Raw genomic sequence first — 46194 nt, 5'->3', positions numbered from 1 at the left:
GCTTCCTTCGTACTCACCCTCTCGGGCTTTCCTCCGGGCGCTTCCCTTCGGTGTTTCCGACTCTATCAGATCTTTTTCCGATCCGATTTCCTCGGCGCTTTCCAGGTTTCCGCTCTCGCGTTTCCCTTTCCGGCGGCTCCGACTTTATCAGAGATTCTGAGTCGGATTTCCCGCCGCTTCCGGGAACGTCCTCCGAAGTGCATGAAGCCTTCGCGTTCCCGTCCTGGCGGAGCCGTAAACGTACTGGAGCGGGGCGCCCCAATGCAAATCGAGGTGCCCCGCCACCAGTTCGCGCGTCCCGGGGGACGTGCGGGGGTCAGACCTCCACGACGACCGGGAGGATCATCGGCCTGCGCCGATAGGAGTCCGAGACCCACTTGCCGAGGGTGCGGCGGATGAGCTGCTGGAGCTGGTGGGCGTCGGCGATGCCCTCCTGGGCGGACTTCTCCAGGACTTCCGCGATCTTCGGGATGACCGCGGCGAAGGCGGAGTCGTCGATGCCCGAGCCGCGGGCGTGGACGTGCGGGCCGCCGGTGATCTTGCCCGTGGTGGAGTCGACCACCACGAAGACCGAGATGATGCCCTCGTCGCCGAGGATCTTGCGGTCCTTCAGCGCGGGCTCGCCCACGTCGCCGACCGAGAGGCCGTCGACGTACACGTAACCGGCCTGGACCTTGCCGGAGATCTTGGCCTTGCCCTCGACCAGGTCGACGGTCACGCCGTCCTCGGCGATGACGATCCGGTCGTGCGGCACTCCGGTGAGGGCACCCAGTTCGGCGTTGGCCCGCAGGTGGCGCCATTCGCCGTGGACCGGCATCAGGTTCCGCGGGCGGCAGATGTTGTAGAAGTACAGCAGCTCGCCGGCCGAGGCGTGGCCCGAGACGTGGACCTTGGCGTTGCCCTTGTGGACGACGTTGGCGCCCCAGCGGGTCAGGCCGTTGATGACCCGGTACACCGCGTTCTCGTTGCCCGGGATCAGCGACGACGCCAGGATCACCGTGTCGCCCTCGACGATGCGGATCTGGTGGTCGCGGTTGGCCATGCGGGACAGGGCCGCCATCGGCTCGCCCTGGGAACCGGTGCAGACGAGCACGACCTCATGGTCGGGCAGGTCGTCCAGGGTCTTGACGTCGACCACCAGACCCGGCGGGACCTTCAGGTAGCCCAGGTCCCGGGCGATGCCCATGTTGCGGACCATGGACCGGCCGACGAAGGCGACCCGGCGGCCGTACTCGTGCGCGGCGTCCAGGATCTGCTGGATGCGGTGGACGTGGCTGGCGAAGCTCGCCACGATGATCCGCTTGCGGGCGCCGGCGAAGACCTGGCGCAGCACGTTGGAGATGTCCCGCTCGTGCGGGGTGAAGCCGGGGACCTCGGCGTTGGTGGAGTCGGTGAGGAGGAGGTCGATGCCTTCCTCGCTCAGCCGGGCGAACGCGTGGAGGTCGGTCAGGCGGTTGTCCAGCGGCAGCTGGTCCATCTTGAAGTCGCCGGTGTGCACGACCATGCCCGCGGGGGTGCGGATGGCGACCGCGAGGGCGTCCGGGATGGAGTGGTTGACCGCGATGAACTCGCAGTCGAAGGGGCCGACGCGCTCGCGCTGTCCTTCCGCGACCTCGAGGGTGTACGGACGGATGCGGTGCTCCTGGAGCTTGGCCTCGATGAGGGCGAGGGTCAGCTTGGAGCCGATGAGGGGGATGTCCGGCTTCTCGCGCAGAAGGAACGGGACACCACCGATGTGGTCCTCGTGGCCGTGGGTGAGGACGATGCCCTCGATGTCGTCGAGGCGGTCCCTGATGGACGAGAAGTCCGGCAGGATCAGGTCGATTCCGGGCTGCTCCTCCTCGGGGAAGAGCACTCCGCAGTCGACGATCAGCAGGCGGCCGCCGTATTCGAAGACGGTCATGTTCCGGCCGATCTCGCCGAGGCCGCCGAGGGGAGTGACCCTCAGACCGCCGTCGGGGAGACGCGGGGGCGAGCCCAGTTCAGGATGCGGATGACTCAAAAGACTCTCCTCACCACGCGCGCCACGTACCGGTGGGCACGTGGCGCGCGTGACGTTCGTGCAGAAGCAGTTGTCATGGTGGGATGCGGGCACCGGTGTGGCCCGCCTATTCAGTTGTCAGGCCTCGGGTGTTACGGGGTGGTGCGAAGTCTCGTTGTCAGAGCTGTACCCCGCCGGCGGCAAGATCGATCTTGAGCTGCTCGATCTCATCGGGCGTGAGCTCCACCATCGGGGGCCGCAGCGGGCCGCCGGGCAGGCCCTGGAGGGCGAGCGCGGCCTTGGTGGTCATGACGCCCTGGGTGCGGAACATGCCGGTGTACACCGGGAGCAGCTTCTGGTGGATCTCGGTGGCCTTCTGGACGTCGCCGGCGGTGAACGCCTCGACCAGGGCGCGCAGGTCCGGGGTGACGACGTGGCCGACGACCGAGACGAAGCCGACCGCGCCCACCGAGAGCAGGGGCAGGTTCAGCATGTCGTCGCCGGAGTACCAGGCGAGACCGGAGCGCGCGATGGCCCAGCTCGCCCGGCCGAGGTCGCCCTTGGCGTCCTTGTTGGCGACGATCCGCGGGTGCTCGGCGAGGCGGACGATCGTCTCGGTGTTGATCGGGACACCGCTGCGGCCGGGGATGTCGTAGAGCATGACCGGCAGGCCGGTGGCGTCGGCGATGGCCTTGAAGTGGCGGTACAGGCCCTCCTGCGGGGGCTTGTTGTAGTACGGCGTGACGGTCAGCAGGCCGTGCGCGCCGGCCTGCTCGGCGGCGCGGGCCAGTTCGATGCTGTGGCGGGTGTCGTTGGTGCCGACACCGGCCACGATGTGGGCGCGGTCGCCGACCGCGTCCAGGACCGCGCGTACCAGGTCCGTTTTCTCCGCATCGCTGGTGGTGGGGGACTCGCCGGTGGTGCCGTTGACGATCAGGCCGTCGTTGCCTGCGTCCACCAGGTGGGCGGCGAGCCGCTGCGCGCCGTCGAGGTCGAGTGCGCCGTCCGCCGTGAAGGGCGTGACCATGGCGGTGAGGACCCGCCCGAAGGGGGTCTGCGGAGTCGAGGTCGGAGCCATGGGTAACACGCTACTCGCTGCTCAATGTGAGGGCTGCCCTCGGGGGGCGGGCCGGCGGGTGGTGGCAAAGGTGGAGCCCGGCACTGCCTGCTCGGGGGTTCAAGCAGTGCCGGGTCCGTTTGATCAGGCTAGATGAACTTCTCCAAAGGTCGCAATCCGGACACTTCGCGCGGCTGAACCGTACATCTGTACCTGAGTGGGCAGGCAGTCTCCGGCTACGGCGCGACCCGGCCGTTGGCGTTGAAGGCGGCGTAGGTCAGCGGCATGAGCCTGGCCCACTCGGCCTCCATCTTCTCGCCCACCATCTCGATCTCCCGCTGCGGGAAGGACGGCACCTTGGCCAGCTCGTGCTGGGTGCGCAGGCCGAGGAAGTGCATCAGCGAGCGGGCGTTGCAGGTGGCGTACATCGACGAGAACAGGCCGACCGGGAGGACCGAGCGGGCCACCTCACGGGCGACACCGGCCGCGAGCATCTCTTGGTAGGCCTCGTACGCCTCCCGGTAGGAGTCCGCCATGACCCGGCCGACGAGCTCCTGCTGGGCCTGGGTGCCCTCGACGAACCGGTACTTGCCGGGGCGTCCCTCCTGCACGAGCTTGCGGGACTCGTCGGGGACGTAGAAGACCGGCTCCAGCTCGCGGTAGCGCCCGCTCTCCTCGTTGTACGACCAGCCCACGCGGTGCCGCATGAACTCGCGGAAGACGAAGATGGGGGCGCTGACGAAGAAGGTCATCGAGTTGTGCTCGAAGGGGCTGCCGTGCCGGTCGCGCATCAGGTAGTTGATCAGTCCCTTGGAGCGCTCGGGGTCCTTGTCCAGCTCGGCCAGGGACTGCTCGCCGAGGGTCGAGACGCGGGCCGCGAACAGCACGTCGGCGTCGGACGCGTTGTGCTTGACCAGTTCGACGGTGATGTCACTGCGGAAGCTGGGCTTCGGGTCGTCGGCGGGGGTGGCGGTCACGGCTCGGAGGGTCCCTTCCTTGACGGCTGACGGGCGGCGACCACTCTACGGCCCGGCTCTGACATCGGGGCGATCGGTGCCGGGGCACGACATCTTCGGTGAAGATCTGCGAATTCGGTGAAACCGGGCACCTTTTGGGACACTCGGTCGTCTGTATGGGTGAGACACCCCAGTTCGACCCCCGGAAGGAGTCGTACCCCCAATGCTCCGTCGGCGCGAGCCCGTACCGTTCGCCTTCGTCGCCGAAGCCGACCGGTTCCGCAGCAATGTCGCTCCCCCGCCCCGTGAACGCGCGTCCACCGGCCGAATAGCCGGGCGCTGCCTGCTGGGGCTGACCATCGTCGCCGCGCTCGTCGGCTCCGTGATCCTGGGGACGCCCGCGCTGACCATCAGCCATTCCCCCACCGAGACGCAGCAGTCCCAGGTCTCCCCCGGGCACTGAGCGGATACGGGCCCCCTGCCGCCGCGCCGATGGCCCGGCGGTCGCCTCCGCGACCCCCACGGGTGGTGGGCACGGACACAGGCGGATAGCCTCACCGGGCACAGCCCATGCATGGATTTGAGTGAGGACCAGCCGTGCCCCTGTCCTTCCTGACGGCCGACCGCGTCTTCGACGCGGCGGACGACGTAGCGCTGCCGTTCGACGACCGCAAGCGCTGGCGACGCCCCTACCGGCCCGGGCCGTGGCGTGTGGGGGCGGCCGCCCTCCTGCTGCTGCTCGCCTCCTTCGTGCTGCTCGCGGGGGTCGTCACGGCGCTCACCGCCACGGTGTCCTCCGCCGGTTTCTGCTTCGTCGTCGCCCTGATCGTGATCGCCGGCGCGCTGCGGCTGCTGCGCATGGGCGTCTGGGTCAGCGCGCGCGGGCTGCGGCACGTGAGCCTCCTCGTCACCCGTACGACGCCGTGGGCCCAGGTCGCCGGCGTGCGGACGGTGCAGCAGCCGGTGCGCTGGCTGGGGCTGCCGCGCACGGTGCAGGGGCAGGCGCTGGTGCTCGGCTGCAGGGGCCGTGCGCAGCAGGAGCTGCCGGCGCTGATGACCACGCACAACGCCGACTTCCTGGGTCGCGTCGAGGCCTTCGACCGGGCGGCGGACGCGGTGGAGGCGTGGGCGGACGAGAACAGGACGCACTGACCCCGGCCGACGGCATGCCAAAGGGGCCCGGTCCGCGTGCGGACCGGGCCCCTCCGCGTTCACGGGGGTGTTCCCGGTGTCAGGCGGCCTGCACCGGTTTGCCGTCGTGCAGGGCGATCGCCCGCTGCATCGCCTTGCGGGCGCGGGGGGTGTCGCGGGCGTCGTGGTAGGCGACGGCGAGGCGGAACCAGGTGCGCCAGTCGTCGGGGGCCGCCTCCGTCTCGGCTTTGCGCCGGGCGAAGACCTGGTCGGCCGAGTCGCGGTCGACGCGCCCGCTGGGCGTGCGGGTCAGCTCGTCGACGGGCAGGCCCCCTTCGGCGTCGAGCTCGGCGGCGAGCTGATTGGCCCGGCGGACGAACTGGGTGTTCTTCCACAGGAACCACAGGCCGATCACCGGCAGGATCAGCACGGCGATCCCGAAGGCGACGGTGACGGGTGTGCCGTACTGGATGAGCATGACGCCGCGGCTGCCGACCAGGACGAAGTAGAAGACCAGGACGGCGGCCGTGACGAGGTAGGTGATCTTCGCGCGCATGAGGGGCTTCGGGGCTCAGTTCAGGTCGAGGAAGTGCTCCAGGCCGACGGTCAGGCCCGGAGTGGTCACCACGCGGCGCGCGCCGAGCAGGATGCCCGGCATGAAGCTGCTGTGGTGGAGCGAGTCGTGGCGGATGGTGAGCGTCTCCCCCTCGCCGCCCAGCAGGACCTCCTGGTGGGCGAGCAGTCCGCGCAGGCGCACGGCGTGGACCGGCACCCCGTCGACGCTGGCGCCGCGCGCTCCGTCCAGGGCGGTGACGGTGGCGTCCGGCGCCGGGGCCGAGCCCGCCTCGGCCCGGGCCTCGGCGATGAGCTGCGCGGTGCGGGTGGCGGTGCCGGAGGGGGCGTCGACCTTGTTCGGGTGGTGCAGCTCGATGACCTCGACCGACTCGAACCAGGGCGCGGCGATCTGAGCGAACTTCATGGTGAGCACGGCGCCGATGGAGAAGTTCGGGGCGATGAGCACACCGGTCTGCGGGGACTGGGCGAGCCAGCCGCGCAGTTGCGCGAGGCGCTCGTCGGTCCAGCCGGTGGTGCCGACGACGGCGTGGATGCCGTGCCGTACGCAGAAGTCGAGGTTGCCCATGACCGACCCGGGGGTGGTCAGTTCGACCACCACCTGGGCGCCCGTCTCGGCGAGGGTCTCCAGTTTGTCGCCCCGGCCGAGGGCGGCGACCAGTTCCATGTCCTCGGCGGCCTCGACCGCCCGTACCGCCTCGGACCCGATCCGGCCCTTGGCACCGAGGACCGCCACGCGCAGCTTGCTCATCTCTTGCTTCCTTACCACCGACGGACGGACAGGGGTTAGGCGACCGCGTCGTGCAGACGCGCGGCCTGCTTGTCCTTGAGCGGGCCGATGACCGACAGCGACGGGCGCTGTCCCAGGATCTCCCGGGCGACGGAGCGGACCTCGTCCGGGGTGACCGCCGCCATCCTGGCCAGCATGTCGTCGACGGAGATCTGCTCGCCCCAGCACAGTTCACTCTTGCCGATACGGTTCATCAACGCACCCGTGTCCTCCAGGCCGAGGACCGTGGAGCCCTGGAGCTGGCCGATGGCGCGACCGATCTCGTCGTCGGTCAGGCCGTTCTCGGCGACGTGGTCGAGTTCGTCCCGGCAGATCCGCAGCACGTCGTGCACCTGGCTCGGGCGGCAGCCGGCGTAGACGCCGAACAGTCCGCAGTCGGCGAAGCCGGAGGTGTAGGAGTACACGCTGTAGGCCAGGCCGCGCTTCTCCCGGACCTCCTGGAAGAGGCGGGAGGACATGCCGCCGCCGAGGGCGGTGCTCAGCACGCCCAGGGCCCAGCGTCGGTCGTCGGTGCGGGCGAGGCCGGGCATGCCGAGGACGACGTGCGCCTGCTCCGTTCTGCGGTTCTGGAGCTCGACCCGGCCGGCGGTGCGCAGGGTGCGCCGGCCGTCGCGCGGGGCGATGGGGGCGGCCTGGGCGTTCTTGAGGGCGCCGGCCTTCTCGAAGGCGGCGCGGACCTGGCGTACGACCTTGGCGTGGTCGATGTTGCCGGCGCAGGCGACCACCAGGTGGGTGGGGTCGTAGTGCTTCTTGTAGAAGCGGCGGATGCGGTCGGCGGTGAGGGCGTTGACCGTGTCGACCGTGCCGAGGACGGGGCGGCCGAGGGGGTTGTCGCCGAACATGGTGTGCGCGAACAGGTCGTGCACGCAGTCGCCGGGGTCGTCCTCGGTCATGGCGATCTCTTCGAGGATCGCGCCGCGCTCGACGTCGACGTCCTCCTCGAGGATCAGCGAGCCGGTGAGCATGTCGCAGACGACGTCGATGGCGAGGGGCAGGTCGGTGTCGAGCACGCGCGCGTAGTAGCACGTGTACTCCTTGGCCGTGAACGCGTTCATCTCGCCGCCGACGGCGTCGAGCGCGGCGGAGATGTCCAGGGCGGACCGGCGGGACGTGCCCTTGAAGAGCAGGTGCTCCAGATAGTGCGTGGCACCGTTGAGCGCGGGGGTCTCGTCGCGGGAGCCGACGTGCGCCCAGATGCCGAAGGTGGCCGAGCGCACGGAGGGCAGGGTCTCGGTGACGATGCGCAGGCCGCCCGGGAGGGTGGTCCTGCGGACGGTGCCGATGCCGTTCTGGCCCTTGATGAGGGTTTGGGTACGGGCGACGGCCCGCGCCTCCGAGGAGGTGCGGGCCGTCGCCTTGAAGCTACGGGACGTCACTTGTCGGCGTCGTCCTTCTTGTCGTTGCCGTCTTCCTCGCCCTCGATCACGGGGACCAGGGAGAGCTTGCCGCGGGAGTCGATCTCGGCGATCTCGACCTGGACCTTGTGGCCCACACCGAGCACGTCCTCGACGTTCTCCACGCGCTTGCCGCCGGCCAGCTTGCGGATCTGCGAGATGTGCAGCAGACCGTCCTTGCCGGGGAGCAGGGAGACGAACGCTCCGAAGGTGGTCGTCTTCACGACCGTGCCCAGGTAGCGCTCGCCGACCTCGGGCATCGTCGGGTTGGCGATGCCGTTGATCGTGGCACGGGCGGCCTCGGCCGACGGGCCGTCGGCGGCACCGATGTAGATCGTGCCGTCGTCCTCGATGGTGATCTCGGCGCCCGTGTCCTCCTGGATCTGGTTGATCATCTTGCCCTTGGGGCCGATGACCTCGCCGATCTTGTCGACCGGGATCTTCACGGTGATGATCCGCGGCGCGTTCGGGGACATCTCGTCCGGCCTGTCGATCGCTTCCATCATCACGTCGAGGATGTGGAGGCGGGCGTCACGGGCCTGCTTCAGGGCCGCGGCCAGCACGGAGGCCGGGATGCCGTCCAGCTTGGTGTCGAGCTGGAGGGCGGTGACGAACTCCTTCGTACCAGCGACCTTGAAGTCCATGTCGCCGAAGGCGTCCTCGGCACCGAGGATGTCGGTCAGCGTCACGTAGTGCGTCTCGCCGTCGATCTCCTGGGAGATCAGGCCCATGGCGATACCGGCGACCGGGGCCTTCAGCGGCACACCGGCGTTCAGCAGCGACATGGTGGAGGCGCAGACCGAGCCCATCGAGGTCGAACCGTTGGACCCGAGGGCCTCGGAGACCTGACGGATCGCGTAGGGGAACTCCTCGCGTGCGGGCAGCACCGGCACGAGCGCGCGCTCGGCGAGGGCGCCGTGGCCGATCTCGCGGCGCTTGGGGGACCCGACGCGGCCGGTCTCACCGGTGGAGTACGGCGGGAAGTTGTAGTTGTGCATGTAGCGCTTGCGGGTCACCGGGGAGAGGGTGTCCAGCTGCTGCTCCATGCGGAGCATGTTCAGGGTGGTGACGCCCAGGATCTGGGTCTCGCCACGCTCGAACAGCGCGGAGCCGTGCACCCGCGGGAGTGCCTCGACCTCGGCGGCCAGCGTGCGGATGTCGGTGACACCGCGGCCGTCGATGCGCTTCTTCTCCTTGATGACGCGCTCACGGACCAGGGTCTTGGTCAGCGAGCGGTACGCGGCGGAGATCTCCTTCTCGCGGCCCTCGAACTCGGGCAGCAGCTTCTCGGCGGCCAGCCCCTTGACGCGGTCCAGCTCCGTCTCGCGCTCCTGCTTGCCGGCGATGGTGAGCGCCTGGGAGAGCTCGGGGCGGACGGCGGCGGTGAGCGCCTCCAGGACGTCGTCCTGGTAGTCGAGGAAGATCGGGAACTCGCCGGTCGGCTTGGCGGCCTTGGCGGCGAGGTCCGACTGGGCGCGGCAGAGCACCTTGATGAAGGGCTTCGCGGCGTCCAGACCGGCGGCGACGACCTCCTCGGTGGGGGCCTCGGCACCGCCCTCGACCAGCTTGATGGTCTTCTCGGTGGCCTCGGCCTCGACCATCATGATCGCGACGTCGCCGTCCTCCAGGACGCGGCCGGCGACCACCATGTCGAAGACGGCGTCCTCGAGCTCGGTGTGCGTCGGGAAGGCGACCCACTGGCCGCGGATCAGCGCGACGCGGACGCCGCCGATCGGGCCGGAGAAGGGCAGGCCGGCCAGCTGCGTGGACGCGGACGCGGCGTTGATCGCCACGACGTCGTACAGGTGGTCGGGGTTGAGCGCCATGACGGTGCAGACGACCTGGATCTCGTTGCGCAGGCCCTTCCTGAAGGACGGGCGCAGCGGGCGGTCGATCAGGCGGCAGGTGAGGATCGCGTCCTCGCTCGGCCGGCCCTCACGGCGGAAGAAGCTGCCGGGGATCTTGCCGGCGGCGTACATCCGCTCCTCGACGTCCACCGTGAGCGGGAAGAAGTCGAGCTGGTCCTTGGGGTTCTTGGAGGCGGTGGTGGCCGACAGCACCATGGTGTCGTCGTCCAGGTACGCGACGGCGGAACCGGCGGCCTGCTTGGCCAGGCGGCCCGTCTCGAAGCGGATGGTACGGGTGCCGAAGGGGCCGTTGTCGATCACGGCTTCGGCGTAGTGGGTCTCGTTCTCCACTAGCGTTTTCTCCTCGTCGTCGTCCTCCCGCCCGTGTGGCGGGGGACGGTGGCGGAGAAGCGCTCCGTCTGGTGCGGGCCGGTCTTCGATCGAAGCACCCGGGGTTCGTTCTCCCGGGCGCCACTACCGAGGACCGGCGGCGGCGAGGTGCGCTCCTCCTCGTTCGTCGGGCGCGATGACGTGCCGAGCCCTCTTCGGGCAGGCCGTATCACGCCGTGTTATGGGTACTGCGTCTACTGCGTCGTGCTACCACACTACAAAGCGGCACCGACACTCCGCACGTTCCCTTGCGTACGGCAAAGGGAGCGGTCCCCTGTCTCCCGGGAACCGCTCCCTTCACGACCTCTTACTTGGCGCCCGCCGCACCACGGCGGATGCCGAGGCGGTCGACCAGCGCGCGGAAGCGCGTGATGTCCTTCTTGGCGAGGTACTGCAGCAGGCGGCGGCGCTGACCGACCAGGATCAGCAGACCGCGGCGGGAGTGGTGGTCGTGCTTGTGGGTCTTGAGGTGCTCGGTCAGGTCGGAGATCCGACGGGACAGCAGAGCGACCTGGACCTCGGGGGAGCCGGTGTCACCCTCCTTGGTACCGAACTCGGTGATGATCTGCTTCTTCGTTGCGGCGTCGAGCGACACTCGTACTCCTCGTGCTCCGTGAGTGGCCTCCGAGTGCCCCCGGTCTTCGTCTCGGGGGACCTTCCGTTACTCGGGAGGCGGGGATCCGCTGGGCGCGGCCTCCAGGGCCCGCAGGACTTCCTGCGAGGGCTCCGGGGGTGCGTACGCAAACGGCCGTCACACAGCGTACCAGGCCGCGACGGCCCGATTTCCCCCGGTTCTCCGATCCCGCCGAGACGAGCCGGCAGGCCACTAGGGTGAGCCCGGCACCGTTGGGCGCGTCTGGAAGGGGTCGCTGCGACATGGCGGAGACGGAAGCGGAGATCAAGGCCCGCAAGGAGCGCGAGCGCGACGAACTGTACGCGCTCGACATCTCCGGCGTGCGGTGGCACTGCGCGCCGGGCACGGAGGAGCACGAGGAGCGCGTCGAGATCGCCTACCTGCCCGGCGGCGCCGTCGCCATGCGCTCCTCACTCGACCCGGACACGGTGCTGCGCTACACGGAGGCGGAGTGGCGGGCGTTCGTGCTGGGCGCACGGGACGGTGAGTTCGATCTGGAGCCGGCTCCGCACAACGGGGGTCTCGCGGCCGAGTGAGGGGCGCGCGGATACGAGAGGGGGCGGCACGTGCGCGTGTCGCCCCTTTCTTTGTCAACCGGCCGGTCAGATGTGCGTGGTTGGCGTGTCCGGTCTTCAATGACGCTGCCGGGCGGGCCGGTTCGTGAGCCCTGGTGCCTCGGGTTCAGTGTTCACCTTCCGTACGGCTTGGCCACGGATGTGTCCGGTTTGCTTGCGGATGCCTTGCTGCGTACGGCGATTCCGGGCCGGTTGTCGTCAAGTGGGCGGGCGTCACGAGACGGATGGGCCTGCCATGGTGAGTCTCCTGGTGATTAGGCTGGTACATGGGGGCGCGATGTCAGAACCCGTGGACCGGACATCGTCGTCGCGGGGGGAAGTCGGTGGATCGGACGACCTCGAACGACCAAGGACGACGAGAAATGGTCGCCCCCGCACGGCATTGAGGGTGCTCGACCACACCAGGAGGAACTGTGAGCAGCGATCGGGACGGGATCCGCGGGGGCTGGGCCACGCCCGGCGACGACCAGCCCGACGCGGCGTCCGCCATCGAGACGACGGGCGAGTTCACGATCGACTACGCACCGCCCGCCTGGTACACGCAGAACGCGTCGAGTGGTTCGGGGTCCGGGGCGGATTCCGGGGCGGGGCAGGGGGGCAACGCGGCCGGTGCGGCCGGGGGTCCTTCGGCTGGTGCGCCGGGTTCTCCGGGCTCGCCAGGTGGTCCCGCGCGGCCCGCTGTTCCGAGCGGTCCGGTTCCCGGGCTGACTCCGCCGCCGCACGCGACGGCGACGCCCGGCGCTCCCTTCACCCCTCCTCCGCCTCCTCCGCCCGCGCCGGGAGCGCCCTTCACTCCGCCGGCTCCGGCGCCGGGTGCGGCCTTCACGCCTCCCCCGCCGCCGAAGGGGAGTCCGGTCGCCGTGCCGAAGCTGCCGGCGGGGAGCGGGTTCGAGCCACAGCAGGCGGCGGGCTCCTCGGAGACGGATCCGGCCGGTGCCGGGTCCCCGACGGCGGTGCCGAACATTCCGGTGGGCGGGTTCCCGTCGCCGGGAGCGCAGGCGGCGCGGCCGCAGACGGAACAGGGTGCGGGTGCCGGGGCCGGTGACCTTGAGAGCGGTGCCACCATGCGGATCTCCGCCGTCTCCGTGCGGCGGGAGGTGGCGGCGGCCGCCGAGGCGCAGCCGGAGCCGGCCGCCGAGCAGGGTGAGGTGCCCGGCGTCGAGGACCGGGAGGACGAGTCGGCCGCGGTGGCGGGCACGGAGTCCGAGGAAGAGGCCGGGGCCGACGCCGGGATCACGGCTCACGAGGCCGACAAGGCGCAGGACGACGAGGCGGACGAGTCCGGGGAGACCGGGCCGACCGAGCTTCGGGACGGCTCCGACGCAGCGGAGGACGCGGCCGAGGAAGTCGGCTCGGCCGACGTGGACGCGGCCCCGGCGGACTCCGGAGCCGAGGTGTCCGATGACTCCGAGTCCGGCGACGTGGAGGCCGGGAAGGACCAGGTCGCGGAGGCGGACGAGACGGAGGAGGCGGAGGCGGGTACCGCGGATGTCCCCGATGCCCCGGCGTCCGACACCGAGGCGGCGGACGGCGAGGTGGCGGACGGCGGGCCCGAGGATTCCGCTGCCGCGGTCTTCCAGCCCGTCGCCACCGAACCCCAGGACGCCGCTCCCGAAGACTCCACGCCCGCCGCGGAACCGCAGGACGCCGCCCCGCAGGACTCGGAACCGCAGGACTCGGTCCCTCAGGACGAGGTTCCGCACGAGTCCGCACCGCAGGACGCGGTTCCGCAGGACGACCTTCCGCAGGACGCCGTTGCTCATGCCTCGGCGTCCCCATCCCAGGACATGGCGTCGCAGGAAGTCGCCCCGGCCGCGGCGGCCGAGGCTTCGCAGGGCGCGCCCGCCGCCTGGGCTCCGCCGCCGGTCCCGCAGGGTCCGGTGCCGCCCCTGCCGCCGTCGTACCAGCCCGCGGCGCCCGCGGCGGCGGCCCAGTGGCCCAGCGAACCGCAGTCGGCGGCGCCGCAGGGGCAGCCGCACGAGCCGGCTCAGCAGCCGCCCTTCCAGCCGCAGGCACCTCAGCCGGCCCCCGCCGCCTGGAATCCGCCTGCCGCGCCGCCCCCGGCGTCCGCTCCGGCGGCCCCGCAGCAGGGCTACGGCTTCCCGCAACCCGGCGCGCAGCAACAACCGCCCGCCCCGCAGTCGGCAACCGCCCCCACCGCACCCCCTGCCACCCCCCAGGCCGGTTACGGCTTCCCCCAGCCCGGCACTCCCGGCACCCCCGGTGCGCAGCAACCACCGACCAACCCCACCGCACCCCCCGCCAACCCCAGTGCCGGATACGGCTTCCCTCAACCCGGCACTCCCGGTGCCCAGCCCTCGCCGGCGGTCCAACCGCCGACCAGCCCCACCGCACCCCCCGCCAACCCCCAAGCCGGATACGGATTCCCCCAACCCGGCACTCCCGGTGCGCAGCAACTGCCTGCCCACCAGCCGCCGGCCGGACCTGCCGCGCCCCCGGCCAACCCCCAGCCCGGTTACGGGTTCCCCCAGCCCGGCACCCCCGGTGCGCAGTCCTCGTCGGCGATCCAGCCGCCGGTTCCGGGCTCGGCAGGCGCACAGCCGCCGAACGGCTACGGGTTCCCCCAGGCCCAGGCCGCTCCTCCCGGCGTCCCCAACCCGCCCGCGCAGCCCGGTGGCTACGGCTTCCCGCAGCAGCCCGCGCAGCCCGACGGTACTCAGCCCCAGCCGCCGGCTGCCCCGCAGCAGCCCGTCGACCCCCGTCTCGGGGCCAGTTGGCCGCAGCCGATACAGCACGACCAGCGGCAGCCGACCAACCCCGGCGCGGCGCCTCTCGGTTACACCGCGGCCGTGGAGCTGTCCTCCGACCGGCTGCTCAACAACAAGAAGCAGAAGGCCCGCAGCACGCGGCCTGCCGGTCCCGGGCCGAGGTTCCGGATCGGCGGAAAGAAGGAGGAGGCCGAGCGGCAGCGGAAGCTGGACCTGATCCGTACGCCCGTGCTGTCCTGCTACCGCATCGCGGTCATCAGCCTCAAGGGCGGCGTGGGCAAGACGACCACCACCACCGCGCTCGGCTCCACGCTCGCCACCGAGCGGCAGGACAAGATCCTCGCGATCGACGCCAACCCCGACGCCGGCACGCTCGGCCGCCGGGTGCGCCGGGAGACCGGGGCCACCATCCGTGACCTCGTCCAGGCGATCCCGTACATCAACTCCTACATGGACATCCGGCGGTTCACGTCCCAGGCGCCCTCCGGCCTCGAGATCATCGCCAACGACGTCGACCCGGCCGTGTCCACGACGTTCAACGACGAGGACTACCGCCGCGCGATCGACGTACTCGGCAAGCAGTATCCGATCATCCTCACCGACTCGGGTACGGGTCTGCTCTACAGCGCCATGCGCGGTGTGCTCGACCTCGCCGACCAGCTCATCATCATCTCCACGCCGTCCGTGGACGGTGCCAGCAGTGCCAGTACGACGCTCGACTGGCTCTCGGCGCACGGGTACGCCGACCTCGTCGCCCGTTCCCTCACGGTGATCTCCGGGGTGCGCGAGACCGGCAAGATGATCAAGGTGGACGACATCGTCGCGCACTTCCAGACCCGTTGCCGCGGTGTCGTCGTGGTGCCCTTCGACGAGCATCTGTCCGCCGGTGCCGAGGTCGACCTCGACATGATGCGGCCGAAGGTGCGCGAGGCGTACTTCCACCTCGCGGCGATGGTCGCGGAGGACTTCGTCCGGCATCAGCAGGCGCACGGGCTGTGGACCTCCGACGGCAACCCGCCGCCGGTCGCGGCCCCGCCGATGCCGGGCCAGCCGGTGCCGGGACAACCCCATCCGGGCCAGCCGTACCCAGGGCAGCCGGCGCCTGGTCAGGCGTACCCCGGGCAGCCGGTGCCGGGCCAGCCCGCCCCCGGCCATCCTGGCCCGGCCCAGGCGTACCCGGGGCAGCCCGTCCCCGGCCACCCGATTCCGGGGCAGTTCGCTCCCCAGCAGCAGCCCGGCCCTGGTCAGCCGTACCCGGGCCAGCCGCAGCCGTACGCCGGCCAGCCCGGCCACCCCGGCCACCCCGCACAGCCGGGCCACCCCGCACAGCCGGGCCAACTCAACCAACCCGCTCAGCCGGAGCACTTCGCACCCCCGCAGCAGCCGGGCCGGCCCGACCAGCCTTACCCCCAGGCCCCTCACCACCCCCAGCAGCACCCGCAGCACCCGCAGCACCCCCAGGGGCAGACACCGCCCCCTCCCCCGCCCCACCAGTAGCTCCACCGCACCCCTCCGGGCCCGCGCCGTTGCCGACGGCGCGGGCCTTCGCGTGTTCGCAGTCAGAACCGGCCGGATTCCGCCGCCACGCCCTCACCAGGGAGGCTTCAGTGGTCTCCACCAATGGGAGCAAGATCGCGGTCAAGTCGTTATTTCCGCAGGCCAGATGGGGTTTGACATACCGTTGACGCGCGCAGACTGCCGCTGATAGACACTCACTTCATTCCGCCGGCGTCACCAGATCAAGCCCGTTCAAGCCCGCCCGGCAGAAGACGCAAACCGTCTTCTGCGTGCGACGACGCGAGGTCACCGAGCCATGAAGACACATGATCAGCACGGCAGAGGACGTACCGGCCCCCGCCTGAAGGGCATACGGCTCCTGGCCGCGGGCATCGCCGCCCTCGTCGTCACGGCCGGGCTCGCGACCCCCCTCGCTCCGGCCGCGCCGCAGGCCCACGCCGCGGAGAGCGCGCAGGGCAAGAAGGGCGGCAAGAAGGTCCTCACGGTCGCCGTCGCGCAGAGCGTCGACTCGCTCAGCCCCTTCCTCGCGGGACGACTGCTCAGCACGAGCGTCCACCGGCTGATGTACGAGTACCTGACCAACTACGACCCCAAGGACGCCCACGTCGTCCCGGCCCTGGCCACCAAGTGGGAGTCGTCGCCGGACAAGCTGACCTGGACGTACACGATCCGCTCGGACTCCAAGTGGTCGGACGGACAGCAGGCCACCGCCGATGACGCGGCGTGGACGCTCAACAAGATGATGACCGACGAGGGAGCCGCCACCGCCAACGGCAACTTCGTCACCAACTTCGCCGAGGTCACCGCGCCCAGCCCCACTCAGCTGGTGATCCGGCTGAAGAAGCCGCAGGCCACGATGACCGCGCTCGACGTGCCGATCGTGCCCAAACACGTCTGGGAGAAGGTCACCGACTTCTCCAAGTTCAACAACGACAAGAGTTTCCCGATCGTCGGGAACGGGCCGTTCGTCCTGACCGACTACAAGCCCGACAGCTACGTGCGACTGGAGGCCAACAAGAACTTCTGGCGAGGCGCGCCGAAGTTCGACGAGCTGGTCTTCCGGTACTACAAGGACCAGGACGCCGCCGTCGCCGCGCTGCGCAAGGGCGAGGTCTCCTTCGTGGCCGGCTCGCCGGCCCTGACACCCGCGCAGGCCGCCTCGCTCAAGGGCGAGCAGAACATCCACGTCAACGAAGGCCCCGGCCGCCGCTTCTACGCCCTCGCCACCAACCCGGGCGCCCAGGCCAGGAACGGCAAGAAGTTCGGTGACGGCGACCCGTCCCTGCTGGACGAGCGGGTGCGCCACGCGCTGTTCATGGCGGTGGACCGGCAGGCCATCGTGGACAAGGTCTTCCAGGGCCACGCGGAGCAGGGCCAGGGCTACATCCCGCCGCGCTACGAGTCGTACTTCTGGAAGCCGTCGGCGGACCAGGAGCTGGCGTACGACCCGGCGAAGGCCGCCCAGCTCCTCGACGAGGCGGGCTACAAGGAGAACGCGGACGGCAAGCGCGTCGGCAAGGACGGCAAGCCGCTGAACTACCGCGTGCTGTGCCACGCCACCGACCCCAACGACAAGGCGGTCGGCAAGTACCTCCAGGAGTGGTGGGGCAAGCTCGGCATCGGGGTCCAGATCAACTGCCTGGACAACGTGACCGATCCATGGCTCGCGGGCAAGTACGACCTCGCCTTCGACGGCTGGTCGGTCAACCCGGACCCCGACTACGTGCTCTCCATCCACACCTGCGCCGCGCTCCCGGCGACCCCGAAGGACACCGGCGCCACCGACAACTTCATCTGCGACAAGAAGTACGACGAGCTGTACGCCCAGCAGTTGGCCGAGTACGACCCCGCCAAGCGGGCGGACCTGGTCAAGCAGATGGAGTCGCGGCTGTACGACCTCGGGTACATGAACGTCATGGCGTATCCGAACGCCGTCGAGGCCTACCGCACGGACCAGATCGAGTCGATCACCACCATGCCGGCCAAGGCGGGCAACATCTACGGCCAGGACGGCTACTGGAGCTGGTGGTCGGCCGTTCCGGCGAACTCCGACGATTCCTCGGGCGGTTCCACGTCGACGGGCGTCATCATCGGGATCGTCGCGGGCGTCGTCGTCCTCGGCGGCCTCGCGGTGCTCCTCACGGTGCGCCGCCGGGCGACGGCAGAAAACCGTGAATAGGCAGTGAGCGCACATGACCGCTGAAGCGACACCCGCGCTGGTCGAAGGGCCCGCCGCCGATCCGGGGAAGTCCGGACCGGCGGCGGGCCGCGGCCCCCGGGCGCGGACCGGTACCGCGTATCTGCGGTACGCGGCGGGCAAGCTGGCCGGTGCGGCCGTGTCACTGCTCGCCGTCCTCGTCACCAGTTTCTTCCTCTTCCGGCTGATCCCGGGCGACCCGGTGAAGTTCATGACCGCCGGCCGGCCGGTCTCCGCGCAGCAGCTCGCCGCCTACCGGCGGGAGTTCGGGCTCGACCTGCCCATGTGGCGGCAGTTCACGGACTACTGCGGCAAGGCGCTGACCGGGGATCTGGGGACCTCGTACCAGTTCCGCACGCCGGTCATCGACAAGATCACCGAGGCGCTGCCGAACACCCTGCTGCTGACCGGTACGGCCTTCGTGCTCTACACCGCCCTCGGGGTCCTCCTCGGCACCCGTTCCGCCTGGCGGCACGGCGGGCTCGGCGACCGCCTCAACACGGGGCTGGCGCTGACGCTCTACTCGATTCCCGCGTTCTGGCTGGGTCTGCTGCTCATCATCGTGCTCTCGGTCGGCGTGGGCCCGGTCCCGGGCCTGTTCCCGACCGGGGGCATGGAGTCGGGCGGCAAGGAGGGCTTCGCGTACGCCGTCGACGTCGCCCACCACCTCGTGCTGCCGGTGGTGACGCTGGTCGCGGTCGAGTACGGGCAGACGCTGCTGGTCACGCGGTCGGCGCTGCTGGACGAGATGGGCAGCGACTATCTGACGACCGCGCGTGCCAAGGGCCTTCGCGACGACCTCGTACGACGTCGGCACGCCGTGCCGAACGCGCTGCTGCCGACCGTGACGCTGATCTTCGTCAATCTGGGGCGGACGGTCGCGGGAGTGATCCTCGTCGAGACCGTGTTCTCCTGGCCGGGTCTGGGCGGGCTGTTCTACCAAGCGTTGAGCGTGCCCGATCTGCCGCTGGTGCAGGGGCTGTTCTTCGTCTTCGCCGCGGCGGTGATCGTGATGAACACCCTTGCCGACGTCCTGTATCCGCTGCTCGACCCGAGGGTGGGCCGATGACCGCCGACACCGCCACGATCGCCGGCCCGGACCAGGCGCCCGGCTCCGGCCCCCGCGCGCTCGCCCGGCAGCGCCGCCGGGCCTCGGTCGTCCGCTTCTGGAGGCAGTACCGGACGCACCGGGCAGGCCTGGTGGGCCTCGCCGTCCTCGTGCTGTGCGCGCTGGTCGCGCTGACCGCGCCGCTGACCGTCGGGGCGGACGTGCAGAGCGTGACCGACGCGCCCGGCCGGCCGCTGGAGAGCCCGAGTGCCCACTTCCCGCTGGGCACGGACCAGTTCGGGAGGAACCTGCTGGGCCTGGTGATCTGGGGTTCGCGCGTCTCGCTGCTGGTCGGACTGCTCGCCGCCGTGCTGTCGGTGGCGATCGGGGCGGTCATCGGCATCACCGCCGGGCACTTCCGCGGCTGGTACGCCACGGTGATCATGCGGGTCACCGACTGGTTCCTGGTGATGCCGACGCTGGTGCTCGCCATCGCGCTGGCCACCGTGATGTCCCGCTCGCTGGGCACGATCGTCCTGGCGATCGGCGTCACCACCTGGCCGACCACCGCCCGTCTGGTGCGGGCGCAGACACTGGCGGTGGAGTCACGGCCGTACATCGAGCGGGCCAAGGCGCTCGGCGGCGGACACTGGCACGTGATGTCCCGGCATGTGCTGCCCAACGTCATGCCGCTGGTGCTCGCCCAGACCACTCTGATCATCTCCTCGGCGATCCTGGCGGAGGCGACGCTCGCCTTCCTCGGGCTCGGCGACCCGACGGTCGTCTCCTGGGGCGGGCTGCTCCAGGACGCGCGCGAGGCCGGCGCGGTCAGCTCCGGCGACTGGTGGTACCTGGTGCCACCGGGCATCGCCATCGCGGTCGTGGCGCTGGCGTTCACCCTGTGCGGGCGGGCCGTCGAGGCCGTTCTCAACCCCAGGCTGGGGGTGTCCCGTTGAACCTGCTCGAGGTGCGCGACCTGGAAGTGACGTATCCGTCGGGGGCGGCCGCGGTGCGCGGGGTGGACCTCACGCTCGCGTCCGGCGAGAAGCTCGGCATCGCGGGCGAGTCCGGCTGCGGCAAGTCCACGCTGGCGCTGGCGCTGCTGCGGCTGCTCCCGGTCGGGACCCGGGTCGGCGGCGAGATCCTGCTCGACGGCGAGGACGTGCTGGCCATGAAGTGGGGCCGGGTGCGGGCGGTGCGCTGGGCGGGGGCGTCGATCGTCTTCCAGGGCGCGATGCACTCGCTCAACGCCGTGCACCGCGTCGGCGACCAGATCGCCGAGCCGATCCTGCTGCACCGCAAGGCGACGGCGGCGGGCGCGCGGAGGAAGACCGGTGAACTGCTGGAGCAGGTGGGGCTGCCGGCCGCGCGGGCCGGTGCCTACCCACACGAGCTGTCCGGGGGCCAGCGCCAGCGCGTGATGATCGCTATGGCGCTGGCCTGCGACCCTCGGCTGGTCATCGCCGACGAGCCCACCACCGCGCTCGACGTGATGATCCAGGCGCAGATCCTGCGCCTGATCGAAGGGCTCGTGAGCGAGCAGGACCTGGGCCTGCTCATGATCAGCCACGACCTCGCCGTACTGGCCGACACCTGCGACCGGCTGGCCGTCATGTACGCGGGCCGCGTGGTGGAGGAGGGCCCGGCCCGTCAGGTCTACGAGGACGCCCGGCATCCCTACGGCAAGGCCCTGTCGGAGGCGTTCCCCCGCATCGGCGACCCGGCGTCCCGCTTCGCTCCCCGCGGTCTGGCGGGCGATCCCCCGGACCCGTCCGCCGTCCCCTCCGGCTGCGCCTTCCACCCCCGCTGCCCGGTCGCCCTCGACCTGTGCGGCGCCCGGGACCAGTTCCTGAGGGAGGCGGGTCCGCGCCGACGGGCGGCCTGCGTCCACGTGGACCCGCGAGCGGGAGCGGGAGCGGGGGCGCCGGAAGCGGAGACGACGGAGGACGACGTGAGGAGCAGCACGCCATGACCACATCCTCGCTGCTGAGCGTCGAGGGGCTGCGGGTCGTGTTCCCAGGCCGGCACGGCGGGCCCGCGGCCCGGGCCGTGGACGGGGTCGACCTCGACATCCGGCGCGGCGAGATCGTGGCGCTGGTCGGCGAGTCGGGCTGCGGCAAGACGACGCTGGCCCGCTCCCTGCTCGGTCTGGTGCCGCCGACTGCGGGCCGCGTCACGTTCGACGGTGCCCCGCTCGACTACTCCTCCCGCGCGCTGAAGGCGTACCGCAAGCGGGCCCAACTGGTGCTCCAGGACCCGAGCGGCTCGCTCAACCCGCGGCACACGGTGTACGACGCCGTGGCCGAGGGGCTGCGCGTCCACGGGTACCGCGGGGACGAGCGGGCGGCGGTCGCCGGGGCCCTGGCGCGGGCGGGGCTGCGGCCGGCCGAGCGCTTCTTCCTGCGCTACCCGCACGAGCTGTCCGGGGGGCAGCGCCAGCGTGTGGTCATCGCGGGCGCCCTGGTGCTCGAGCCCGAACTCGTGGTCGCCGACGAGCCGGTGGCCTCCCTGGACGCCTCGGTGCGCGGCGAGATCCTCGCCCTGCTGCTGCGGCTGCGCGCCGAACTCGGCCTGTCCGCGCTGGTGGTGACCCACGACCTGGGGCTGGCCTGGAACATCGCCGACCGGGTCGCGGTGATGTACCTCGGCCGGATCGTGGAGACCGGCGAGGTGGAGCAGGTCCTGACCGCTCCCCGGCACCCGTACACCCAGGCCCTGCTGTCCGTCCTGCCCGAGGCGCCCGGAGACCCGGTCGTCCTGGCGGGCGAGCCCCCGGACCCGTCCCGGATCCCCTCCGGCTGCCGTTTCCACGTCCGCTGCCAGGTCCTGGCGAGCGGCGAGGCCGAGCGGGCGGGCGTCGCGCACGCGTGCCGCGGCCGGGACCTGGAGATCCTGGGCGGGGGCGGGAAGGCCCAGGTGGCGTGCCACTGGGCACATGCCGGGTCCGGGGCCGAGGAAGCGGCGGGGGCCCGGGCGGAGGCGTAGGCCGGTCGCCGGTCGCCGGTCGCCGGTCGCCGGTCGCCGGTCGCCGAGGGAGGCTACCTGCCGCTGAGCGGCCTGTGTTCCCGCTGGTGCTGGGACCGGAAAGGTTTGCCGGAAAACTCGCGGCGTCCGGTGCGGTGCATCGCAAGGCGGAGCGTCGCCCGCGTACTGGATGTACTCGGGTGATGCGACAACGCGGCGAGGTGCCGTGCCGGGCGTCGCGAGCCGGTGAACCTTTCCGATCGCAGCACTAGGCCGTCTTCGCGTCCGCCGCGACGATCCGCCGGCACTTCTCGACGTCCTCGGTCATCGTCTCCAGGAGCGCCTCCAGCGAGTCGAACTTCGCCTGGCCGCGGACGAAGTCAAGGAAGTCGACGCCGACGTGCAGGCCGTACAGGTCGAGGCCCACCCGGTCGATGGCGTACGCCTCCACCGTGCGTTCGGTGCCGTCGAACTGCGGGTTCGTGCCCACGGAGATCGCGGCGGGCATGGCCTCGCCCTGGGCGTGCAGATAACCGGCGTAGACGCCGTCGGCGGGGATCGCGGTGTGCGGGAGGGTCTCGACGTTGGCCGTGGGGAAGCCCAGCTCGCGGCCGCGCTGGGCGCCGCGGACCACGACGCCCTCGACCCGGTGCGGGCGACCCAGGATCTCCCGGGCGCCCTGGACGTCGCCCTCGGCGACCAGGCGGCGGGTCAGGGTCGAGGAGAACGGCTCGCCGCCGCCCGCCTCTCCGTTGACGTACAGGTCGACGACCTCGACCTCGAAGTCGTAGGTCTTGCCCTGTTCGGCCAGGAACTCGACGTTGCCCGCTGCCTTGTGCCCGAAGCGGAAGTTCGGGCCCTCGACGACCGCTTTGGCGTGCAGCTTGTCGACCAGCACCTTGACGACGAAGTCGGCCGGGGACAGCTTCGAGAACTCGGCGGTGAAGGGCAGGACGAGGACCGCGTCCACGCCCAGCCCGGCCATCAGCTCGGCACGGCGGTGGTGTGGGGCGAGCAGCGGCGGGTGGCTGCCGGGACGCACGACCTCGCTGGGGTGCGGGTCGAAGGTGACGACGACGGCCGGGACGCCCAGTTGGCGGGCGCGGTCCACGGCGTGCTCGATGATCAGCTGGTGTCCGCGGTGGACTCCGTCGTAGGAGCCGATGGTGACGACGCTGCGCCCCCAGTCCTGGGGGATGTCCTCCAAGCCACGCCAGCGCTGCACTGTGACCGCTCCTCGTCGAACCCGTGTCCGTATCATCTCGGGTTGTCCTAGTTGTTCTTGCTGCCTTGTCCGCAGGTCTAAGGGTGCCATGCCCGGCGGTCGCCGCCTGCATCGGCATGGGCGCTGTGATCGGGCGCACGCCGCCGGGCGAGGACGGGTACGTCGTCGACGGAGACGGGTGCGTGGTCAGACGGGGACGGGTACGCCCGCCATGTCCTCGATCATCCGGCGGGCGCTGGGACCCACCACCACGGCCCAGTCTCCCGGTGCGTCGGTCAGCCAGCCGGCCACGCGGGCGGCGAAGCCGGGCACCTGCCGGCCCAGCTCCACCAGGCCCCGGTCGAACACGGCCGCGCCGTCGGGGGTGCGGACGAGGAGCAGGCCGACGCGGTGGACGAGGCCGCACAGGTCCTCCTCGGCGGTGGAGGCGGCGGCGCGCAGCACCGCGTCCAGGACGGCCGGGGAGCCCTCGTGGGCCAGGAGGAAGTCCAGCAGCTCCCGGCGCAGCGGGCGGGAGGCCGGGGTGCCGGGGGCGGCGAGCACGGCGGCCAGCGCGGAACGCAACCGCTCCGGACTGCCATGGCCCCTGTGACCCCGGTCACCGGCGCCCTCACCCTCGCCTCCGTCGCCACCGTCCCCGCCGCCGTCGAGGAGGCCTGCGACCAGGGGGAACAGCACCGAGCCGGCGGCGGGGTCCTCGTCCAGGCGGTGGTCGACGTACGCCGCCACCGGCCCGGCGGCCTCCGGGTGCCGTGTCACCGCCTCGCGGACCGGGACGGCGACCCGGCGGGCGAGCGCGGGTGTGGCGACGTCGCCCAGGGCGCGCAGGACCTCGCCGATACCGGTGCCCCGGTGCAGGCACGCGCCGATGGCGGCGAGGACCGCCTCGGGGTGGGTGGTCAGGGCGGGCGCCAGCGCGCTCGGCGGCAGCTGCGGGTCTCCCGCCGCGAAGTGCCGCAGCGCCTGCGGCAGATGGCGGGCGCGGGTGTGCGGATCCCGGACGAGGAGGGCGAGCGCGCCGCCGTGCAGGTCGGAGTCGGCCGGGTGGTCGAGCAGGGTGCGGGCGGTGTGGCGCAGCAGTTCGCGGTCGGCCTCGGTGCGTGCCCGGGGCGCGATGCGCAGGCCGTACGTCAGGGCCGCCGCCCTCAGCGCCGGGCGGTCGTCGCGCGCCCACCGGTCCACGGCCCGGCACAGCGCGGACGGCTCCTCCTCGGCGAGCACGGCCAGCAGTTCCTCGGCGCGCGCGTGGGCGCACCCGGCCAGCGTGTCGGTGAGGTCGTCGAGGGCGCGGGCTCGGTGGGTGTGGAGCAGGGCCTGGGCGGCCGTGGCCACGGTGGCGTGCGGCGCGGCGGGCAGCGGCCGCTCGTCGTAGAACCAGCGCGTGAGGTGCGGTTGCACGGCGGCGGGGTCGGTGGTGAGGAGGCGTGCGACGGCGTCCAGGTACCGGGACGGACGGCGGGGTCCGCCGCCCGCGCCGTGGGTGTCCCGCGGGCCGTCGGCGAGGAGGAGACGCCTGAACAGGTCGCAGCGGTCGGCGTCGGACAGATGCAGAGCGGTCCAGAAGCCCGGCCCGAAACCGGGCGGCACGGGCAGGTCGCACTGCTGCCAGACCACGATCCGCTCGGCGAGCAATCGCAGCACGCGGAGGTACGGTGCCGTGTCCGCCACACGCAGCAGTACGCCGGCGAGAAGGCGGGACGCCCACCAGGAGTGCGGATCGGTGTCGAGGGCGCACAGCAACTCCTCGAGCCGGACCGCCAGTCGGCGTGTGCCGTGCTGACGGGCCAGGAGAAGCAGGGCCTGGACGACGGGTCCGATGCGGTGGTGCGGAACTGGCTGCGGGTGGCGCGGCGTGCCGGGTGTGTGCTGCCGGTGGACCAGGACGCGCAGGGCCTCGTCCAGGTCGAGGTGGGTGCCCTGGATCCAGTCGGCGAGCTCCTCGTGCGCGAAGCGGTAGCCGTCGCCCGCCGGGACGAGGAGGCCCTCGGTGAGGACGGCCGCCGCCCAGCCGGTGCCGCCGCCCAGGCCGGCCGGGGCGGGTCCCCGGGGGAACAGCTCCTCGAACGCGGCCCGGTCCAGTTCCCCCTGGCCGAGGCTGCGGCGGGCGGCCTCGTGCACCTGGCCGGAGACCTTCGCCGCCAGACGCCGTACAGCGGTACCGCGCAGGCCGTTCTCCGCGGCGAGGCGGACGGCGATGCGCAGGCACATCAGGTCCAGGTGGGCGGTGAGGACGTCGCCGCGGTCGAGCGGGGGGTGGTCGGCGACGTCGGGGAGGGCGGCGCGCACCTCCGCCAGGAGCCGGAGGGTGAGCGGGTGGCGGGCGGCGGCGTTTACCAGTGCGCCGTCCGGGATGCCGTGGCGGGCGCGGGCCACGTGGGCCTCGGCGGGGGTGAGACCGCCGAGAGGCAGGCAGGGCGGCAGATGGCCGGTGCCGCCGTCCGTACCGGCCGCCACCGTGACCGGGGTGTGGAGCAGGTCCGCCGGGAACCGCGCTCCCGCCGCCTCCCAGTACGCCTCCCGGCAGGCCACCACGAGGCGCGCCCCCGTGCCGCGCAGCCACCCCGCGGTTCCCTCGGTCCACTCGGGGAGCCGGTCGGCCAGAGCCGGCGGCATCTCCTCGGGACCGTCGAGGAGGAGCAGGAGGGGACGGCCGTGGGCGCGGGCGAGGCGGGCGACGCGTTCCGGGGTGATGTCGGTGAGCTCGGTGGGCAGGGGCGACCGGGCGGACGCGACGATCCGGGCCGCCCGGTCCAGCGCCCGGCCCACCGCGTCCGCGACCGAGGCGTCGGTGGCCAGCAGATCGGCACCGCGCAGCCACAGGGTGGGCGCGGGCGAACCGCCGCGGGCACGATGGCCGGCCAGCGCGGCGAGTTCCGTCGTACGGCCGCTTCCGGAGTCCCCGACGAGCCCGAGCACGGCGGCCCGGCCGGCACCGAACGCGGCCAGTTCCCCGGCCACGGCGGCGCGTTCGACCGGTCCGGCGGGCGATCCGGGCCCGCCCGGTCCCGGGTGGGGGGACGGCAGGGCTCCGGCGGGGCCGTCCTGGGCCAGGGAGGTGGCCGTGAGTTCGAGGACCGCCGCCAGGTTCAGATCAGGGCCGTAGGCGGCGACCGTGGCCGCGTTGCGGGCGAGGAGGTCGGCCAGGGGGCCCTCGCGGGGGCGGCGCAGCGGTACCGCGAAGCCGGCGTCGCCGCGGCCGGACTCCAGGGCCGTGCCGAGGACGGCGACCACCGCGCCGGTCGTCACGTCGAGGACCGGTCCCCCGGCGGCCCCGCCGCCCAGCCGGAGCGCGTCGCGGCCCGCCGTGCCGATCGCCAACTCCGTGACGCCGTCGAGGAGATGGGAGCGGTCCGAGGCCGTGTACGTCACCGTGGCCGCGCCGAGCACCCGGGCCTCGCGCCAGCGGTCGGCCGCGATCCGGACGTAGGTGCCGCTGCGGGCGCCGTCCCGCACGGTGACGGGAAGCGGCTCCACGCCGAGGCCTTCCGTGCGGACGAGGGCCAGGTTCAGGGCGGGCAGCGCGGTGATCGCGTCGGACGTCACCACGCAGGAACGCTCGCCCGCGCCGGGGGCGTGCACCACGAGCCGGGACAGTCCGTCGACGGCTTCGTGGCTGGTGATCATCGTGCCCCGGTGGTCGGCCGCGAAGCCGGTGCCGCGGGGCCGTCCCGCCAGGTCGCGGATGCGGACCAGGGAGCGGTCCAGGGAGCGGTCCCGGGATTCCGTCGCCGCCCGCCGCCGGATCGTGCCGTCCGGTTCCTGCGGGCTCCCGGCCGGCCGGAGCGTGTGGCGGCCGGGGCGGGATCCCTGTGGTCCATGCGCCTGTGTGGATTGATCGAGGACCCGCCCCGCCATGCCCGAACCTCCCCGCCGTACCGCCGTGCCTGCTCTCGACGGTAGGCGGCGGATGATCAGCGGGACAGGCCGTGCGGCGAACGCGCCCCCCTGCACTCCCCCCGTTCACTCCGAGCGCCCGCACGGCCGGGTGAATGGGCGCGTGCCGCTGGATAGAGCTCAGGGGTGGGGGAACCGAGGGGGGACGGAACCGTGGAGCGCCGGCTGAGGAACACCCCGTGTTCGCCGCTCCACGGGCACCGTCGCGCGATCAGCCGAGGACGGCCAGGCTCTTGGCCTTGCCCCGCTGCTCCTCCACGAGCGCGAGGAGGCGGCCGTCGGGGCCGTAGACGGCCACGGCACCGGCGCCCGCGTACTCGTCGGGCACCTCCAGCCGTACGCCGTTGATGAGCAGCCGGGCGCGCCGGGCGTCGACGTCCCAGCGGGGGAACGCGGCGGCGGCCGCCTCGCCGATCGGCATCACGGTCAGCTCCTGCTGGAGCTGGTCCAGCGTCCTGGCGGAGTCCAGCTTGTACGGACCGACCCGGGTCCGGCGCAGCGCGGTGAGGTGGCCGCCGACGCCGAGGTCGGCGCCCAGGTCGCGGGCGAGGGCGCGGATGTAGGTGCCGGAGGAGCAGACCACGGACACCACCAGGTCGAGCACGGGGGTGCCGTCGGCGGCGACGGCGTCGCGGACGTCGTGGACGGCGAAGGAGGAGACAGTCACCGGCCGGGCCGGGATCTCGAACTCCTCGCCCTCCCGGGCCCGCTTGTACGACCGCACGCCGTTGATCTTGATGGCGCTGACCTTGGACGGCACCTGCATGATGTCGCCGGTCAATTTGGCGATGGCGGCGTCGACGGCGCCCCGGGTCACCTTGGAGGCGTCCGTGGCGGAGGTGATCTCACCCTCGGCGTCGTCGGTGATCGTGTTCTGGCCGAGCCGGACGGTGCCGAGGTACTCCTTCTCGGTCAGCGCGAGGTGGCCGAGGAGCTTGGTGGCCTTCTCCACGCCGAGCACGAGCACACCGGTCGCCATGGGGTCGAGGGTGCCCGCGTGGCCGATCCGGCGGGTCCTGGCGATGCCGCGCATCTTGGCCACGACGTCGTGCGAAGTGAAGCCCGACGGCTTGTCGACGATGACGAGGCCGTCGGGCGGGGTGGGCTTGCTGGTCATGCGGTGGTGTCGTCCGTCCCGTCGTCGGACCCCGGCTTCTTGTACGGGTCCGGCTCACCGGCGTACGTGGCACCGGAGGACGTCTCGCGCACCTTCGCGTCGGAGGCGCGGGCCTTGTCGAGGAGGTCCTCGATGTTCCGGGCGGTGTCCGGCAGGGCGTCCGCGACGAAGGCGAGGGTCGGGGTGAACTTCACCCCGGCCGCCCGGCCGACCTCGGAGCGCAGGATGCCCTTGGCGCTCTCCAGGCCCGCGGCCGCGGCCTTCCGCTCCTCGTCGTCTCCGTAGACGGTGTAGAAGACGGTCGCCTCCCGCAGGTCACCCGTGACCCGGGTGTCCGTGATGGTGACGTGCGAGCCGAGCCGCGGGTCCTTGATCCCGCGCTGCAGCTTCTGGGCCACCACCTCTCGGATGAGGTCCGCCAGCCTTTTCGCCCGCGCGTTGTCGGCCACTGGTCCGTCTCCCGTTCTTTCTTCTTCTGCTTCTGCGGTGTGGATGGTGCGGATGGGTGCGGTCTAGTCGTCCTCGCCGTGGAAGCGGCGTCTGACGGACAGCAGCTCCACCTCGGGACGGCCGGCGACCAGCCGTTCGCACCGGTCCAGCACGTCGGTCAGGTGCGTCGCGTCGCCGGAGACCGCGGCGAGACCGATGACGGCCCGCCGGTGGAGGTTCGCGTGGTCCACCTCCGCCGCGCTCACCGCGTACTTGCGCTGGAGCTCGGCGACGATCGGGCGGACGACGGAACGCTTCTCCTTCAGCGAGTGGACGTCGCCGAGGAGCAGGTCGAAGGACAGAGTCCCCACGTACATGTGTGTGCCCGGGTTGCCCGCCGGTACGGGGTCGATGGTCCTGCCCTCTCGGTGGGCAGGGACATCAAGAACGGTACCGCGAACCCCGCCGATGACTCGACGGGGTTTTCCGCGGCCCGGGTGGGACGGGGTTTCCCGCTGCCGGGGTGGGCACGGCTTCGCGCCCCGCACGGCTCGCGGGGCCCCGCGGCCCCGGACACGGCCGTGCCGGCCGACGGGAGTGGTCCCGCCGGCCGGCACGGGTGTCTGCGGCGTTACGCCCGCGGCTTCTCGCGGAGCTCGTACGTCGCGATGACGTCGTCGACCTTGATGTCGTTGAAGTTTCCGAGGTTGATACCACCCTCGTAGCCTTCGCGGATCTCGGTGACGTCGTCCTTGAAGCGACGCAGACCCTCGATGTTGAGGTTCTCCGCGATGACCTTGCCGTCGCGGAGGAGGCGCGCCTTGCTGTTGCGCTTGACCTCGCCGGAGCGGATGAGCACACCCGCGATGTTGCCCAGCTTGGACGAACGGAAGACCTCGCGGATCTCCGCCGTGCCGAGCTCGACCTCCTCGTACTCCGGCTTGAGCATGCCCTTGAGGGCCGCCTCGATCTCCTCGATCGCCTGGTAGATGACCGAGTAGTACCGGACGTCCACACCCTCGCGCTCGGCCATCTGCGCGGCACGCCCGGCGGCGCGCACGTTGTAGCCGATCACGATGGCGTCGGAGCCCATGGCCAGGTCGATGTCCGACTCCGTGACCGCACCCACACCGCGGTGCAGGACGCGGATGTCGACCTCTTCGCCGACGTCGAGCTGGAGCAGCGAGGACTCGAGAGCCTCGACCGCACCGGACGCGTCGCCCTTGATGATGAGGTTGAGCTGCTGGACCTCGCCGGCCTTGAGCACCTTGTCCAGGTCCTCGAGCGAGACGCGGCGGACGCGCTTGGCGAACGCGGCGTTGCGCTCACGGGCGGCGCGCTTCTCCGCGATCTGACGGGCCGTACGGTCCTCGTCCACCACGATGAAGTTGTCGCCCGCACCCGGGACGTTGGTCAGACCCAGGACCTGCACCGGCGTCGACGGGCCGGCCTCGGCCACGTTGTTGCCGTTGTCGTCGAGCATCGCCCGGACACGGCCGTACGCGTCGCCGACCACCATGGTGTCGCCGACCCGCAGCGTGCCTCGCTGGACGAGCACCGTCGCCACGGCACCGCGGCCGCGGTCGAGACGGGACTCGATCGCGATGCCCTGCGCGTCCTGCTGCGGGTTGGCCCGCAGGTCGAGCGAGGCGTCGGCGGTCAGGACGACCGCTTCCAGCAGCGAGTCGATGTGCAGACCCTGCTTGGCGGAGATGTCGACGAACATGGTGTCGCCGCCGTACTCCTCGGCCACCAGGCCGTACTCGGTCAGCTGACCGCGCACCTTGGTCGGGTCGGCACCCTCGACGTCGATCTTGTTGACCGCGACCACGATCGGCACGTCGGCCGCCTTGGCGTGGTTGAGCGCCTCGACCGTCTGCGGCATGACGCCGTCGTTGGCCGCGACCACCAGGATGGCGATGTCCGTCGACCGGGCACCGCGGGCACGCATGGCGGTGAACGCCTCGTGACCCGGGGTGTCGATGAAGGTGATCGCCCGGTCCTCGCCGTTGACCTCGGTCGCAACCTGGTAGGCACCGATGTGCTGGGTGATGCCGCCGGCCTCGCCCGCGATGACGTTCGTCTTGCGGATGGCGTCGAGCAGGCGGGTCTTGCCATGGTCGACGTGACCCATGACGGTGACGACCGGCGGACGGACCACCAGGTCCTCCTCGCCGCCCTCGTCCTCGCCGAACTCGAGGTCGAAGGACTCGAGCAGCTCGCGGTCCTCCTCCTCGGGGCTGACGATCTGAACCTCGTAGTTCATCTCGCCGGCGAGGAGCTGCAGCGTCTCGTCGGAGACCGACTGCGTGGCCGTGACCATCTCGCCCAGGTTCATCATGACCGCGACGAGGGACGCCGGGTTGGCGTTGATCTTCTCCGCGAAGTCGGTGAGCGACGCACCGCGCGACAGGCGAATGGTCTCGCCGTTGCCGCGAGGCAGCATCACGCCGCCGACCGACGGGGCCTGCATGGCCTCGTACTCCTGGCGCCTCTGCCGCTTCGACTTGCGGCCACGACGCGCGGGACCACCGGGACGGCCGAAGGCGCCCTGCGTGCCACCACGGCCACCGGGACCACCGGGACGGCCGCCGAAGCCGGGACGGCCACCGCCGCCACCACCGAAGCCGCCACCACCGGGACGACCGGCGAAACCGCCGCCGCCACCGGGACGACCGGCACCGCCGCCACCACCGGGACGACCGGCGAAGCCGCCGCCGCCACCGGGACGACCGGCGCCGCCGGGACGACCCGCACCACCCGGACCGCGGCCACCGCCGGGGCCGGGACGCGGGCCGGCAGCGGGACGCTGCGGCATCATGCCGGGGTTCGGACGCGGACCGCCCGGACCGGGACGCGGACCGCCCTGCGGACGGGGCATCGAGCCCGGGGTCGGGCGCGGACCGCCCGGAGCCTGCGGACGCGGACCGCCGCCCTGGCCGCCGGGGCCCTGCGGACGCGGACCGGCGCCGGGAGCACCGGGGCCGCCGGGCCGCTGGCCCTGCGGACGCGGCGCCTGCGGGCGCGCCATGCCGGTGGAGCCACCGGAGGTGAAGGGGTTGTTGCCCGGACGCGGACCGGCCGGACGGGCGCCCGGACGGGGACCCTGGCCACCGGGGCGCGCGGCACCCTGGCCCGGACGCGAACCCTGGCCCTGGCCGGGACGGCCACCGGGCTTGGGGGCACCGGGACGGGCGCCGGGCTTCGGCGCGGCCGGCGACGGGGCCGACGGCGGAGCGGTGAACTCCGGCGTGGTGGGCGCGGCCGGAGCCGGACGCGGCGCGGGCTTGGGACCCGGCACCGGACGCGGACCGGGGGTCGGCGCGGACGACGCCGACGGAGCCGCTGCCGCGGGCTGCTGCGCCGGGGCGGGCTTGGGCGCGGCCGGCGGCTTGGGCGCTGCCGGACGCTCCCCCGCCGCCTTGACGGCGCGGGAGGGACCCCCGGCCTGCGCCGGAGAAGGCGCGGCGGGCCTGGGGGCGGCCTTCCTCGGGGCACCCGGCTTCGCGGCGGACCTGCCGCTGCCGTTGCCCTGCTGGAAGGCGTCAGTCAGTTTGCGTACTACGGGCGCCTCGATCGTCGAGGACGCCGATCGGACGAATTCACCGAGTTCCTGGAGCTTGGCCATGACGACCTTGCTCTCCACACCGAACTCCTTGGCGAGTTCGTAGACCCGGACCTTAGCCACTTCGCTCCTTTGAGGTCCGGGTTGCGGCCGGACCGTCGCTAGTTCATGGGCGTACTCATCGCGTACTCATCGAGTGCTCATCGCAATCTCGACCTGCTTTCGACTCGCGAGGTACCAGGCCGCACGGGGACTTCCGTACGGCACGTCTTTCCTTGCCGTGTTGCCTCAGCAACCTTGTGCCTGCTCGACGTACCGGCGCAACGCCATTACGTCGAGCGGTCCCGGGACGCGGAGCGCCCGGGGAAACGCCCGGCGGCGCACCGCCTGGTCGAGACAGACCGGGGCGGGGTGTACATACGCACCCCGGCCGGGCAGCGTACCGCGAGGATCGGGGACGCACTCGTCCTCGACCGCCACGGTCCGCAGTAGTTCGATCTTGGCCGCTCGCTCCCGGCATCCCACACAGGTACGCTCAGGGCATGCGCGGGCACGCGTCCGGCCAGACACAGCTAAGTCTACCTCCCCGCACCGACCTCACCCCTGCGGGGCGAAGATCGAACGGCTGTTGTCGTATTCCGAGCGGCCTGCGGCCCGGATCTATTCCCCCCGGACGGGTGAACTCCCCCGCGGTCCTGCCCGTGCGCCTGCTCGTGCGCCTGCCCGGAGGGCTTACTCGGGGGCCTGCTCCGTGTCCGGACGGATGTCGATCCGCCAGCCCGTGAGCCGGGCCGCCAGCCGGGCGTTCTGGCCCTCCTTGCCGATCGCCAGCGACAGCTGGTAGTCGGGCACGGTGACGCGGGCCGACCGGGCGGCCAGGTCCACGACCTCCACCTTGGAGACGCGGGCCGGCGACAGCGCGTTCGCCACCATCTCGGCCGGGTCGTCCGACCAGTCGACGATGTCGATCTTCTCGCCGTTCAGCTCGCCCATCACATTGCGCACCCGGCCGCCCATGGGGCCGATGCAGGCGCCCTTGGCGTTCAGGCCCGAACGGGTGGACCGTACGGCGATCTTGGTGCGGTGACCCGCCTCACGGGCGATCGCGGCGATCTCCACGGAGCCGTCGGCGATCTCCGGGACCTCCAGGGCGAAGAGCTTCTTCACCAGGTTCGGGTGCGTACGGGACAGGGTCACCGAGGGGCCGCGGACGCCCTTGGCGACCCGGACGACGTACGACCGCAGCCGCATGCCGTGCGGGTAGGTCTCCCCGGGGACCTGCTCCTGCACCGGCAGGATGGCCTCCAGCTTGCCGATGTCGACGAGCACGTTCTTCGGGTCGCGGCCCTGCTGGACGACCCCGGTGACGATGTCGCCCTCGCGGCCGGCGTACTCGCCGAGCGTCGCGTCGTCCTCGGCGTCGCGCAGCCGCTGCAGGATGACCTGCTTGGCGGTGGTGGCGGCGATACGGCCGAAGCCGGACGGGGTGTCGTCGAACTCGCGGGGCTCCTGGCCCTCCTCGAGGTCCTGGGGGTCCTCCTTCGCCCACACGGTCACATGCCCGGTCTGCCGGTCGAGCTTCACGCGCGCGTGGCGGCGGCTTCCCTCGGTGCGGTGGTAGGCGATGAGGAGGGCCGACTCGATCGCCTCGACCAGCAGGTCGAAGGAGATCTCCTTCTCTCGTACCAAGCCCCGCAGGGCACTCATGTCGATGTCCACGGCTACGCCTCCTCTTCCTTCTGGTCCTTGCGGTTGAACTCGACCTGCACCCGCGCCCTGACGACGTCCGGGAAGCCGAGTCTGCGGGTCGTGGGCTTGCGCCCCTTCACCCCGGGCACTTCGAGGTCGAGGCCTTCGTCGTCGACCCCGAGGATCCTGGCCACCAGCTCGCCGCCGTCGGCCAGCTGGAACTTGGCCAGCCGGCCCGTGGCACGCACGTAGTGCCGGTGTTCCCTGAGGAGGCGCTCCGCGCCCGGGGTACCGACCTCGAGGGTGTACTCGCCCTCGCCCATCGCGTCCGTCTCGTCGAGCCTCGCCGAGAGCGCACGGCTCACATCGGCGATCCGGTCCAGATCGGCCCCGGTGTCGGAGTCGACGACGACGCGCAGCACACGCTTGCGTCCTACGGAGTCCACGGCGATCTCTTCGAGATCCAGGCCCTGGGAGGTGACGAGCGGTTCCAGCAGTTCCCGCAGCCTCTCGCTCTGGGTGGTGCTCATCCGGGTGACTCCTCGGCCGCGTGTGCTGTTGTGGGTTGGTCGCGTGTCTGGTCAAAGGGTATCCGGTCCGCAGGGGTGTTGCCGTCCACCTGGGCAGCGGCGGTGCCGCTGAGTGATGCGTGCGCGGGGCGCGGGTACCGTGATCACGGGCGAGCCGCCCCTCCCACTTTCTTCACGCACCCGAGGACGTCTTCCGTGCCGTTCCCCTCACCTCCGCGCGCCCTGGCGGGCCCGCGCAGAAGGAGCCTGCTCGCCTCGGCCGCGGGGGCCGCCCTGCTCGTGGGCTGCTCCACCGGTTCCGACGACTCCGGCGGCACGGGCCAGGCCCCGTCGGCCGCCGAGCGGATGCGCGCGCTTGCGGCACGCGACAGCGAGGAGCTGGCGCGGCGGTACGACGCGGTGATGGCCGCGCATCCGGCGCTGGCGGAGCGGCTGCGGCCGCTGCGCGCGCACGTCGCGGCGCACGCGGAGGCGTTCGGCGGCACCGCGAAGCCCTCGCCCGGCGCGACGGCGCCGACCACGCCTCCGGCGGCCTCGGCCACGCCCGAGGGCTCCGGTTCGCCCGAGGGCTCCGGGGCACCGGCGGGAGCCGAGGCCTCGGGCTCTCCCACCGCCCGGGAGACCGCGAAGTCCGCCCTGGCCGGGCTCGCCGCCGCCGAGCGTTCCCTGTCCGACCGGCGCACGGCGGCCCTGGTCCAGGTGCCCGGTGAACTGGCCCGTCTGCTGGCCTCGGTGGCGGCGGCCGGTGCCGCGCACGCGTTTCTCCTGACGGAAGGTGACAAGTGAGCCAGGTGACGGACCGGCGGCGGCTGGAGGCACTCCAGGCGGCGCTCGCCGCCGAGCACGCGGCCGTGTACGGGTACGGGGTCGTCGGGGGCCGGATCGGCGAGAGCCGGCGGGCCGAGGCGCGGTCGGCGTACGACGCCCATCGGGCGCGGCGGGACGCCCTGGTGCGCGAGGTGCGGGACCTGGGCGGGCAGCCGGTGGCCGCGGCGGCCGCCTACACGCTGCCGTTCCCGGTGCCGGACTCCGCGGCGGCGGTACGGTTCGCCGCCGAGCTGGAGGAACGCGTGGCCGGGGTGTACTCCGACCTGGTCCGGGCGGCCGCGGGCGGGCGGCGGCGGGAGGCCGCCGGGGCGCTGCGCGAGGCGGCGGTCCGGGCGGTGCGCTGGCGCGGGGGGAGCGTAGCCTTCCCTGGTCTCGCCGAACGGGCCGGTACGGCGGGCACGCCCACGGCTTCGAAGACACCGACGCGATAGGGCGTACGAATCCCGCGGACGGGCACGGACGGGAGGAACGGGACGGCACACGAGGCACCCACGGCGCACGGCGACAGCGGAGAACGCGTCCAGGAAGACCAGGAAGTCCAGGAAGGAACGACTCGCGCATGGCTTTCGAACCGCCGCGGCGTCTGGTGCGGGCGCTGGGTGAGACCGCACCGGACGGGGACGACTGGCTGGAGACGCTGCCCGGACTGGCGCGGCAGGCGGTGGCGCTGCGCGAGCTGACCGTCGAGCGGGTGCAGATGCCCGGCGGACGCAGCAGCCTCGTCGTGCTGGTGCGGACGGCGGACGGGACGCCGGCCGTGCTCAAACTGGCCCCTGCCCGGGCCCGTCCGGAGAGCGAGCGGGCCGCGCTCGCGCACTGGGGCGGGCGGGGCGCCGTGCAACTGCTGGAGGACGGGCCGGTCGGTCCGGTCCCGGTCGAGGGTGTGCTGCTGCTGGAGCGGCTGCACCCGGACGTGTCGGTGCGGTCGCTGCCGGAGGCACGGGCGCTGCTGGAGGCGGCGGGCACGCTGCGGCGGCTGTGGGTCGAACCGCCCGCCGGGCACACCTTCGAGACGGTCGAGGAGCGGACCGGGCGGCAGGCCGGGGCGATGCGGGCGAGCGCGGAGGCCGACGCGGAGGTGGCGCCGTTGGTCGAGGCGGCGCTCACGGCCCGCGCGGAACTGCTGGCCGCGCCACCCGAGCGGCGGCTGCTGCACGGCACGTTCCGGCAGAGCAAGGTGCTCGCCGGGAACCGGATGCCGTGGCTGGCCGTGGGCCCGGACCCGGTGGTCGGCGAGACCGCCTTCGACCTGGCGCGGCTGGTCCGCGACCGGGTGGAGGACCTGATCGCCGCGCCGTCCGGCGCCGCCACCACCCGGCGCCGGATCAAGCGGCTGGCGGAGTCCCTGGAGGTCGACCGCGACCGCCTGCGCGGCTGGACGCTCTTCCGAGCCGTGGAATCCGGCGTACGCGCCCGCCGCGTGGGCCGCCCGAAGGACGCGGAACTCCTCCTGGAATTCGCCACCTGGCTCTGACCCACCCGACCGCCTGGAACGAGCGGGCCCGCGGCCGACACGCGAACGCGGAGGCGGCCGCCTCCGACGAAACCACCCAGGCAGCACCGCCGTGACAACGGCCGCTCCCCCACCCACCGGACGCCGGTCCGGGAGAGCGGTGACGCGGGGGCAGCGGACGGTCGGCGGATCTTGGTGCGGGTGCGGGGTCCGGCGCGTCCTCGTTCGCCTTGTGGCTGGACGTGCCTGACCCCTCTTGATCCCGTGACCCGTTCCGCCGGGCAGGACTACGCCGTGAGGCGGGTGATCGCTTCCTCGATCGGGAGTTCCTCGCGCTCGCCGGTGCGGCGGTCCTTCAGCTCGACGACGCCCTCGGGCGCGCGGCGGCCGACGACCAGGATCTGCGGGACGCCGATGAGTTCTGAGTCGGTGAACTTCACGCCCGGGGAGACGCCGGCCCGGTCGTCGACGAGGACGCGGACGCCTGCCGCGGCGAGCTTCTGGGAGACCTCCAGGGCCACCTCGGTCTGCAGGGCCTTGCCGGCGGCGACCACGTGCACGTCGGCCGGGGCGACCTCCTTGGACCAGATCAGGCCCTTGTCGTCGGCGTGCTGCTCGGCGAGGGCGGCCACCGCGCGGGAGACGCCGATGCCGTAGGAGCCCATGGTGACGCGGACCGGCTTGCCGTTCTGGCCGAGGACGTCGAGCTTGAGGGCGTCGGCGTACTTGCGGCCGAGCTGGAAGATGTGGCCGATCTCGATGGCACGGTCCAGCTTGAGGCCGGTGCCGCACTTCGGGCAGGGGTCGCCGTCCTGCACGACCACCACGTCGACGTACTCGTCGACCTCGAAGTCGCGCCCGGCGACCACGTTCTTCGCGTGCGTGTGCTCCTTGTTGGCGCCGGTGATCCAGGCCGTGCCGGGCGCCACGCGCGGGTCGGCGATGTACTTCACCTTGTCCAGGCCCTGCGGACCGACGTAGCCACGGACCAGGTCCGGGCGGCCCACGAAGTCCTCGGCGGTGACCAGCTCGACGGCGGCCGGGGCGAAGTGCGCCTCGACCTTGTCCAGGTCCACCTCGCGGTCGCCGGGGACACCGACGGCGACGATCTCCCCGTCGACCTTGACGAGCAGGTTCTTCAGCGTGGCGGAGGCCGGCACGCCGAGGGAGGCGGCGAGGGTCTCGATGGTCGGGGTGTCCGGGGTGGGGATCTCCTCGGCCGCGGGCACGGCGGAGCCGTCCACCGGCACCAGCTCGTACGCGATCGCCTCGGTGTTGGCGGCGAAGTCGCAGTTCGGGCAGTCGGCGAAGGTGTCCTCGCCGGCGGCGGCCGGGGCGAGGAACTCCTCGGACTTGGAGCCGCCCATCGCGCCCGCGGTCGCGGCGCAGATCCGGTAGTCCAGGCCCAGGCGGTCGAAGATCCGCTGGTAGGCCTGGCGGTGCAGGGCGTAGGACTCGGCGAGGCCCTCGTCGGCGAGGTCGAAGGAGTAGGAGTCCTTCATCAGGAACTCGCGTCCGCGCAGGATGCCCGCGCGGGGCCGGGCCTCGTCCCGGAACTTGGTCTGGATCTGGTAGAGGATGACCGGCAGGTCCTTGTAGGAGGTCGCCTGGTCCTTCACCAGCAGGGTGAAGATCTCCTCGTGGGTCGGCCCGAGCAGGTAGTCGCCGCCCTTGCGGTCCTTCAGACGGAACAGCTCGGCGCCGTACTCGTCCCAGCGGCCGGTCGCCTCGTACGGCTCACGGGGCAGCAGCGCGGGCAGCAGCACCTCCTGGGCGCCGATGGCGTCCATCTCCTCGCGGACGATCCGCTCCACGTTGGCGAGGACCTTCTTGCCCAGCGGCAGCCAGGTCCAGATCCCGGCGGCGGTGCGCCGTACGTAGCCCGCGCGGACCAGCAGCTTGTGGCTCAGGACCTCGGCGTCCGCCGGGTCGTCGCGCAGCGTCTTCGCCAACAACTGGGACATGCGCTGGACCGGTGCGTTGGCCATGGTTCTCGTACTCCTGCCGATGGTGGCCCCCGCTCGGACGAGGCCGAGAGTGGGGGAAGCTGATGGCTAGGAGGTTAGCCGGGCTTGCCGCGCCGGTGGAAATCGGTTAAAGCCGACCAGGCGCCGGGTCCAGGCGGCGGCGCAGCGGCAGCGGGGCGCCCATCACGGCGTACGGTTTCGGCGCGCTGGGGAAGTGCACCTGGCGGGCGAGGTCCTCGTAGCCCAGGGAGTGGTAGAGGCCGCGGGCCGGGCTGTCGGTGTCGATCGCGGAGAGGATCGAGCGGGGCTCGCTCGCGCTGTCGGTGATGGTGGTGATCAGGGCCCGTCCGATGCCGCGGTTCTGGTGGCTCGGGTGGACGTGCAGTTCGGTGATCACGAAGGAGTCGTCGAGCCAGTCGTCGTGGCCGCGGGCGCGCAGGTAGGGCTCGACGACGGTGGACCACCAGTGGGTGCGGTCGTTGGGCATGCCGTAGACGAATCCGGCGAGCCGGCCGTCGGCCGTGGTGGCGCCGAGCGCGCGGGCCCCCCGGCAGGTCATGTGGCGCAGCACGATCTGCCGGCGTACGGCCACCTCGTCGGCGCCGAGACCGAAGGCGACGGCCTGCACGGCGAGCGCCTCGTCGACGCGGGCCGACAGGTCCAGGGGGCCGATCACGACGTCGTCGCTGCGGCGGTGTCCGCGACCGGGGAAGTGCGCCATGCCCGGAGACTACAGGGCGTGCACGGGGCGCTGAACAGCGCAGTGAGACGCAGGTCAGAAGAGAACGCTCATGAACGCGCCGACCTCCTGGAAGCCCGTCTTCAGGTAGGTGCGCCTGGCCGCGGTGTTGAAGTCGTTCACGTACAGACTGACCACCGGGGCCACGTCGGCCAGCGCGTACCGCAGGACCGCGGCCATGCCGGGGACCGCCAGACCGCGGCCGCGGTACTCGGGGGCCACCCACACGCCCTGGATCTGGCAGGCCTCGGGGGTCGCGGCGCCGATCTCGGCCTTGAACACCACCTTGCCGTGCTCGTCGAGGCGGGCGAAGGAGCGGCCGGAGCCGACGAGTTCGGCGACCCGGGCCTGGTAGAGCAGGCCGCCGTCCCCGGCGAGCGGGGAGACGCCGACCTCCTCGGTGAACATCGCCACGCAGGCCGGCATGATCGTCTCCATCTCGTCCTTGCGGATGCGGCGGACGTAGGGATCCGGAGCGATGCCGGCCGGCATGCGGTCGGTGACCATGAGCGGCTGGTGGGCGCGGATCTCGCGGGCCGGGCCCCAGCCCGGTTCCAGGAGCCGCCACAGCTGGGCGGTGGGTTCGGCCGGTCCCACGATGGAGGAGCAGCGGCGGCCGGCCCGGCGCGCACGGTCCGCGAAGGCCCGGACGGCCCTGGGGGTGGCGCAGATCGGGACGAGGTTGGCCCCCGCGTAGCACAGGGACGTGAGTATGCCGTCCTCGTACCAGCCCCACATCTCTCCGCCGAGCCGCCACGGGTCCAGTCCGGCGACCTGAACGCGGGACGCCACGAAGGCGTTCACAACCGGTTCGCGGCCGAGCACCGCGAGCGCGGCGTCGTGGTCGCTCGGTCCGAGGACCGCGGTGGTCGTCTGGGTCAACACGTCGGCGGGGCCTCACCATGAGGATCTACTGGTTCCCGCACTGTACCTGGCAGCGACGGGGGACGCCGCCCGGCGGTGTATGCCGCCCGGCACCGCCCCTGCCAGTGGGAACGGCCGTCCCGTACCCGTGGGAACGGCCGTCCCCCGCCCGTCGGAACGGCCATCTCCTACGCGGACCGGTCCTCCTTGACGCGGGTCACCAACTGGGTGGGGTTGACGAAGCGCAGGGCGACCACCAGCAGCACGAGCATCGACAGCGTGTACATCACGGCCATCGCGTCGATGGACTGCTGGGTGCGGATACCGGCCGAGAAGACGGCGTAGTAGAGCGCCACGACGAGGGTCTGGCTGTCCGGTCCCGCAGTGAGGAAGGTGAGTTCGAACATGCCGACCGTGCGGACCAGGACCAGTACGGAGGCGGCGAGGATGCCGGGCACCAGCAGCGGCGCGAGGACGCGCAGCAGGACGGAGCCGGTTCGGGCCCCGCACATCCGGGCGGCAGCCTCGATCCTGGGGTCGATCTGCTCGATGAACGGGGTCATCGTCAGGACGACGAACGGCACCGACGGCACCAGGTTCGCCAGTACCACCCCGGTCAGGGTCCCGGCGAGCTGGAACTTGTACAGGACGGTGGCCAGCGGGATGCCGTAGGTGAGGGGCGGCACCAGGATCGGCAGCACGAACAGCAGCAGCACGGCCTTCTTGCCGGGGAAGTCCCGCCGGGCCAGCGCGTAGGCGGCCGGCACCCCGATCACCACGGACAGGGCGACGACGAGCACGGACACCAGCGCGGTCGTCCAGAAGACCTGGCCGAGCCGGAACTCCCGCCAGGCGGAGCCGTACCACTTCGTCGTCCAGCCCTGCGGCAGCCAGCTGGTGAACCAGCGGGTGCCCAGGGAGTCGACGAGCGGTACGCCGATGACTCCGGCGAGTTGGAGGAAGAAGAACCCGAAGACGAGGGCGGCGATCCAGGTGCCGGGGCGGATCCGGCGCCACCGGGAGGGGGCGGCCGGGTTCGTGCCGGTCTGCGCCGCGGGGGTCTGGACGAGGTCGGCCATCAGCCCTTGCCTCCCGTCGCTCCTCGGTACAGCAGCGACCGCCAGGCGAGCACGAGGACGACGACCGCGAGCATCACCGCGGCCATGATCATGGCGATGGCGGAACCGAGGGAGTAGTCGAATTTCTGGAACGCCGCCTGGTACGCCTCGATCGAGATGACGTGCGTGGTCTTGCGCGGGTCACCGACCAGTTGGGCGGACGGGAACACCGCGAACGCCAGGACGAACGACAGGCAGAAGGTGATGGCAAGGCCCGGTGCGAGCAGCGGCAGGAGCACGTACCGCAGCCGCTTGCGCCAGTCCGCGCCGAGCGTCGCGGCGGCCTGCTCCAGGCTGGGGTCGATACCGGTCAGGTACGACAGCGTCAGCAGGTAGGAGAAGGGGAAGCCGGTGATGATCAGCGAGGCCAGCACACCCCAGTAGTTGTGCACGAGGGCGAGCGGCTCGTCGATGAGGCCGAGTCCCAGCAGGGCCTTGTTGAACCAGCCGTTGGGGCCGAGGTAACCGAGCAGGCCCTGGGCGGTGAGGACCGTCCCGAGGGTGATCGGCATGACCAGCAGCGTGGTGATCAGCCGCCGGCCCCGGAACGCTCCGCGGGTGCGGAACGCGACCGGCACGGCGGCAAGGCAGTTGATCAGCGCGGCGGGCACGGCCAGGCCCAGGGTGATCCACAGGGTCTCCCGCAGATACGGATCGCTGAAGAAGAGCCGGTAGTTGGCGAACGGCCCTCCGCCCTGGGCGGGTTGGAACGACAGTCCAAGACCGTAGAAGAAGGGGTAGCAGAACAGCACGGCGAGGAAAAGCACTCCCGGGACCGCGAGGAGCAGAAGCCGGTCGACCCCGCGCTCGGCCAGGCGGTGGCGCAGCGCGGGCCGGGCGGCCGGGAGTTCCGGCGGCGCGGGCGGCGGGGCCGCGCGGGTGTCGGTGGCGCTCATGTGGCCACCTGTTTCGGGATGTCGCGCGCCTCCCGCGACTTCCCGGAAGGCTCCGCCGCGCCCTCGTCCGCCGGTGCGGCCGCGGGGTTCCGCGGGTCGGGGGAGCCCGGCTCCCCGGCCTCGGGGACGGACGGCTCGGGGGCGGAGGGCTCGGGGGCCGGTCCGTCCCCGGCTCCGGGGCCGCGAGACGGCCTCTTGCCAAGCTCATTGGGCAGTCCGTCTCCGTCGTCGGCGGCGAAGACCAGGACCCGGTCGGCAGGGGCGACGAGCCGTACCGACTCCTCGGGCGCGAGCCGTTTCCGGGTGCGGAAGTGGACCCGGCGCCCGTCCGTCAGCCGTGCCTGCACGGCGAGTTCGCGTCCGTGGTACTCGACGACCTCGACCGTCGCGGGCAGTCCCGGAGTGCCGGAGGTGCCGGAGGTGCCATCCGGGGGGTCGTCCCCGGTCACCGCGTCCAGGTCCTCGGGGCGGATGGCCGCCGTGACCCGGCCGCCGGCCGCCACTCCGTCACGGTCGAGCCCGACGAGCGGGCTGCCCGCGATGTCGACGACCACATGGGGGCCGCGGGTCCCGGTGACGGTGGCGTCCAGCAGGGTGCGGTAGCCCATGAAGGAGGCGACATAGCGGTTGGCCGGGCGGCTGTAGACCTCCTCCGGGGTGCCGATCTGCTGGGTGCGGCCGTCGCGCAGCACGACGAGCCGGTCCGCGAGGGAGAGGGCCTCCTCCTGGTCGTGCGTGACGTACACGGTGGTCAGTCCGAGCCGCTGGTGCAGTCGGCGGATCTCCGCCCGCATCTCCAGGCGCAGCGCGGCGTCGAGGTTGGACAGCGGCTCGTCCATCAGCACCAGCCGCGGTTCCAGGACGATGGCGCGGGCGATGGCGACCCGCTGCTGCTGGCCGCCGGAGAGCTGACCGGGCCGCTTGTGGGCGTGAGCGGTCAACTGCACCATGTCCAAAGCCCTGGTGACTCGTTCGGCGGCCTCGGCCTTGGGGACCTTCGCCATCTTCAGGCCGAAGCCGACGTTGTTCCGGACGGTCATGTGCGGGAACAGGGCGTAGTTCTGGAAGACCATGCCGAACCCGCGCCGCTCGGGGGCGAGTTGGTCGATGCGCTCCCCGTCGAGGAAGATCTGGCCGCCGGTCAGCGGCAGCAGTCCGGCCAGGCAGTTGAGGGCGGTGGACTTTCCGCAGCCGGAAGGGCCGAGCAGCGCCACGAACTCACCGCCCGAGATCTCCAGGTCCAGTCCCCGCAGGGCCTGGTGTCCGCCGAAGCTGCGGGTGACCCCGGCCAGGCGCAGGGTCGAGATACGGGCCCCCGTCACTGGCCCGCCACCTGACGGTTCCACAGGTCGAACGCCTTGACCTGCGCCTGCGCGGACAGCGACGGCTTCTTCGGGAACTGGTCGATCCAGGTGTCGAACTCGGGGACGCCGTACTCCTTGACGACCTGCTGGGACTTGGCGGGCGCCATCGACAGCGGCACGTCCTTGACGGCCGGGCCCGGGTAGAAGTAGCCGTCGTCGTAGGCCTTCGCCTGCTGCTCGGGGGTGAGCATCCAGTGGAGCAGGTTGAGCACCGCGGACATCTTGTCGGCGCTGACGCCCTTGGGGACCACGGCGTACTGGGCGTCGGTCACCCAGGTCATGTCGTCGAAGTGACCGGCCTTCATCTTCTTCGGCACGGTGCCGAGCGCACGCGGGTTGATGTACCAGCCCGTGGTGCTCATGATCATGTCAACCTGACCGGTGGCCAGGTTCTTCATGGTCTCGGAGGTGCCCGAGCCGTACACGTCGACGTACTTGTCGAGTTCCTTCAGGTACGCCCATGTCTTGTCCCACCCCTTCTCGGGGTCGGACGGGTCCTTGTCGCCGAGGAGGTACGGCAGCCCCATCAGCCAGGTGCGGCCGGGGCCGGAGTTGGCCGGGTCGGCGTACTGGAAGCGCTTGGGGTGGGCCTTGGCCCAGTCCAGGAGTTCCTGCGGGGTCTTCGGCGGATTCGGCACCTTGGCCGGGTCGTACTCGAACAGCGGCCCCGACGGGTAGTACACGACGGCCGTGCCCTTGCCCTGCGCCAGCTTCGCCATCTCCGCCGCCGGCGGCAGGTAGTCCGGGTTGCCGATGGCGTCCTGGTGCGCGGCCATGTCCGCCCAGAGGTCCTGCTCGAGCCCCGCGGCGAGGCCGTCGGTGCCGGTGAGGACCATGTCGATCTGGACGCGGCCTGCCTGCTGCTGCGCCTTGATCTTGCCGGCGAGTTCCGGAGCGGGCGCCTTGGAGTACGAGACCTTGCTGACGATCTCCGGGTGATTCTTCTGGAACTCGTCGATCATGCCCTGGGTCAACTGCAGGTTCCCGGCGACGTCGAGGATCTCCAGCGAGACCGGCTTGCTCGGCTTGTCCGGCACCTTCTGGGCGGACTGCCCCTCGTCCCCCGACGACTGACTGCTCGGTGCGCTGCATCCGACCACCGTGACCGCGAGCAACAAGCCGGTGGCGACGAGGCGCTGAACGGACGGCATACGAAGACTGGCTCTGTGGACGGTGCGGGACACAGCAACTCCCTGCGGGCGTCGGCCCGATATGCGTCAGCGACAGTGAGGAAACGCTTTCTCAGCCTGGTGCCCGAACAAACTCCTGCGAGCCATCGGATCTGTCAAGAAGGTGCGCCGGTCGAACTGCGAACGTGCAGGTCGACCGGGATGGATTCGCCCTCGATGTCGTCCTCGCCGGCCATCAGCCGCAGCAGCGCCGCACCGGCGGCCTGCCCGAGTCGCCCTCGGGGAATCGCTACCGTGGTGAGGGGCGGCGCCGAGAAGCGCGCCATGTCGATCTCGTCGAAGCCCGTCAGGGACACATCGTCCGGCACCCGTACGCCGAGTTCGGCGAACCGCGCGAGCAGTCCGAGCGCCACGAAGTCGTTGTAGGCCATCACGGCACTCGCGCCGGTGCCGAGGGCGGCGTCGGCCGCCGCGTATCCGTCGTCGGCGGTGGAGCCCGCGTCGACCGTGCGCACGCGCAGCCCGAAGTCCTCGGCGGCGGCGAGGGCGCGCATCCGCTCGTGGTGGGCCCAGGCGCCCCCGGGGCCGGCGACGTAGACGACGTCCCGGTGCCCGAGCTGGGCGAGGTGGCCGCAGAGGGCGAGGACGCCACGGAAGAAGTCGACGGTGATCGCCCGCAGGCCGAGGCCGGGCTCCTGCCGGTTGGTGACCAGGACCGGGGTGTCGCGGCCGGTCAGCGCGATGAGGTCGGCGCGCGGCATGCGCGGGGAGCAGAGCAGCAGGCCGTCCGCGTACCGGATGAGGTCCTCGGCCAGGTCCCGCTCGGCGGCGGGGTCCTCGTTGGAGTCCATGACCAGGACGCGGGACCCGTTGGATCTGGCCACCGCGGAGAGGGCCTTGATGATGTCGTGGAAGTACTGGTTCGCCAGGTCCGGGACGAGCACCCCGAGCGTGCCGGAGCGGCCCCGGGCCAGGCCCTGCGCCGCGGCGTTCGGGCGGTAGCCCAGGTCGGCGATGGCCTCGCGGACCCGGTCGGCGAGGTCCGGGGCGACGGTGCCGACCTGGTTGATCACCCGCGAGACGGTCGCCACGGAGGCGCCGGAGGCGCGGGCCACATCGGCGATGGTGACGCGTTTCTGCCCCCGCCCGGAGGGCCGTCTCGCGGACCCCTCGCCACCGTGTCCGGCGCGCTCCGCGCCGCGCCGCGCTGTGGTCATCGCATCCCCCCTGAAGTCGTCCCGTGCCGAGATAGCGATTTCTCAGCCTGCTCGTCAGCAAGTTAGCAGCCACAAGCGAGCGGGTAGAGGCCGTGGACGGCCGCGACGGGTGAACCGTCGCAACATTTCGATGAAAACGCTTTCCGAAGATCCCGCCTTCCGGAAACCAGGAAGCCCCGCCCTTCAGGGGCGGGGCTGCGGTGTGGCGCGGCGGATGCGGCGCGGGCGGGCGCCGCCCGGGGGTCAGCCGCTGACCGAGATCTCCGGCTCGCCCGAGGCGACGCCGTCCTGCTCCATCTGCTCGGCGATCTTCATGGCCTCCTCGATCAGGGTCTCCACGATCTTCGACTCCGGGACGGTCTTGATGACCTGCCCCTTGACGAAG

General features: G+C 71.9%; 37 protein-coding genes and 1 pseudogene. 12 read left to right on the top strand and 26 right to left on the bottom strand.

Features of this window, described 5'->3' with window-relative positions; all coding sequences use genetic code 11:
• Positions 1-316 precede the first annotated feature (316 nt).
• The 3 genes from ABZ818_RS31700 to thyX all read right to left on the bottom strand — a co-directional run bounded on the left by ABZ818_RS31700 (position 317) and on the right by thyX (position 4015).
• Positions 317-2002 carry a ribonuclease J gene (locus tag ABZ818_RS31700; RefSeq protein ID WP_361422228.1) on the bottom strand — a complete coding sequence of 562 codons (1686 nt, stop codon included), beginning with the start codon at positions 2000-2002 and terminating at the stop codon, positions 317-319.
• Positions 2003-2159: 157 nt separating this feature from the next.
• Entirely contained in the window at positions 2160-3059 is a 900-nt protein-coding gene (dapA, locus tag ABZ818_RS31695) for a 4-hydroxy-tetrahydrodipicolinate synthase (protein WP_361422225.1), read from the bottom strand.
• Between the two features lie 215 nt (positions 3060-3274).
• Positions 3275-4015: an FAD-dependent thymidylate synthase gene (thyX, locus tag ABZ818_RS31690; RefSeq protein WP_361422222.1), complete on the bottom strand. Its 741-nt coding sequence runs from the start codon at positions 4013-4015 to the stop codon at positions 3275-3277.
• Between the two features lie 202 nt (positions 4016-4217).
• On the opposite strand from thyX, the gene ABZ818_RS31685 reads away from it, so the two are divergent.
• Positions 4218-4457, top strand: coding sequence for a hypothetical protein (locus ABZ818_RS31685; RefSeq protein WP_361422219.1), 240 nt, complete (start codon positions 4218-4220; stop codon positions 4455-4457).
• A gap of 134 nt (positions 4458-4591) precedes the next feature.
• A complete protein-coding gene (locus ABZ818_RS31680) occupies positions 4592-5146 on the top strand; it encodes a hypothetical protein (RefSeq protein ID WP_361422216.1) in 555 nt (184 codons plus the stop codon).
• A 79-nt stretch (positions 5147-5225) separates the two neighbouring features.
• Here ABZ818_RS31680 and ABZ818_RS31675 read toward each other — a convergent pair whose 3' ends face one another.
• The 5 genes from ABZ818_RS31675 to rpsO form a co-directional block, all read right to left on the bottom strand.
• Positions 5226-5681 (bottom strand): hypothetical protein, encoded by a 456-nt coding sequence (locus tag ABZ818_RS31675; protein WP_361422213.1) that lies wholly within the window; start codon positions 5679-5681, stop codon positions 5226-5228.
• A 15-nt stretch (positions 5682-5696) separates the two neighbouring features.
• Positions 5697-6449 carry a 4-hydroxy-tetrahydrodipicolinate reductase gene (dapB, locus tag ABZ818_RS31670; protein WP_361422210.1) on the bottom strand — a complete coding sequence of 251 codons (753 nt, stop codon included), beginning with the start codon at positions 6447-6449 and terminating at the stop codon, positions 5697-5699.
• A gap of 35 nt (positions 6450-6484) precedes the next feature.
• Positions 6485-7864 carry a pitrilysin family protein gene (locus ABZ818_RS31665; RefSeq protein WP_361422207.1) on the bottom strand — a complete coding sequence of 460 codons (1380 nt, stop codon included), beginning with the start codon at positions 7862-7864 and terminating at the stop codon, positions 6485-6487.
• Positions 7861-10080 carry a polyribonucleotide nucleotidyltransferase gene (locus tag ABZ818_RS31660; protein ID WP_361422204.1) on the bottom strand — a complete coding sequence of 740 codons (2220 nt, stop codon included), beginning with the start codon at positions 10078-10080 and terminating at the stop codon, positions 7861-7863. Before ABZ818_RS31660 ends, ABZ818_RS31665 begins: the two co-directional genes overlap by 4 nt.
• Positions 10081-10426: 346 nt before the next feature.
• Positions 10427-10714 carry a 30S ribosomal protein S15 gene (gene rpsO / locus ABZ818_RS31655; RefSeq protein WP_225080554.1) on the bottom strand — a complete coding sequence of 96 codons (288 nt, stop codon included), beginning with the start codon at positions 10712-10714 and terminating at the stop codon, positions 10427-10429.
• A gap of 281 nt (positions 10715-10995) precedes the next feature.
• Here rpsO and ABZ818_RS31650 point away from each other — a divergent pair, with 281 nt between their 5' ends.
• The 7 genes from ABZ818_RS31650 (at position 10996) to ABZ818_RS31620 (ending at position 21805) form a co-directional block, all read left to right on the top strand.
• On the top strand, positions 10996-11289 hold the full coding sequence (locus tag ABZ818_RS31650) for a DUF397 domain-containing protein (RefSeq protein ID WP_361422200.1): 294 nt from the start codon (positions 10996-10998) through the stop codon (positions 11287-11289).
• A gap of 452 nt (positions 11290-11741) precedes the next feature.
• Entirely contained in the window at positions 11742-15554 is a 3813-nt protein-coding gene (locus ABZ818_RS31645; protein ID WP_361422197.1) for an SCO5717 family growth-regulating ATPase, read from the top strand.
• A gap of 316 nt (positions 15555-15870) precedes the next feature.
• Positions 15871-17754 carry an ABC transporter substrate-binding protein gene (locus ABZ818_RS31640; RefSeq protein ID WP_361422194.1) on the top strand — a complete coding sequence of 628 codons (1884 nt, stop codon included), beginning with the start codon at positions 15871-15873 and terminating at the stop codon, positions 17752-17754.
• 13 nt (positions 17755-17767) lie between these two features.
• Positions 17768-18841 (top strand): ABC transporter permease, encoded by a 1074-nt coding sequence (locus ABZ818_RS31635; protein ID WP_361422191.1) that lies wholly within the window; start codon positions 17768-17770, stop codon positions 18839-18841.
• Entirely contained in the window at positions 18838-19776 is a 939-nt protein-coding gene (locus tag ABZ818_RS31630) for an ABC transporter permease (RefSeq protein ID WP_361422188.1), read from the top strand. The genes ABZ818_RS31635 and ABZ818_RS31630 overlap by 4 nt, the downstream gene beginning before the upstream one ends.
• Complete coding sequence (locus ABZ818_RS31625) at positions 19773-20792, top strand: ABC transporter ATP-binding protein (RefSeq protein WP_361422185.1); 1020 nt, start codon at positions 19773-19775, stop codon at positions 20790-20792. The genes ABZ818_RS31630 and ABZ818_RS31625 overlap by 4 nt, the downstream gene beginning before the upstream one ends.
• Complete coding sequence (locus tag ABZ818_RS31620) at positions 20789-21805, top strand: ABC transporter ATP-binding protein (protein ID WP_361422182.1); 1017 nt, start codon at positions 20789-20791, stop codon at positions 21803-21805. The genes ABZ818_RS31625 and ABZ818_RS31620 overlap by 4 nt, the downstream gene beginning before the upstream one ends.
• 247 nt (positions 21806-22052) lie before the next feature.
• On the opposite strand, the gene ABZ818_RS31615 is transcribed toward ABZ818_RS31620, so the two are convergent.
• From ABZ818_RS31615 to rimP, 9 genes are all read right to left on the bottom strand, one after another.
• Positions 22053-23009 carry a bifunctional riboflavin kinase/FAD synthetase gene (locus ABZ818_RS31615; RefSeq protein ID WP_361422179.1) on the bottom strand — a complete coding sequence of 319 codons (957 nt, stop codon included), beginning with the start codon at positions 23007-23009 and terminating at the stop codon, positions 22053-22055.
• A gap of 186 nt (positions 23010-23195) precedes the next feature.
• A complete protein-coding gene (locus ABZ818_RS31610) occupies positions 23196-26864 on the bottom strand; it encodes a trypsin-like peptidase domain-containing protein (RefSeq protein WP_361422176.1) in 3669 nt (1222 codons plus the stop codon).
• Positions 26865-27114: 250 nt separating this feature from the next.
• A complete protein-coding gene (gene truB, locus ABZ818_RS31605) occupies positions 27115-28020 on the bottom strand; it encodes a tRNA pseudouridine(55) synthase TruB (RefSeq protein WP_361422173.1) in 906 nt (301 codons plus the stop codon).
• The gene (gene rbfA, locus ABZ818_RS31600; protein ID WP_361422171.1) at positions 28017-28469 is read right to left on the bottom strand and encodes a 30S ribosome-binding factor RbfA; all 453 of its coding nucleotides are present in this window, start codon (positions 28467-28469) and stop codon (positions 28017-28019) included. The genes truB and rbfA overlap by 4 nt, the downstream gene beginning before the upstream one ends.
• A 63-nt stretch (positions 28470-28532) precedes the next feature.
• Positions 28533-28826, bottom strand: a complete 294-nt coding sequence (locus ABZ818_RS31595) for a DUF503 domain-containing protein (RefSeq protein ID WP_361422168.1) — start codon at positions 28824-28826, stop codon at positions 28533-28535.
• Between the two features lie 254 nt (positions 28827-29080).
• Complete coding sequence (gene infB, locus ABZ818_RS31590; RefSeq protein WP_361422165.1) at positions 29081-32137, bottom strand: translation initiation factor IF-2; 3057 nt, start codon at positions 32135-32137, stop codon at positions 29081-29083.
• 165 nt (positions 32138-32302) lie between these two features.
• Entirely contained in the window at positions 32303-32584 is a 282-nt protein-coding gene (locus ABZ818_RS31585; RefSeq protein WP_361422162.1) for a YlxR family RNase P modulator, read from the bottom strand.
• A gap of 162 nt (positions 32585-32746) precedes the next feature.
• Entirely contained in the window at positions 32747-33733 is a 987-nt protein-coding gene (gene nusA / locus ABZ818_RS31580; protein WP_361422159.1) for a transcription termination factor NusA, read from the bottom strand.
• A gap of 2 nt (positions 33734-33735) precedes the next feature.
• Complete coding sequence (gene rimP / locus ABZ818_RS31575) at positions 33736-34233, bottom strand: ribosome maturation factor RimP (RefSeq protein ID WP_141357785.1); 498 nt, start codon at positions 34231-34233, stop codon at positions 33736-33738.
• A 195-nt stretch (positions 34234-34428) separates the two neighbouring features.
• On the opposite strand from rimP, the gene ABZ818_RS31570 reads away from it, so the two are divergent.
• From ABZ818_RS31570 to ABZ818_RS31560, 3 genes are all read left to right on the top strand, one after another.
• On the top strand, positions 34429-35019 hold the full coding sequence (locus ABZ818_RS31570; RefSeq protein WP_361422156.1) for a hypothetical protein: 591 nt from the start codon (positions 34429-34431) through the stop codon (positions 35017-35019).
• Positions 35016-35492 (top strand): ferritin-like domain-containing protein, encoded by a 477-nt coding sequence (locus tag ABZ818_RS31565; protein WP_361422153.1) that lies wholly within the window; start codon positions 35016-35018, stop codon positions 35490-35492. Before ABZ818_RS31570 ends, ABZ818_RS31565 begins: the two co-directional genes overlap by 4 nt.
• A gap of 128 nt (positions 35493-35620) precedes the next feature.
• A complete protein-coding gene (locus tag ABZ818_RS31560) occupies positions 35621-36535 on the top strand; it encodes an aminoglycoside phosphotransferase family protein (RefSeq protein WP_361422150.1) in 915 nt (304 codons plus the stop codon).
• A 266-nt stretch (positions 36536-36801) separates the two neighbouring features.
• On the opposite strand, the gene ABZ818_RS31555 is transcribed toward ABZ818_RS31560, so the two are convergent.
• The 9 genes and pseudogenes from ABZ818_RS31555 to ABZ818_RS31515 all read right to left on the bottom strand — a co-directional run.
• A complete protein-coding gene (locus tag ABZ818_RS31555; protein ID WP_361422147.1) occupies positions 36802-38502 on the bottom strand; it encodes a proline--tRNA ligase in 1701 nt (566 codons plus the stop codon).
• A 106-nt stretch (positions 38503-38608) separates the two neighbouring features.
• Positions 38609-39202 carry a GNAT family N-acetyltransferase gene (locus ABZ818_RS31550; RefSeq protein WP_361422144.1) on the bottom strand — a complete coding sequence of 198 codons (594 nt, stop codon included), beginning with the start codon at positions 39200-39202 and terminating at the stop codon, positions 38609-38611.
• 54 nt (positions 39203-39256) lie between these two features.
• On the bottom strand, positions 39257-40105 hold the full coding sequence (locus ABZ818_RS31545) for a GNAT family N-acetyltransferase (RefSeq protein ID WP_361422141.1): 849 nt from the start codon (positions 40103-40105) through the stop codon (positions 39257-39259).
• Between the two features lie 167 nt (positions 40106-40272).
• Complete coding sequence (locus ABZ818_RS31540; protein WP_361422138.1) at positions 40273-41163, bottom strand: ABC transporter permease; 891 nt, start codon at positions 41161-41163, stop codon at positions 40273-40275.
• Positions 41163-42098 carry a sugar ABC transporter permease gene (locus tag ABZ818_RS31535; protein ID WP_361422135.1) on the bottom strand — a complete coding sequence of 312 codons (936 nt, stop codon included), beginning with the start codon at positions 42096-42098 and terminating at the stop codon, positions 41163-41165. The genes ABZ818_RS31540 and ABZ818_RS31535 overlap by 1 nt, the downstream gene beginning before the upstream one ends.
• Positions 42095-43420 carry an ABC transporter ATP-binding protein gene (locus tag ABZ818_RS31530; protein ID WP_361422132.1) on the bottom strand — a complete coding sequence of 442 codons (1326 nt, stop codon included), beginning with the start codon at positions 43418-43420 and terminating at the stop codon, positions 42095-42097. Before ABZ818_RS31530 ends, ABZ818_RS31535 begins: the two co-directional genes overlap by 4 nt.
• A complete protein-coding gene (locus ABZ818_RS31525; RefSeq protein WP_361422129.1) occupies positions 43417-44613 on the bottom strand; it encodes an extracellular solute-binding protein in 1197 nt (398 codons plus the stop codon). The genes ABZ818_RS31530 and ABZ818_RS31525 overlap by 4 nt, the downstream gene beginning before the upstream one ends.
• 134 nt (positions 44614-44747) lie before the next feature.
• On the bottom strand, positions 44748-45809 hold the full coding sequence (locus tag ABZ818_RS31520) for a LacI family DNA-binding transcriptional regulator (protein ID WP_361422126.1): 1062 nt from the start codon (positions 45807-45809) through the stop codon (positions 44748-44750).
• Between the two features lie 243 nt (positions 45810-46052).
• Positions 46053-46194, bottom strand: a pseudogene (locus ABZ818_RS31515) (4-hydroxy-3-methylbut-2-en-1-yl diphosphate synthase); the annotation flags it as partial.

It is taken from the genome of Streptomyces sp. NPDC047453, assembly GCF_040643155.1.
Classification (GTDB): Bacteria; Actinomycetota; Actinomycetes; order Streptomycetales; family Streptomycetaceae; genus Streptomyces.
Note: the sequence above shows the minus strand (reverse complement) of the source record. Positions and strands in the feature narration are given on the sequence as shown.

Bases quoted from the DNA above. Each gene is read 5' to 3' on its own strand.
- dapA (WP_361422225.1), bottom strand. From the start codon at position 3,059: ATGGCTCCGACCTCGACTCCGCAGACCCCCTTCGGGCGGGTCCTCACC.
- ABZ818_RS31685 (WP_361422219.1), top strand. From the start codon at position 4,218: ATGCTCCGTCGGCGCGAGCCCGTACCGTTCGCCTTCGTCGCCGAAGCC.
- ABZ818_RS31675 (WP_361422213.1), bottom strand. From the start codon at position 5,681: ATGCGCGCGAAGATCACCTACCTCGTCACGGCCGCCGTCCTGGTCTTC.
- dapB (WP_361422210.1), bottom strand. From the start codon at position 6,449: ATGAGCAAGCTGCGCGTGGCGGTCCTCGGTGCCAAGGGCCGGATCGGG.
- ABZ818_RS31650 (WP_361422200.1), top strand. From the start codon at position 10,996: ATGGCGGAGACGGAAGCGGAGATCAAGGCCCGCAAGGAGCGCGAGCGC.
- ABZ818_RS31640 (WP_361422194.1), top strand. From the start codon at position 15,871: ATGAAGACACATGATCAGCACGGCAGAGGACGTACCGGCCCCCGCCTG.
- ABZ818_RS31635 (WP_361422191.1), top strand. From the start codon at position 17,768: ATGACCGCTGAAGCGACACCCGCGCTGGTCGAAGGGCCCGCCGCCGAT.
- ABZ818_RS31630 (WP_361422188.1), top strand. From the start codon at position 18,838: ATGACCGCCGACACCGCCACGATCGCCGGCCCGGACCAGGCGCCCGGC.
- ABZ818_RS31620 (WP_361422182.1), top strand. From the start codon at position 20,789: ATGACCACATCCTCGCTGCTGAGCGTCGAGGGGCTGCGGGTCGTGTTC.
- ABZ818_RS31610 (WP_361422176.1), bottom strand. From the start codon at position 26,864: ATGGCGGGGCGGGTCCTCGATCAATCCACACAGGCGCATGGACCACAG.
- truB (WP_361422173.1), bottom strand. From the start codon at position 28,020: ATGACCAGCAAGCCCACCCCGCCCGACGGCCTCGTCATCGTCGACAAG.
- ABZ818_RS31595 (WP_361422168.1), bottom strand. From the start codon at position 28,826: ATGTACGTGGGGACTCTGTCCTTCGACCTGCTCCTCGGCGACGTCCAC.
- rimP (WP_141357785.1), bottom strand. From the start codon at position 34,233: ATGAGCACCACCCAGAGCGAGAGGCTGCGGGAACTGCTGGAACCGCTC.
- ABZ818_RS31560 (WP_361422150.1), top strand. From the start codon at position 35,621: ATGGCTTTCGAACCGCCGCGGCGTCTGGTGCGGGCGCTGGGTGAGACC.
- ABZ818_RS31555 (WP_361422147.1), bottom strand. From the start codon at position 38,502: ATGGCCAACGCACCGGTCCAGCGCATGTCCCAGTTGTTGGCGAAGACG.
- ABZ818_RS31550 (WP_361422144.1), bottom strand. From the start codon at position 39,202: ATGGCGCACTTCCCCGGTCGCGGACACCGCCGCAGCGACGACGTCGTG.
- ABZ818_RS31540 (WP_361422138.1), bottom strand. From the start codon at position 41,163: ATGGCCGACCTCGTCCAGACCCCCGCGGCGCAGACCGGCACGAACCCG.
- ABZ818_RS31535 (WP_361422135.1), bottom strand. From the start codon at position 42,098: ATGAGCGCCACCGACACCCGCGCGGCCCCGCCGCCCGCGCCGCCGGAA.
- ABZ818_RS31525 (WP_361422129.1), bottom strand. From the start codon at position 44,613: ATGCCGTCCGTTCAGCGCCTCGTCGCCACCGGCTTGTTGCTCGCGGTC.
- ABZ818_RS31520 (WP_361422126.1), bottom strand. From the start codon at position 45,809: ATGACCACAGCGCGGCGCGGCGCGGAGCGCGCCGGACACGGTGGCGAG.